This window comes from Streptomyces sp. NPDC059832, assembly GCF_042731715.1.
Classification (GTDB): Bacteria; Actinomycetota; Actinomycetes; order Streptomycetales; family Streptomycetaceae; genus Streptomyces.
In genome coordinates this window covers 55,316-110,501 of sequence record NZ_JBHWIY010000029.1, presented here as the reverse complement: position 1 = coordinate 110,501, position 55,186 = coordinate 55,316, and the positions used below count along the sequence as shown (strand labels likewise).

General features: G+C 69.4%; 47 protein-coding genes and 1 pseudogene (1 of these 48 only partly in view). 23 read left to right on the top strand and 25 right to left on the bottom strand.

Features of this window, described 5'->3' with window-relative positions; translation table 11 throughout:
* The first annotated feature begins 150 nt into the window (after nt 1-150).
* A protein-coding gene (locus ACFV8T_RS35150; RefSeq protein WP_385335509.1) for an IS5 family transposase occupies nt 151-1,082 on the top strand; the annotation gives its coding sequence in 2 pieces (ribosomal slippage) (nt 151-556 and nt 556-1,082; 933 coding nt in all).
* Between the two features lie 99 nt (nt 1,083-1,181).
* On the opposite strand, the gene ACFV8T_RS35145 is transcribed toward ACFV8T_RS35150, so the two are convergent.
* Entirely contained in the window at nt 1,182-2,129 is a 948-nt protein-coding gene (locus tag ACFV8T_RS35145; protein WP_385335507.1) for an NAD(P)-dependent oxidoreductase, read from the bottom strand.
* A gap of 610 nt (nt 2,130-2,739) precedes the next feature.
* Here ACFV8T_RS35145 and ACFV8T_RS35140 point away from each other — a divergent pair.
* Entirely contained in the window at nt 2,740-3,627 is an 888-nt protein-coding gene (locus ACFV8T_RS35140; RefSeq protein WP_385335505.1) for a hypothetical protein, read from the top strand.
* A gap of 569 nt (nt 3,628-4,196) precedes the next feature.
* On the opposite strand, the gene ACFV8T_RS35135 is transcribed toward ACFV8T_RS35140, so the two are convergent.
* The gene (locus tag ACFV8T_RS35135; RefSeq protein ID WP_385335503.1) at nt 4,197-6,689 is read right to left on the bottom strand and encodes a DUF4157 domain-containing protein; all 2,493 of its coding nucleotides are present in this window, start codon (nt 6,687-6,689) and stop codon (nt 4,197-4,199) included.
* 406 nt (nt 6,690-7,095) lie between these two features.
* Here ACFV8T_RS35135 and ACFV8T_RS35130 point away from each other — a divergent pair, with 406 nt between their 5' ends.
* Nucleotides 7,096-7,437, top strand: a complete 342-nt coding sequence (locus ACFV8T_RS35130; RefSeq protein ID WP_385335501.1) for a hypothetical protein — start codon at nt 7,096-7,098, stop codon at nt 7,435-7,437.
* A gap of 305 nt (nt 7,438-7,742) precedes the next feature.
* On the opposite strand, the gene ACFV8T_RS35125 is transcribed toward ACFV8T_RS35130, so the two are convergent.
* The 3 genes from ACFV8T_RS35125 to ACFV8T_RS35115 are packed head-to-tail and all read right to left on the bottom strand — an operon-like array spanning nt 7,743 to nt 10,179.
* Nucleotides 7,743-8,519 carry an ABC transporter permease gene (locus ACFV8T_RS35125; RefSeq protein ID WP_385335499.1) on the bottom strand — a complete coding sequence of 259 codons (777 nt, stop codon included), beginning with the start codon at nt 8,517-8,519 and terminating at the stop codon, nt 7,743-7,745.
* Complete coding sequence (locus ACFV8T_RS35120) at nt 8,516-9,481, bottom strand: ATP-binding cassette domain-containing protein (RefSeq protein ID WP_385335497.1); 966 nt, start codon at nt 9,479-9,481, stop codon at nt 8,516-8,518. Before ACFV8T_RS35120 ends, ACFV8T_RS35125 begins: the two co-directional genes overlap by 4 nt.
* Nucleotides 9,482-9,510: 29 nt before the next feature.
* Nucleotides 9,511-10,179, bottom strand: a complete 669-nt coding sequence (locus ACFV8T_RS35115; RefSeq protein WP_385335495.1) for a DUF4097 family beta strand repeat-containing protein — start codon at nt 10,177-10,179, stop codon at nt 9,511-9,513.
* Nucleotides 10,180-10,440: 261 nt separating this feature from the next.
* Here ACFV8T_RS35115 and ACFV8T_RS35110 point away from each other — a divergent pair, with 261 nt between their 5' ends.
* On the top strand, nt 10,441-11,175 hold the full coding sequence (locus tag ACFV8T_RS35110) for a helix-turn-helix domain-containing protein (protein WP_385335494.1): 735 nt from the start codon (nt 10,441-10,443) through the stop codon (nt 11,173-11,175).
* A 305-nt stretch (nt 11,176-11,480) separates the two neighbouring features.
* Here the strand turns inward: ACFV8T_RS35110 and ACFV8T_RS35105 are convergent, their stop codons facing one another.
* The 4 genes from ACFV8T_RS35105 to ACFV8T_RS35090 all read right to left on the bottom strand — a co-directional run bounded on the left by ACFV8T_RS35105 (nt 11,481) and on the right by ACFV8T_RS35090 (nt 13,842).
* Complete coding sequence (locus tag ACFV8T_RS35105; RefSeq protein WP_385335492.1) at nt 11,481-11,804, bottom strand: hypothetical protein; 324 nt, start codon at nt 11,802-11,804, stop codon at nt 11,481-11,483.
* 402 nt (nt 11,805-12,206) lie between these two features.
* On the bottom strand, nt 12,207-12,779 hold the full coding sequence (locus tag ACFV8T_RS35100; RefSeq protein WP_385335490.1) for a GNAT family N-acetyltransferase: 573 nt from the start codon (nt 12,777-12,779) through the stop codon (nt 12,207-12,209).
* A gap of 390 nt (nt 12,780-13,169) precedes the next feature.
* Nucleotides 13,170-13,313 (bottom strand): hypothetical protein, encoded by a 144-nt coding sequence (locus ACFV8T_RS35095; RefSeq protein ID WP_385335488.1) that lies wholly within the window; start codon nt 13,311-13,313, stop codon nt 13,170-13,172.
* 148 nt (nt 13,314-13,461) lie between these two features.
* Nucleotides 13,462-13,842 (bottom strand): aminotransferase class III-fold pyridoxal phosphate-dependent enzyme, encoded by a 381-nt coding sequence (locus tag ACFV8T_RS35090; protein WP_385335487.1) that lies wholly within the window; start codon nt 13,840-13,842, stop codon nt 13,462-13,464.
* 79 nt (nt 13,843-13,921) lie between these two features.
* Between ACFV8T_RS35090 and ACFV8T_RS35085 the strand changes: the two genes are divergently transcribed.
* A complete protein-coding gene (locus ACFV8T_RS35085) occupies nt 13,922-14,590 on the top strand; it encodes an SGNH/GDSL hydrolase family protein (protein WP_385335485.1) in 669 nt (222 codons plus the stop codon).
* Between the two features lie 810 nt (nt 14,591-15,400).
* On the opposite strand, the gene ACFV8T_RS35080 is transcribed toward ACFV8T_RS35085, so the two are convergent.
* From ACFV8T_RS35080 to ACFV8T_RS35070, 3 genes are read right to left on the bottom strand one after another with little or no spacing between them, the layout of a single operon-like run.
* Nucleotides 15,401-15,673, bottom strand: coding sequence for a hypothetical protein (locus tag ACFV8T_RS35080; RefSeq protein WP_385335483.1), 273 nt, complete (start codon nt 15,671-15,673; stop codon nt 15,401-15,403).
* Nucleotides 15,670-15,813 (bottom strand): hypothetical protein, encoded by a 144-nt coding sequence (locus ACFV8T_RS35075; RefSeq protein WP_385335481.1) that lies wholly within the window; start codon nt 15,811-15,813, stop codon nt 15,670-15,672. Before ACFV8T_RS35075 ends, ACFV8T_RS35080 begins: the two co-directional genes overlap by 4 nt.
* Nucleotides 15,814-15,951, bottom strand: a complete 138-nt coding sequence (locus ACFV8T_RS35070; protein WP_385335479.1) for a hypothetical protein — start codon at nt 15,949-15,951, stop codon at nt 15,814-15,816.
* Between the two features lie 338 nt (nt 15,952-16,289).
* On the opposite strand from ACFV8T_RS35070, the gene ACFV8T_RS35065 reads away from it, so the two are divergent.
* From ACFV8T_RS35065 to ACFV8T_RS35055, 3 genes are all read left to right on the top strand, one after another.
* The gene (locus tag ACFV8T_RS35065; RefSeq protein ID WP_385335477.1) at nt 16,290-16,703 is read left to right on the top strand and encodes an alpha/beta fold hydrolase; all 414 of its coding nucleotides are present in this window, start codon (nt 16,290-16,292) and stop codon (nt 16,701-16,703) included.
* Nucleotides 16,704-16,762: 59 nt separating this feature from the next.
* Nucleotides 16,763-17,323 (top strand): cysteine hydrolase family protein, encoded by a 561-nt coding sequence (locus ACFV8T_RS35060; protein WP_385335475.1) that lies wholly within the window; start codon nt 16,763-16,765, stop codon nt 17,321-17,323.
* Nucleotides 17,324-17,401: 78 nt separating this feature from the next.
* A complete protein-coding gene (locus tag ACFV8T_RS35055) occupies nt 17,402-18,199 on the top strand; it encodes a transposase (protein WP_385335513.1) in 798 nt (265 codons plus the stop codon).
* Here the strand turns inward: ACFV8T_RS35055 and ACFV8T_RS35050 are convergent.
* Nucleotides 18,100-18,372: pseudogene (locus ACFV8T_RS35050) on the bottom strand (methylaspartate mutase); the annotation flags it as partial. The gene ACFV8T_RS35055 and the pseudogene ACFV8T_RS35050 sit on opposite strands and share 100 nt — an antisense overlap.
* A gap of 445 nt (nt 18,373-18,817) precedes the next feature.
* Here ACFV8T_RS35050 and ACFV8T_RS35045 point away from each other — a divergent pair.
* The 4 genes from ACFV8T_RS35045 to ACFV8T_RS35030 all read left to right on the top strand — a co-directional run bounded on the left by ACFV8T_RS35045 (nt 18,818) and on the right by ACFV8T_RS35030 (nt 22,457).
* A complete protein-coding gene (locus ACFV8T_RS35045) occupies nt 18,818-19,120 on the top strand; it encodes a hypothetical protein (RefSeq protein ID WP_385335473.1) in 303 nt (100 codons plus the stop codon).
* Entirely contained in the window at nt 19,117-20,370 is a 1,254-nt protein-coding gene (locus ACFV8T_RS35040) for an ATP-grasp domain-containing protein (RefSeq protein ID WP_385335471.1), read from the top strand. The genes ACFV8T_RS35045 and ACFV8T_RS35040 overlap by 4 nt, the downstream gene beginning before the upstream one ends.
* Nucleotides 20,354-21,034 (top strand): hypothetical protein, encoded by a 681-nt coding sequence (locus ACFV8T_RS35035; protein WP_385335469.1) that lies wholly within the window; start codon nt 20,354-20,356, stop codon nt 21,032-21,034. The genes ACFV8T_RS35040 and ACFV8T_RS35035 overlap by 17 nt, the downstream gene beginning before the upstream one ends.
* Nucleotides 21,035-21,227: 193 nt before the next feature.
* The gene (locus ACFV8T_RS35030; protein ID WP_385335467.1) at nt 21,228-22,457 is read left to right on the top strand and encodes an acetyl-CoA carboxylase biotin carboxylase subunit family protein; all 1,230 of its coding nucleotides are present in this window, start codon (nt 21,228-21,230) and stop codon (nt 22,455-22,457) included.
* A gap of 303 nt (nt 22,458-22,760) precedes the next feature.
* Here ACFV8T_RS35030 and ACFV8T_RS35025 read toward each other — a convergent pair whose 3' ends face one another.
* Entirely contained in the window at nt 22,761-23,360 is a 600-nt protein-coding gene (locus tag ACFV8T_RS35025; protein WP_266431254.1) for a cupin domain-containing protein, read from the bottom strand.
* Nucleotides 23,361-23,369: 9 nt separating this feature from the next.
* On the bottom strand, nt 23,370-24,443 hold the full coding sequence (locus ACFV8T_RS35020; protein ID WP_385335465.1) for a response regulator transcription factor: 1,074 nt from the start codon (nt 24,441-24,443) through the stop codon (nt 23,370-23,372).
* Nucleotides 24,444-24,834: 391 nt separating this feature from the next.
* Between ACFV8T_RS35020 and ACFV8T_RS35015 the strand changes: the two genes are divergently transcribed.
* The gene (locus ACFV8T_RS35015) at nt 24,835-25,683 is read left to right on the top strand and encodes a DMT family transporter (RefSeq protein ID WP_385335463.1); all 849 of its coding nucleotides are present in this window, start codon (nt 24,835-24,837) and stop codon (nt 25,681-25,683) included.
* Between the two features lie 497 nt (nt 25,684-26,180).
* On the opposite strand, the gene ACFV8T_RS35010 is transcribed toward ACFV8T_RS35015, so the two are convergent.
* On the bottom strand, nt 26,181-27,653 hold the full coding sequence (locus tag ACFV8T_RS35010) for a hypothetical protein (protein WP_385335461.1): 1,473 nt from the start codon (nt 27,651-27,653) through the stop codon (nt 26,181-26,183).
* A 508-nt stretch (nt 27,654-28,161) separates the two neighbouring features.
* Here ACFV8T_RS35010 and ACFV8T_RS35005 point away from each other — a divergent pair.
* Complete coding sequence (locus tag ACFV8T_RS35005) at nt 28,162-28,737, top strand: alpha/beta hydrolase (RefSeq protein WP_385335459.1); 576 nt, start codon at nt 28,162-28,164, stop codon at nt 28,735-28,737.
* Between the two features lie 490 nt (nt 28,738-29,227).
* On the opposite strand, the gene ACFV8T_RS35000 is transcribed toward ACFV8T_RS35005, so the two are convergent.
* Nucleotides 29,228-30,136, bottom strand: coding sequence for a helix-turn-helix domain-containing protein (locus tag ACFV8T_RS35000; RefSeq protein WP_385335457.1), 909 nt, complete (start codon nt 30,134-30,136; stop codon nt 29,228-29,230).
* Nucleotides 30,137-30,273: 137 nt separating this feature from the next.
* Here ACFV8T_RS35000 and ACFV8T_RS34995 point away from each other — a divergent pair, with 137 nt between their 5' ends.
* Nucleotides 30,274-31,191 carry an MBL fold metallo-hydrolase gene (locus ACFV8T_RS34995; protein ID WP_385335455.1) on the top strand — a complete coding sequence of 306 codons (918 nt, stop codon included), beginning with the start codon at nt 30,274-30,276 and terminating at the stop codon, nt 31,189-31,191.
* A 28-nt stretch (nt 31,192-31,219) separates the two neighbouring features.
* The gene (locus tag ACFV8T_RS34990; RefSeq protein WP_385335453.1) at nt 31,220-32,659 is read left to right on the top strand and encodes a carboxylesterase/lipase family protein; all 1,440 of its coding nucleotides are present in this window, start codon (nt 31,220-31,222) and stop codon (nt 32,657-32,659) included.
* A gap of 557 nt (nt 32,660-33,216) precedes the next feature.
* Here ACFV8T_RS34990 and ACFV8T_RS34985 read toward each other — a convergent pair.
* A complete protein-coding gene (locus ACFV8T_RS34985) occupies nt 33,217-33,900 on the bottom strand; it encodes a hypothetical protein (protein ID WP_385335451.1) in 684 nt (227 codons plus the stop codon).
* Nucleotides 33,901-34,105: 205 nt separating this feature from the next.
* Here ACFV8T_RS34985 and ACFV8T_RS34980 point away from each other — a divergent pair, with 205 nt between their 5' ends.
* A complete protein-coding gene (locus ACFV8T_RS34980; RefSeq protein WP_385335450.1) occupies nt 34,106-34,378 on the top strand; it encodes a hypothetical protein in 273 nt (90 codons plus the stop codon).
* A gap of 146 nt (nt 34,379-34,524) precedes the next feature.
* The gene (locus ACFV8T_RS34975) at nt 34,525-42,897 is read left to right on the top strand and encodes a type I polyketide synthase (RefSeq protein ID WP_385335448.1); all 8,373 of its coding nucleotides are present in this window, start codon (nt 34,525-34,527) and stop codon (nt 42,895-42,897) included.
* Nucleotides 42,898-43,161: 264 nt separating this feature from the next.
* On the opposite strand, the gene ACFV8T_RS34970 is transcribed toward ACFV8T_RS34975, so the two are convergent.
* From ACFV8T_RS34970 to ACFV8T_RS34960, 3 genes are all read right to left on the bottom strand, one after another.
* Nucleotides 43,162-43,290 carry a hypothetical protein gene (locus ACFV8T_RS34970; RefSeq protein ID WP_385335447.1) on the bottom strand — a complete coding sequence of 43 codons (129 nt, stop codon included), beginning with the start codon at nt 43,288-43,290 and terminating at the stop codon, nt 43,162-43,164.
* A gap of 55 nt (nt 43,291-43,345) precedes the next feature.
* Nucleotides 43,346-43,828, bottom strand: a complete 483-nt coding sequence (locus ACFV8T_RS34965) for a DUF3995 domain-containing protein (protein WP_385335445.1) — start codon at nt 43,826-43,828, stop codon at nt 43,346-43,348.
* A 724-nt stretch (nt 43,829-44,552) separates the two neighbouring features.
* Complete coding sequence (locus ACFV8T_RS34960) at nt 44,553-45,332, bottom strand: TetR family transcriptional regulator (RefSeq protein WP_385335443.1); 780 nt, start codon at nt 45,330-45,332, stop codon at nt 44,553-44,555.
* A 119-nt stretch (nt 45,333-45,451) separates the two neighbouring features.
* On the opposite strand from ACFV8T_RS34960, the gene ACFV8T_RS34955 reads away from it, so the two are divergent.
* The gene (locus ACFV8T_RS34955) at nt 45,452-46,336 is read left to right on the top strand and encodes an SDR family NAD(P)-dependent oxidoreductase (protein ID WP_385335441.1); all 885 of its coding nucleotides are present in this window, start codon (nt 45,452-45,454) and stop codon (nt 46,334-46,336) included.
* A gap of 362 nt (nt 46,337-46,698) precedes the next feature.
* On the opposite strand, the gene ACFV8T_RS34950 is transcribed toward ACFV8T_RS34955, so the two are convergent.
* Nucleotides 46,699-47,289 (bottom strand): isochorismatase family protein, encoded by a 591-nt coding sequence (locus tag ACFV8T_RS34950; RefSeq protein ID WP_385335439.1) that lies wholly within the window; start codon nt 47,287-47,289, stop codon nt 46,699-46,701.
* Between the two features lie 298 nt (nt 47,290-47,587).
* Between ACFV8T_RS34950 and ACFV8T_RS34945 the strand changes: the two genes are divergently transcribed.
* Both ACFV8T_RS34945 and ACFV8T_RS34940 read left to right on the top strand, forming a co-directional pair.
* On the top strand, nt 47,588-47,854 hold the full coding sequence (locus ACFV8T_RS34945) for a hypothetical protein (RefSeq protein ID WP_385335437.1): 267 nt from the start codon (nt 47,588-47,590) through the stop codon (nt 47,852-47,854).
* Nucleotides 47,851-48,324: a GNAT family N-acetyltransferase gene (locus ACFV8T_RS34940; protein WP_385335435.1), complete on the top strand. Its 474-nt coding sequence runs from the start codon at nt 47,851-47,853 to the stop codon at nt 48,322-48,324. The genes ACFV8T_RS34945 and ACFV8T_RS34940 overlap by 4 nt, the downstream gene beginning before the upstream one ends.
* 315 nt (nt 48,325-48,639) lie before the next feature.
* Here ACFV8T_RS34940 and ACFV8T_RS34935 read toward each other — a convergent pair whose 3' ends face one another.
* Complete coding sequence (locus ACFV8T_RS34935; protein WP_385335433.1) at nt 48,640-48,786, bottom strand: hypothetical protein; 147 nt, start codon at nt 48,784-48,786, stop codon at nt 48,640-48,642.
* A gap of 819 nt (nt 48,787-49,605) precedes the next feature.
* On the opposite strand from ACFV8T_RS34935, the gene ACFV8T_RS34930 reads away from it, so the two are divergent.
* Complete coding sequence (locus ACFV8T_RS34930) at nt 49,606-51,147, top strand: SDR family oxidoreductase (protein WP_385335511.1); 1,542 nt, start codon at nt 49,606-49,608, stop codon at nt 51,145-51,147.
* A gap of 41 nt (nt 51,148-51,188) precedes the next feature.
* Nucleotides 51,189-52,562 carry a cryptochrome/photolyase family protein gene (locus tag ACFV8T_RS34925; protein WP_385335431.1) on the top strand — a complete coding sequence of 458 codons (1,374 nt, stop codon included), beginning with the start codon at nt 51,189-51,191 and terminating at the stop codon, nt 52,560-52,562.
* A gap of 60 nt (nt 52,563-52,622) precedes the next feature.
* Here ACFV8T_RS34925 and ACFV8T_RS34920 read toward each other — a convergent pair whose 3' ends face one another.
* Together ACFV8T_RS34920 and ACFV8T_RS34915 are read right to left on the bottom strand one after the other, a co-directional pair.
* Nucleotides 52,623-54,242 carry an oleate hydratase gene (locus ACFV8T_RS34920; protein WP_385335429.1) on the bottom strand — a complete coding sequence of 540 codons (1,620 nt, stop codon included), beginning with the start codon at nt 54,240-54,242 and terminating at the stop codon, nt 52,623-52,625.
* Nucleotides 54,243-54,736: 494 nt separating this feature from the next.
* Nucleotides 54,737-55,186, bottom strand: the 3' portion of a protein-coding gene (locus tag ACFV8T_RS34915) for a hypothetical protein (protein ID WP_385335427.1). The gene runs 66 nt beyond the window's last position; 450 of the gene's 516 nt are visible here — the last part of the coding sequence; its start codon lies off the right edge, out of view; the stop codon is at nt 54,737-54,739.

Here is a 55,186-nt window from a genome sequence, read left to right as displayed (position 1 = left end):
GAGCTGCAGATACTCATCGCGACCTGGACCGGCGCCTGCCCCACCTGTCACCGCGACATGCCAGACCCCGCACCAACATGACCAAGCCCTACTAGGGACTGTTTCTCGGATCTCCTGACAGGGGTGTGGTGTTGAGGTCAGGGTGGTGGGATGGGACGTGGGGATCTGACGAATGCGGAGTGGGATCGACTGGAGTCGTTCCTGCCTCGTGGTGGTGGGCGCGGGGGTCGGTGGAGTGACCACCGTCGGGTGATCAACGGAGTGCTCTACCGGGTGCGGACGGGTGTCCAGTGGCGGGACCTGCCGGAGCGGTTCGGGCCGTGGGAGACGGTCTACAAACGGCATCGTCGCTGGTCAGCTGATGGAACGTGGAAGATGCTGCTGTCTCGCATCCAGGCCGCCGAGGATGCCGCGGGCCGGATCGACTGGGATGTGTCCGTGGACTCGACCGCCGTGCGAGCCCACCAGCACGCTGCCGGCGCGCGGAAGGCACCGCTGGCCGAGGGTCCTCAAAAGGGGAACGTTCGGGGGACGAACCGGGTCGATCCGGTGCTGCGGAAACTGGCCGTCCGGTTGGAGGAGGTGGTCAGATCGGCGAATGCCTGGGACGCTCCCGAGGCGGCTTCACCACCAAGATCCACCTCGCCGCCGAGGGACGATGCCGCCCTCTCGTCTTCGTCCTGACACCCGGCCACTACGGCGACGGCCCCCAGCTCGAGGCCGTGCTGGAGCAGATCTCCGTGCCCCTCAGCGGAGTCGGGCGGCCCCGCACCCGACCAGATCACGTCCTGGCAGACAAGGCCTGCACGTCCCGAAGAAACCGTCGCTACCTGCGACGACGCGGCATCCGGCACACCATCCCCGAACGCCTCGACCAGCAGAAACACCGGCAGAACCGAGGTTCCCGAGGCGGCCGGCCCACCGGCTTCGACAGCGAGCGCTACAAGAAGCGCAACACCGTCGAACGGGCCATCAACCGGCTGAAGGGCTTCCGAGCAGTCGCCACCCGCTACGAGAAACGCGCCTACATCTACCTCGGCACCGTCACCCTCGCGGCCCTCGCGATCTGGCTCCGAACATGATCCAAGAAACAGACCCTAGACGTGAACGAAGCCACACGATGTTGTCTGTTCCCACCGAAGCCGGTCGCCGTCTCATCCAACCCGGTTGAGCTACAGGGGTCAGGCGTGTGGCGACAGGCCGTCGTCCACGGGGACGTTCTCGGCTTCCAGCGTGATGCCGGAGTTCCTGGCCTGCTCAAGGAGCAAGGCGGCGAAGTCCTCCTCGACATGCCCTGCCCCGACGGCACCCGCGACGAGCTGAGCGGTGGCGGCGGCGAGCGGCATCGGGACCTCCAGCTCACGGGCTGCGGACAGCCCCAGATCGAAGTCCTTGCGCAGCAGCGGCATGGTGAACGTCGGCTTGAAGTCCAGGTTGACCAGCGCAGGCGACTTGTAGCGGGTGTAGACCGAGCCCAGCACGGAGCCGTTGAGAAATTCCAGGAGAGCGGCACGACTGACACCGCCCTTCTCCGCGAGGACGGTGATCTCGGCGAGCGACTGGGTGAGGACACCGAGGAAGACGTTGTGCGCGATCTTGACGAGACGGGCGACCTCGCCCTCTCCGACGTAGGTCACCCCGTGCCCCAGCAGTGCCAGCAACGGCTCGACCTGGTCGAACACCGCGCGTGAGCCGGAGACAGCGACGGTCAACTTGCCTGCGGCGATCACCCGCGGGTTCCCGCTCACCGGGGCGGCCAGGAATTCGGTCCCCCGCTTGGCGGCTGCTTTGCGGGTCAGCGCAGACATCTGCACGGACACCGTGGAGTTGTCGACCAGCACCCCCGGTGCGGCATCCGGCGAGGTCAGCACGCCGCCAGGGCCCGTGGTGACCGCCTCCAGGTCGGGCGATGCGGAGACCGTGGTGAAAACGACGTCCCGGTCGGCCAGACCGGCCGCCCGGTCGACGATCTCGGCTCCCCGTTCGGCCAGCGGCTCGGCCTTGGCGCGGGTCCTGTTGTAGACGGCTACGTCGTACCCTGCGTCCAGCAGCCGGGCGGCGAGCTGGAAGCCCATTCGGCCGGTACCGATCCAGCCGATGCGCGGGCGGTCCTGGGCGGCATACGTCATTCTTTTGTACCTCGATCCTGGAAGACGGCTCGACCTATGCGGCCCTGCTGCTCACCGACCGGACCGCCGCACGCGACCGGCAAGGTGCTGAAACGCGACGGCCCCTGCGTCAGATTGCATGACCATCCCGCCCTGCCTGAGGCGGTCAGGATGGAGATCTGCTGGACCACACCCGCGTATGCGAGCAAAGGTGAGTCTGCCTCGCCACACACTCGCTCGGCTTCAGGCGCAGCCGCAGGCACTCCAGGCGGGTGACGGCGTGCCTCACCGAGACCCCACCGACCGGGTTGGATGTGACGGCGACTGGCTTCGGTGAGAACGGACAGACGCGTAGACATGCTCTGCCATAGGGCCGCGTGTCCCCCTCACGCCCCGCCCAAGCCAGAGGGCACCATCGACCTGCTGGACATCCTGAAGTACGCCACGAATTCGGCTACGGATCCCCGATCAGTGCCGGCGTCCGCTCAGGTATCAGCGGCTGACCACCGAGTCCTCGGGACTGCCAGCCCTCGGAAGAGAAGAAGCGCACCAATAGGCGGCTGGACACCAGGCCCTCGACACGACGATCACCAGTTGCCAACCACACGCCAGATCAACGGGGCTGGTGCACGTGAGACACGGCAAGAACGCAGTGACAAACTGGGTCCAGGGCTCGAAGACAGCGTCGCGGCAGCAACTGTACGGCGAGGACCTGGTCCACTCCGACGACTCCCCCGCCGACCCGGACTCCCCCGACCATGACCACCAGCGCCCTCGACCGCGGCGTGCGGTGGCCTGCGACGTCGTGGCTTATACCGCCGTACAGCTCGGGGCGGCCATTGCGATCACCCGCGCGTTCGGCTATGGGGTCACGCCCACCGCGCTGCTCGTCGGCGCGGCTGTCAACGCCTCGGCACAAGCCGCGATCGACGGCGGAGCCCTACTGCTATGGCTGGCGAAGAAGACCGGCTGCATCGAGCGCTGCCAGGCCGTTCGCGTCGACGACGGCAAGGCCACCTCGGAACTCAAGAGGCCGGGCAGTACGTGGATGGAGTCGGACGTTCTCTGCACCACCACACGCTCGGCGGGCTCTGCCGTGCTGGAGGCAGTTTCGGGATCAATGCCGAAAGCGGGCTTTGTTCCCCTCGATACGAATCAGGAATTCGGTGATGGGGGCTCCGTCTGTGGTGGGGACGAGGATGAGCCCCTCCACATGGATTGCCTCGTCTGCGGCAAGAGCGGCTTCCTGATCACCTTGACGCCAGGCATCGCGCGACGCGGCGAAGAGTGGCCGCAGTCCATCCCAGGCGGGTGCGGGTTCAAAGCGACAGTCGGTCCAGAACATGTCGATTCCTTCAAAGGTCAACGTCCCTACCAGGCGGTCTCGCTGTCTGAGCTGCCAACTCTGATCCGTCATTGCGTCCCCTCACTTGGCGTAACGGGCACTTTAGCGCTGCGACCTGCATGGCCTGTCTGGCCCAGGCCCGCCGCAGCTCAGCAGCCGAAAGGATCGCAATGACGCTGGATGACGTTGCGACGTGAGGACGTTCGGAGCGGTGTGGGATGTGCTGGCGGTCGGCCACAATCTCGTGGGTCACATGTTCGACCAGAGCTACCATCAGGCCGCGAACAAGGGGGCGCCGTCGGCTGCCGAGGTCGCCGACGGCGCCAGCCCCCGGCGGGTCTGGGGTGCGTGCCTGGGGCAGGTCGCCCAGTACCACCTGGTGATGGCCGTGCCGCTGACCCTGGCTCGGCGAACGCGGCGTCCACGATCCGATCGTCCCGGCCGGGTTCGCGGCGTCGGCCACGCTGGACGAGGGTGAGGTGGCGGCAGGCTTCGGTAAGCGGGGGCGGCGGTGGAAGTAGCCGTCCTGTTCATTCGGAACTCGGATAGTCGGACGGTCGTAGCTCGGATCACCGGAGTCTCGGATAGCCGGAACCGTGAAGCACCGATTCCGGATGCGAGCCCAACGGGGCGACGGGGTCGACGGAGCCGGACTGGGTCGAGGCGGCCGAGTGGACCACAGGGCCGCGGGGACTGTCGGGGCGACACCCGATGGGTGCCGCCCCGCCAGCCGGAATGGGCTACTACTCGCTGCCCGGGAGTCCGAGGAGGTAGTCGACGAAGGTCTTGTAGGCATCGGCATTCCGGTAGTCCGATTTGAGCTTCTCTTCCCTGCTCCGCAGATCGGAGGCGAGCTCGGTCTTCATCAGGAAGTCGCGCAGGTGCTGCCCCCCGATCCAGCGGCCGAGGTCCTTGGTGGCGGAGGCCCGGTCGCTGAAAGCCCCCATCCTGCCTTCCTGCTGCATGTTCTGCAGAGCGGCCGCCGCGGCCTTGAACTGGGCCTGGCCGGGGGCCGGGGCTGTACCCCGCTGGTCGTAGTCCTGGCTGACGGCGGCGATGCTGTCGATATCAGGCTGCTTGACCCCGGCGCCGGCGTACAGCGATTGCCGGAACGCCTTGCTCTGCTCCATGCCGATGCTCTCGTACATGATGGTCTTGCCGGCCGACAGTGCCTCGGAGGTGCTCTGGTTGCCGGTCGTCATCACGATCGGCTCGCTCGCCTTGATCAGTGTCAGCATGTCGTCGTGCGGGACCCGGTCGGTCGTGATCCAGTGCATCGTCTTGCCGACGCCGCCGGTTTCCTGCACCGTGATCGTCGGGGCCCGTTTCTGGGAGGACACCTCCACCAGCCGGACTTTGGCCACCCCGAGCCCCTCGAGGTCGCGCTTCACGGTGGCGTCGAACGCCGGCATCTGCGTGGGCGAGGACTGGACGACGTGCACGTCGTTGCTCTTGCCGTTCTCGACCTCGGCCACGGTGAGCGCGAACCGCATCGCGCTCTTGTTGGAGTAGGCGAAGTACAGCCGGGAAGTAGCGGCGGCGGCATAATCCTTCGCCGCCTGCTCCTGGTCCTCCGGGAAGAGCGCGGTGAGCAGATCTTTGGACTTCAGCGCCTGGAGGTTCTCCAACCGGGCGGCCCGCTTGTTCTCCTCGCCCGCAATGCTGTCCTGGTTCTGTTTGTAGGCTCTCAGACCGGCGTCGAAGGTGATGCCGACCTCTCCCGCACCGAGCCCGGTGGTGTAGCCGGTCCCGGCGGCGCCCGGCGGTAGCGACTCCTTCTTGGAGTACTCGGTCATCGCGGAGACCGTGCTGCCCCACTTGCTGACGCTCTGTTGGAAGTTCTTGGTGGCGGCCAGCTGCGGGGCGACGATCGCGTGGGTGGGGGCCTTGCCGGGATCGAGTTGCGGGGCCGTGGGGGTGGCGCCGTCGAGCACCGCGAACGGGTGGCCGGAGTCCTCGAAGACACCCGGCTGCTTCTTGTGCGCCGCCTCGGCGGTCAGCAGCGCGATGTCGTTCTTGTTCGCCCCGGTCCGGGGGAAGTTCTCGCGCAGCGCGTCGGCGGTCTTGATGCCGAGCATCAGGTCGCCCTTGCCCTGGGCCTCATGGGTGAAGACCGCGATGGGTGCCCGGCCGGTCCACTCCAGGCAGCTGTAGAGCTGGTCGATGAGGTGTGGCATGACCTGGGCCTTGTTGTTGAGCTTCACAGATCCGGCCATCTGCTGGAACACCGTGCCGTCCAACCGGCTTGCGGCCCGTCGGCGCAGGTACTTGTGGGGAGCGGCCCGCTCCGTCTCCAGTTCGTCCCGGGCCTGCGCGGAGTTCGCCGCGAAGTCCTCCACCGAGACCTGCTCGGCGACCCCCTTCTCCCGCTCCTCGACCGGCGCTGGAGACGCGGTGGTGTGGGCGTGCGGTGCCAGGGTCGGCGTCGAGACCGAGGGAACCTGCTGCTGGGTGGCCACGGAGTTGGACTGCTGCCCGGCCCTGGTGAGCTCGGCCGGTTTGGGCCTGGGCGCCGGCCGCGGGGGGCGGGCCGGGGTGGTCACGGCCGGAGTGGTCACCGCCGGAGTGGTGGACGCCGGAGCGGCCCCCGGAGTCGGCGTGGTCCCGGACTGCTGCGGCGGCTGGAGACCCAGCGCCGACGCGAGGTCGCCGAGGTTGTCGTAGGCCGTCGCGCCGGTACGAGCCGCATCGACCACACTCCACTTCGGCGCCGACCCCGGGATCTGCTCCTTCAGCTCCCTGATCGCCTGAGCGGTGTTGTAGCCGCTCAGGCCGCCCTGGAAGACCCGCTGCACGGGGAGCGACGACGCGGAGTCCCCACCGCCCGACGCAGGGGGCGCGTCGGCGCCCGAGTGGCCGCCCTGCGGGGCGGGGCCGCTCATCACCCGACGGGCGTTGGCCTCCGCCTCCCGCTCGAACTGGTCGGAAGGGTCCGACACCCGCAGACCCGCACCGTTGTCGGTGCCGGCGACCGGCCCCTGCCGCTGCTGAATGACGTGCGTCAACTCGTGCGCCAGGGTGTGCTTGTCCACGCCGCTCTCGCCGACGACCACATGGCTGCCCGAGGTGTAGGCGCGAGCACCGACTTCGGCGGCGGAGGCCTTCGCGGCGCTGTCGTTGTGGATGCGGACATCGGAGAAGTCCGCCCCGAGCCGCCGCTCCATGTCCGCCCGTACATCGGCGGCCAGCGGCCGGCCGGCGCTGCGCAGCACATCCGGAACGGCAGAGCGCTGCACTGGCGCCGGCTCCAAGGGGTCGCAACCGGTCGTCCCGTGTCGGTACTGTTCCGGCTGGACCCAGGCGTGGCCGCTCTGGCGGAGCATCTGGACGACGGCGGCATTGCCCACGGTGCTCTGCAGGGCGGCCAGGGCCTCGGTCGTCCACCCAGCGGACGGTGCACCTCCGGCGGCGGGTCCGATCGGACGTTGCGTAACGACCGACCGACGTTGCTTGGCGACAGCCTCGACCGACCGCTCCTCTCGCACGTGCATTGCCACTCCCTGAAATCGGGTATACGGAGTCCAGGTTCCTCCTGCGGCAGGCACCGGATCAACGGCCGGAAGGGCAGACGCAGGGCAGCCCCTCCCGCCTCAGGGCCCAGGGCCCAGGGCCCGGTGAACCTCATCTGAACGGCCGTCCCCCGTGGCCGGTTCCGGCAAGCTCCGGGTGCGCCGGGTCCTCGAACCGCTCCCCGGCATCGGCGCCGTCTGCGTCGGCCAACTGCTCGCACGCCTCGGCATCTCCGGGAGCCGCCGCGTCCATGGCCTCGGCTCCGGACAGCGCGTCCGGCTCCTCACTCCGGCGACGTCCGTCACCGGGCGGCGCACGCCGGTGACGACGCGCGGCTCTGGAAGCCGGTCCCGGCGCCTCACACGCCTCAGCCATCACGACTTCGTCGTAGAGCGCCGACGCGGCGACGACCGTCTCGTACAGCGCCTCGGTGTGCACCGAACCCCAGGTGCCGTCTCTGGGCGCCGTCCTTGACCGACAGCATCGGGTGATCGCGGAGCAGCGGCATTTGAAGGTGAGGAGGTTGAGCATCGAGGAGCGTACTGCGAAGCGGCCGAGTCGCGCCGCGACCTGGAGGGCGAGGTGATGTGATGGTGCTGACTGATGGTCAGCGTTCACTCCAGGATGCTGAACAACTGCTGCCTGTTCTCGTGGGCAAGGCCACAGGCGCCGATGGCCGGGGGGTGAACCCATGTGGGCGGCGCACGACCGATGCGGTGTCGGTCTACGCCGCCCTGGGCGGGAGGAGTGGCGGGAGGTGGCCCGCGCCGGCATGGCGGTTACTTGGGGTCGCGGTTGAACTGTGCCTTGGACCAGCGGTAGCCCAGGACGGTCAGGCCCAGACACCAGGCCAGCGCGATCCACCAGTTGTTGCCGATCTCGGTGCCTAGGAGGAGTCCGCGCAGGGTTTCGATGGCGGGGGTGAAGGGCTGGTACTCGGCGATCGGCTGGAACCAACCCGGCATCGAGTCGAGCGGGACGAAGGCACTGGAGATGAGCGGCAGCAGGATCAACGGCATGGCATTGTTGCTGGCCGCTTCGGCGTTGGGGCTGCCCAGACCCATGCCGACCGCGATCCAGGTGAAGGCCAGGGCGACCATCGCGAGGAGCCCGAATGCTGCGAGCCATTCCAGGACGGTGGCATCAGTGGAGCGGAAGCCCATGGCGACGCCGACGGCGCCGACAAGGACGACGCTGATGATGGTCTGAAGGACGCTGCCGACGACGTGGCCGAACAGTATGGAGCTGCGGTGGATGGCCATGGTGCGGAAGCGGGCGATGATGCCTTCGTTCATGTCGGTGGAGACCGAGACGGCGGTGCCGATGACGGTGGAGCCAATAGTCATCAGCAGGATGCCGGGCACGATGTAGGCGGTGTAGGCGGAGCGGCCCGCGCCTCCGCTCATGGTGTCGCCGAAGATGTAGACGAACAGCAGCAACATCATGACCGGGGTCAGCAGCAGGTTCAGGGTGAGCGACGGATAGCGGCGGGCATGCAGGAGGTTGCGGCGCAGCATCGTGGAGGAGTCGCGTACGGCTAGGGAGATGGAGCTCATCGGACGCTCTCCTTGGGCTGGTTCGGCTTCGTGGGCACGGTGGTGGTGAGGGCGAAGAAGACGTCGTCGAGGTCGGGTGTGTGCACGGTCAGCTCGTCGGCCTCGATGCCGGCGGAGTCCAGCCGGTCGAGGATGGAGCGGAGTTCGCGCTGGCTGCCGTCGCTGGGGAGTTGGAGGGTGAGGGCCTCGTCGCTACGGGTCGCCTCGGTGAGGGTGCTGGCTGCGTGCTGGTAGTCGGCGGGATCGGTGAAGCGAAGGCGGATGTGTCCGCCGGGGATGAGTCGCTTCAGTTCCTCGGCCGTGCCCTCGGCTGCGATCTTGCCGTCGTGGAGGACGGCGATACGGTCCGCGAGTTCGTCGGCCTCTTCGAGGTACTGGGTGGTGAGGAAGACCGTCACCCCGTCGGTGACGAGCTCGCGGATGATGCCCCACATGTTGTGACGTGAGCGGGGGTCCAGGCCGGTGGTCGGTTCGTCGAGAAAGATGATCCGTGGGGTGCCGACCAGGGTCATGGCGATGTCGAGGCGGCGCTTCATGCCGCCGGAGTAGGTGGAGACCGGCTTCTTCGCGGCCTCGGTGAGGTCGAAGCGGTCAAGGAGTTCGGCGGTGACGCGTCGTCCCTCAGTTTTGGACAGGTGGTGCAGGTCCGCCATGAGGAACATGTTCTCCTCACCGGTGATCAGCCCGTCCACGGCGGAGAACTGGCCGGTGACACCGATCGCCGCGCGGGCGGCCTGCGCCTGGGTGGCGAGGTCGTGGCCGCCGACATGGATCTGACCGGAGTCTGCATCGGGCGAGATGAGGGTGGAGAGGATCTTGACGGCGGTGGTCTTGCCGGCGCCGTTCGGGCCGAGCAGGGAGAAGATCGTGCCTTCCGGGACGGTCAGGTCGACGCCGTCGAGAACGGTCTCGTCGCCGTAGGACTTGCGCAGCCCGTGCGCCGCGATGGCCAAGTTGGTCATGAGGAGAGCTCCTTCAAAGGGTGCGCGGTTCAGAGACTGCGGGCGGTGATGTCACCCTGGGAGGTGGTCGCCTTGATGGTCAGGTCGGGGGTGCCATCGGTGTTCTTCAGCGCGTTGTGGATCCGGCCGTGACCGGTGCCGGCGTCCAGGACGGCGGAGACTCCGTGGGCCGCACCGACGGTGATGTCACCCTGCTGGGTGTTCAGCGTGAGCGTGCCGCGCACAACCTCGGTGATGTTCACGTCGCCCCGCTGGGTGCTGATCTCGCCGGGACCGTTCAGCCGGCCGACCGTGATGTGGGCGTCGAGGCCGGTGAGGCGCGCGCTCGCGGCCTCGTCGAGCCTGACCGAGCCGTAGCCGCCGTCGAAGGCGACATCGCCGAGACGTCCCACGCCGCGGAACTCTGCGGCGGCGGCTTTCGCTTCGACGCGGGAGCCGACGGGCAGCTGGATGGTGACGTCGACGGATCCGGAGTTGCCGAGGATCCGGTTCTTTGCCTCCGGGGCCTGGATCCGCAGGACGCCGTCGGCGTAGGTGACTTCGGTCTGTTCGGCCGTCTTCACGTCGTGGCTCTTGGCGTGGTTGGTGGGCCGGACTTCGACGGTGGTGTCGGTGCGGTCAGCGGCGATGACCTGGATGCGTCCTGCGGGGACGTCGAGGACGGCCTGGACGGCGGCGGGGGTGGCGAACTTCTGCATGGTGCTCTCCTTCTCCGGTATCGCGCGCCCCTTCGACACGCTGTTTCCGATGACAGAAACGCTACGTTGCATTCACGACTCCAGCAACGGCCTTGTTGCGCCAAAAGCTCATCGTTGCAGGTAGATAGGCGAAAGTTGATGCAATAGCCTCGCGCATAACGCAACACCTCGACCCACAGCATGTTGCAATGAACTGAGAGTGAACGCTATAGTCGACACACCAGCCACCACAGGGCCGCCCAGGCCACGAAGGAGACCGCGATGCCGGGAGGCAGGCTCACCCAGCAGGAACGCCAGCAGATCGCACTGGGACTGGCCGACGGCCTCGCCTACGCCGAGATCGCCCGACGCCTGGAGCGGCCGACCTCGACGATCACACGCGAGGTGATGCGCAACGGCGGTCCGACCAGCTACCGTGCCGAAGTGGCCCACCGCGCCACCGAACACCGCGCCCACCGCCGCAAGAAGGCCGCGCCCCGGGACTCGCGGACACCCCCGCAGCCTTACGGACGCGACGCCGAAGAAGTGCGCGCGTACGAGGAAGTGTTCACCACCGTCGTCATTGCTTCGGGCATGCCCACGATGATGTCCAGAGTGACGGCCTGCCTCATCCTCACCGACACCGGTAGCCTCACCGCGGCCGAACTCGCCCAACGTCTCCAGGTCAGCCCGGCGACCGTCTCGAAGGCAATCGCGTTCCTGGAGAGCCAGGGCTTCGTCCGCCGGGAACGAGACGAAGGCCGACGTGAGCGCTACGTCGTCGACGACGACGTCTACTACCAGTCCATGATGGCCAGCGCCCGCTCCATCGCCCAGGTCGTCGACACGGCACGCCAGGGCATCCCCGTCCTCCGCCCCGGCACTCCCGCCGCCACCCGCCTCGAAAACATCGCCCGCTTCCTCGATTTCGTCTCCGAAAGCACCGCCCGCGCCGCCGAACAGGCCCGCGACATCCTCCACACAAAACCCGAGACAACCCCGGACACCACCACCTGAGCCACCGCCAGACCCCCGGGGAAGACAGCCACATCCACACCCACCGACCTCCACCAACCACCGGCCTTCCAGCGCTGGCGGGCGAGGTCGGCGACCTCCACCAACCACCCCTTGGCGGGGCGCGGGGCCGACCTGGACGGAAGACAAGAGCCCATACTGGCTAGGCCTGCACGGGATTGTTGTGAAGGAACGGTGCGACGCGACCTCTCGGAGATCGCTTGGCACGCCCGGTTGACGGAGCACGAGTTGGCGGCCCTGGTGCGTCACGACGATTCCGGCGCGGTCCCGGGCCTCGTAGGCACGCATCAGGTCGAGCTTCCGCCACGCGGATTCGTGCTGCCTGGGGTCGCAGTACCCGCATGGGACAGCGCCTGGGCGCGGGTGGGAGGTCCTTCGGCCACGGTGACGTTAGCCGCGGGCTTGCGGTCGCTCTCGCTCGGTGCGGGCAGGAAACCGTCGTTGACCCGGGTGTGTGGCGTGAAGGAGACCACCGTGCCGTCGTCGCCGGTGGAGTCGGAGTACCACCACTCGAAGACGTCCGGGTCGTCGTTGTGCGCGGCAGTACGGAAACCGTCCTCCCAGACTTGGACGGTGCCCCGCTCGACCCCTGCGCGGACACTGAACGGCACCGGCCTTCCCTCGGCAGGCAAAGCCGTCGAGAACATGCGCCGCGACCCCTGCCTCCCCCGCGCTCGCGGTGTGCGCCGGCCGGACGAACGCGCCACCGATTCCTCGCAATCATCGGACTCACTCACGCACAACCCACGTCTCGGGCGGAAGGCTGTGATGGCACCACCCGGCCCAACGGGCGGCCCGTCCTGCGCGTCGAGGACCAGGTGGTGGGCCGCGGCGGCATCGCCTTCGAGGGAGAGCATCGGGCTCCGCGCGATCCGCACCGCGCAGTCGTCGGCCCGGGGCAGGTCGCAGCCCCATCGTCAGACCGACCCGCCGACGAACGCGCCGTGCACGAGGACGACGTTGCGTGCTTCCGGAAGAGGACCGGAGGTTCGTCCTTCGCCGTACGACGTGTGTCACATGCAGGTCGTTGGCCGCAGGTGAAGGTCCCACTGCTCTCGCGTGATCGCGTACTCGACTGCACGCAGGTCGGTGCCTGGCGGCCAATCTCCGGGGTCCGCCTGGAACGTACGGACGTACCTCAACCCGGCGGCGGCCATCGTCGCGCGCGAGGCGATGTTGGCCGCCGCCGTCATGGCGAAGATCCGGGCCAACCCGAGGTCTTCGAAGCCATGCCGGACCAGCTCACGAGATCCTTCACTGCCCAGTCCCTGGCGCCAGTAGCGCCGCAGAAGCCGGTAGCCGAGTTCGGCCCGTCCTTCCGGCGACTCCTGGCCGTCGGGCTCCGGCGGCCACAGGATCCAGTAGCCGACGAAAACCCCCTCGACGGATCCGGCCCAGTAGCCCAGGCCCCGGACGGCCTCCGCGAGGAACTCGCGGTGCTCCTCCTGCGCCCGTTCACGCGAGCGCGCGCCGCCCAGGTAGCGCATCACCTCAGGATCTGCGTCAAGCTCTACCTGATGCTCCCGATGGTCATCGGAGAGCGCGACCAGATGAATCCGCCGGGTACGCAAGATCGCCTGAGACACGCGGTCCGCTATCCCGAACAGCCGGACCAGAGATCAAGTGCGTATCCGGGGAGCTTGTGCTGCGTACGGTTTGACGTCGCGGGGCCGGCTTGTCGCCAAACCGTACGCAGCAGGGCACGCAGCCCAGCCGTGTCGATGATGTGGGCACGGGTAGGGAAACACCTTGTCGGCACCGCTGCGGCGACGGACGGCGCCGCAGACCTGGCTCTGTCAGGCGTCGTGGTCTCCCCCGACTCGCCCCCGACTCGCCCGTCGCGACACAGCCTGCCGTGGCGGTCCGCCCGTTCCGGACCGCCACAACAACCCACGCACATGAACGTGCGGGGCGCCGTAGCGGCCGAGGGCAGGCTCTGCTGCCGGTCGGGCGCACCGGAAGGTGTCGTAACGGGGTCAGGTGACGAAGAGGTGGTCGGCGAGCATTTCGTCGAGGCTCATGGTGAAGGCTTGTGTGATCTTGTTGAGGTCGTCCGCGGTATGGGCGGCGCTGATCAGGAAGCTGTGGCACTCGGGCAGGTACACGCCGTGTTTGCGCATGTAGTACGCCAGGGCGATGGTGGCTTGAAGTTGCTTCCCGTCATACGGTCCCGGTACAGCTCCGGTTCGTGGTGGCTGAAGGTGAGGGAGAAGATGGAGTTGCGGGCTTTGACCCGGCAGGCGATACCGCGTTCGCGGGCTGCTTGGCTCAGCATGGCGGCGAACTGGTGGGTGTGGTCGTCGAGCCGGCGGTAGAGCTCGGGATGTGCCTTGAGATGTTGCACGGTGCCACACCGGCTGCGCAGGTCAGTGGGTTGCCGCTGAGTGTGCCGCCGGCGAAGATCCGGTTCTCGTAGCCGGAGAAGGGGTCCTGGGAGCTTTTGGTCATGTCGATGAACTCGGCACGCCCTACGACCGCGCCGCAGGACAGTCCGCCGCCGATCACTTTTGCCAGGCAGGTCAGGCCGGGGATGTCGCCGTACTGGTGCACGAGCGTGTTGTCGACCGTACCGGGGTCGGATCCCAGCGATCCTGCGATTGTCGGTGGTATATCGGGGGCTGTCGGTCCGATGTCGGTGGGGTCCGGCATCTTTCGAGAGGTCCTGCCGGGTGTCCATCCGGCTGTGGATTTCCGCTTTTCTCTCCTCACCCGAGCTCAAGGAGCGCACATGACGATCGCTGTCCGACCGGGAAGCACCGTGATGTTCACCGGCGATTCGATCACCGACTGCCAACGGCTGGCGAGCGAAGACGGTCTCGGGTTCGGCTACCCGCTGCGCGTCGCGGTCGAGTGGGGGCTCCGGCACCCGGACCGCCCCGTGACCTGGCTGAACACCGGGATTGGCGGCAACAAGGTGATGGACCTCGAAGCCCGCTGGCAGGCAGACGTGCTCGACGCGCGCCCGGACGTGGTGTCGATCCTCGTCGGGGTCAACGACATGGGCTGGCACACGCTGGACCCGAAGGGGTACGTGATCCCCGTGGAGGAGTTCGAAGCAGGTTATGACCGCCTGCTCGCTCCCCTCGCCGAGGCGGGCACGGAACTGATCCTCGTAGAACCGTTCCTCCTGCCGATCCACGGCGTCGTCGAGGCCGGCGCCGGATTCGCACTCATCGGAGAGGAAGAGCGAAAGCAGTGGCGCACCGACCTGGACCCGAAGATCCAGGCCGTACGCGAGCTCGCCCGCAAGTACGACGCGCATTTGCTTGACGCCGACGGCATGTTCGCCGAGCTCGCCGCGAAGACCGGGCCGGAGTACTGGGCCGCGGACGGCGTGCACCCGACGCCGGCCGGTCACGCCGCACTCGCGGCGGCCTGGCTGCGCCTGGTCGCGTGACCGAGCCTCGCAATCGCCCGCGACACTGACGACCGCGAGGAACCCGTACGGCCCGTCGACGCAGGCCCGATCCCGATCGCCACGCCGCAGCGCGGACTTCGACACCCCGCAGGCGCAAGGGGTCGTTCGACCCGACTGCCCAGGCATGGCCGCCGGCCGCAGCCCCCAACCGTCACCCGCCGGTCACCAGGCCGGTGACCAGTAGAGGGCGTTACTCATCACACGCAGGGAAGCGGCTCCGGCGGATGGTGTGCTGCCAGGCCTGTCCGCCGTTGTTGGAGTAGCGCATGGGTTTGGTCCCCCGGCTGATGATGCGCAGTTCGCTGTGGCTGATGCCGGCCGACTCGTAGTGACGCACCAAGTGCGGTGCCCCCGTGGCCGGTCGAGGTGGCGCACCGCTGCCCGCCGTTCCGGCATGCTATTTGGGCTACTTCGGAGTCGAGATGAACCAGCGCTGGGAGCTGCCTCCGGTACACGTCGCGGTGGAGACGAGGTTGTTCACCGTCGCCGTTCGCGCCTGCCTGTGTGTTGCTCAGGCCCACCGCAAGCCCGATCACCGCTCCCATGGTGGCCAGCCTTCTCAGGAGCATGAGTCCCTCTCTGCCCGGCGCGTCAGGCCGGGATGGCCGGGATGGCCGGGATGGCCGGGAGATCTGTTCTCGATGGGCCTGGATGAGCAGCCAACTGCCGAGGTTGCCGAGCAAATGCAGACTCGGACTCCCCTGCGAGAGTTGCCACTTGCGGCAAAATCTTCACGTCTCGATGAAGTACACCTGCGTCCGGGGGTGCTGGTTCCGTCCGGCATGCTTCTCAGTGGAACCAGACCAGAACTGGGATACGTATCTCCTTGGCATCCCGCATGATCATGTACTCGATGATGACTGGCTCGCCCGGGATTTCGAGGGAGTACCGGACCTCAAGGTCGTCCATCGCGTCGCCGGGCGGCTGCCTGTCGAGATCGATCGCACCACCGGCCTCGATGGCCAGGGCGCGCAGGAAGTTCGCTGTCTTCCTGCGGAGATCGACGGGCATGTCGAGCACGGTCCGTGCCGGAATCTCCTCCGCCCAGACGGTCCAGCTCACCGAGTCCCGTCCACGACCACGAGCAGCTCCTCGACGGAGACGAGTGAGCTGCCGGCCGAGGCATTGGCCCGCCTCTGGGCGGCTGCGGGGGCACGGTGCAGCATCGCCACTTTCCACCAGCGGCGCATCGCGGCCGGCACCTATTCCTCCTCGGCGGCGAGGACCTCGGTGTAGAAGCGAGCGCGCTCGGCACCGGTCAATGCGTCACCGATCCCATTGATGGTGTGCGGGACAGCGGTGACCCGGGGGTCTGCGGAGTGCTCGGGCTGAGCCGTCACGGATCTCTCCTTTGTTCTGCTGACCCGAGTCTCCTATGCCAAGGCCCCGGTCGGGAACCGGATAGGTGAAATCACTGATCCCTCGGAGAGGCGGGCTGTTTCCTGCTGCACATCTCACACGAGACCGTGCGCGGCCTGACTGCTTTCTGGACCCGTGCAGCTGGACCGTCCCGGATGCCGGACGAGTCTTGGCCCCGACTGCATCGGCGTGGGTGTCCGATCCGGCGTCGACGGTGCGTGTGCACCCGCTGACGCCTCCGTCGCTGACCCGCCGGCCGTGCCGCCCTGGCTGACGGACTCGGCGTACATGTACCAGTGGCGGACGACGCGATGGTGCGGTGAAGGAAGCCAAGTCCCCGGTCGGCACCAGCGAGACCGCCTTCGAGGACCCATGGGCGCTGGATGCCCTTTCCGCCCAGGGGCGGGCGCTGACCACGGGCGACACGGCCGGCTGGATCAACGTGTTCCAGCGGTTCACCGCCTGCCCGCACCGCGAACTGACCGACCTCGGTGCCGACTTGATGCGACGGGTGCGGGAGATGGCACTCTGCACGCTCGGCGAGCACGCACTCGGCGAAGCGGACCATTGGGTACCGGTCACGGACACCTGGGAGCGCGCGTCCGGTATCGCCGCCCCCGTGTGCGCGATCAACGGTGCCCTGGACGCACCGGACCGCCTCGCCATAGCAGACCCCCTGGCGAAACTCGTCCCCAGCAGGCAAACTGCCACGGTATCGGCGGCCGCGCACTAGCCGAACATGGAGCAACCGGCCCGCTTCAGCACCGAACTGACATCGTTCCTGGAGACCGTATGAGCAGCGCCCTTCTCGTGATGGATGTCCAGCGAACCGTCGTGGACATTGCCGACGACGGCTCCGGATACCTGCCGCGCCTGCGCAGGGCGATCGATGGTGCCCGGGCGGCAGACATTCCTGTCATCTACGTGGTCATCGCACTACGTCCGGGCTTTCCGGAAGTCGGCCCGCGCAACAGGGCACTCACCGCCGTCGCGCGAGCCGGGCTCCATGTCGAGGGCGACCCCGGCACCGAGATCCACCCCGATATCGCACCCCGGCCGGGCGAGGTGGTGGTCACCAAAAGACGGGCGAGCGCGTTCTCGGGCAGCGACCTCGACGTGGTGCTCAGGGCACACGGCATCGACAGCCTCGTCCTCACCGGCATCGCCACCAGCGCCGTGGTGCTGCACACCCTGTGCCAGGCCAACGACCTGGACTTCGACCTCACCGTCCTTGCCGACGCCTGCCTGGACACCGACGCCGAGATTCACCGGTTCCTCACCGAGAAGCTGTTCCCGCAGTGGGCGGACGTCCTCACCGTCGACGACTGGCTCAAGGCCACCACACCCCGATAGCGGCAGAAAGGGAGTGTTGCGCCGCCGTGCTTCTGTCGACGCGGTGGGCGTGGCCTTGCGACGCGTTGTCGTGTACGGATGGGCCAGTGCGGACGCTGGTCGATCTCGCGCTCGCACCTGAACACCGTCGCGGTCACGGAGCTCTGTAGGGCGGGCTCAACCAGGGGTGGATTGATGTCGCCCGGCATTGATGTCGCCCGGCTGCGTCGAGCTCTGGCTGGGATGCCGTTGCCGAGGGCGGCCAATGGCCGGCTGGTCTTGGCTGTGGATGTCTCGCCGTGGCTTCGACCGGACGCAAACACCTGTGCTGACCGGTCCTTTTGCCACAGGTTCGGCCGAGGTGAGGGCAGGCATCAGACGGTGCCCGGCCGACCGTACTCGGCGGTGGCCGCGCTGGAGACCGGCCGCACCTCCTGGCCGGCAGTGCTGGACACGGTCCGCCTGAGGCCCGGCACTGATATCGCCGCAATGACCACGGTGCAGATCCGCGAGGTCGTCGAGCGGCTGGTCGCCGCCGATCAGTGGCAGGAAGACGCCCCGGAGGCCCAGGTGGTGCTGGATGCCGGATATGAATCCCCGCGCATCGCCCACGTGGCGGCAGGACTGCCCGTCGAGATCCTTGGCAGGCTCCGTTCGCCAGCAGTTCGCAGCAGCACGCCCAGGCCTCGACGGTCTCGCGCAGGAGCGTGCGGCCGCAGGGCAAGCAGTGCGAGACGGGTCACGGGTCCGCCCTCGGTGGCGTCGAGCCCGGCGTCCAGCAGCGCGGAGACGATACGGAGCGGACGCGCCGAGCCGTGCCGTACCTGGACGGCGAAGAAGCCGAGGCCCTGGCAGAGCTCCCTGGCGGTCTGCGGCCCGTGGGCGAGGATCGGGTAGCCGTTGAGCTCCTCCCCGGTGCGCACCGCGCGGCGCGCGGCGGCCAGGTCGCCGACCCGGGTGTAGCTGTCCACGGTGAGGGTTCCGCCGGTGCCGGCCCGGTCGCGGCGGACGGCCACAACGCCGCACCGCATGGCGGACGGTGGGCCGAACCCCGTCCTCGGCTGTAGCACCAGCTCGCCCGCCCGGTTCGCCTCTGACACGACAGGGCACGGCACGGCCGAAGGAGAGCGGAGGAGCTGCGCAGCCGGTGGTGGCCTCCAGACCGCTCACCGGCTGCCCGCCGCGAGCGAGACATCCACCGCCCGGTACCGACGTAGGACAGAAGTCCCGTACGTGCCCGCTGCCGCCGCCCTGGTGCTGGCTGGAGATAGACCAGATTCCAGGTGTGGGAATTGAAAACCTCTGTGGATTCTGGCACACAGGCCCTAGGAGCGACCCGCTTCCCACCGCGCCCTCAGCTTCCTGCAATGCAGGTAGGTGATCGATGCATCCACTGGTGGCCCGGCTCAACAGCACCGCAGAATCAACGGAGTTCCGCCTCTCATCGCAGGAGTCCCGTACCGGGAAAAGCGCGGACAGGGTTCCCGAAAAAGGAGCGACACCACCATGGAATCCATGCCCACCACCCATGCCCCCGCCACTTTCGCGCTCGACGAGCGCGAAATGAGGCCGGTCGAAGTGCACTGCCACGGTTTCGGCGATGTGGACTTCTCCGATTTCACGCTCGTCGACCTGGACCGACTGGACATGCGGTGCGCCGGCGAGGGCGTACCGGCGCTTCCCACGATGTGTCTGCACCACGACCGGCTGAGGGAGTTCGAGAACGTCGTGCGCCGTTACGCCGCCAAGCGCGCGGACGTCGCCTCCGTACCCGGCACCACACCCGCCCCGTCGCACAACGAGGAGGTACTGCTGTGAGCGCTTCGCTTCCCGCGCCCCCCGGGCACAATCTCATCGCTCTCGAATGGCTCCAGTTCGGCCTGGGCCGGCTGGTGGCCGCCGCCCAGGAGGAGGGACTCACCGTCCACCTCCTGACCGAAGACCGCCGGGAGTACGCGCACGAGCTCTCTGGCCTGCACAGCCCGCACCTGGTGGTGCACGACGTGGACACCCACAGCGTGCGGCAGGTCGTCGCAGCAGCGCGGGAGATCGGCGACCTGGCGGGACTGCTCAGCACCACCGACACCTGGAGCCTGGTCGCCCTCGCCGCCCGTGAGGAGCTCGGGCTGCCGGGACAGGCGCCCGAGGGCGTGCGCCTGGTCCGTGACAAGGCCCGGCTGCGCCGGCGGCTGTACCAGCACGGGCTCTCCCGCTCCGCCGGCTCCACGGTCACCGACACGGACGACGCTGCCACCCTGGCTTCCCGGGTCGGCCTCCCCCTGATCGTCAAGGACAGCTCCGGCACCTCGAGCGAGCACGTCTGGTTGGCCCGCACGTGCGACGAACTCACCTGTGTCCTCAATGAGATGCGGACACGTACGCTGCGCGGGACGCCGACCGCCGAGCCGTACTTCCTGGGGCCGCTCTACAGCGTCGAGACTCTCACCTGGCAAGGGCAGACGCGGGTGATCGGCCTCAACAGCCGCATCATGTCCGCTCCCCCGGCCTTCCGGGAGGAGGCGCTCAGCTTCCCCGTGCGGCTGCCCGACGGACCGGCCGACAAGCTCGCGCAGTGGATCGAACGGGTACTCAAGGCCGTGGAGTACGAGGAGGGCTTCGCCCACACCGAGTTCATCCTGGGGGACGACGGCTTCGAGGTCGTCGAGATCAATCCCCGGCTCGGCGGTGCCCTGGTCGGCGAGGCGATCTCGCGGGCGATGGACATCAACCTCTACGCGTCCTTCCTCGACCTCGCCCTGCGCCGCCGTCCTGCCCTGCTCGACGCCCCCCTGACTCCCCGCCGCGGCGTCTCCCACGTACTGCTCTATCCCCCGCGCACCGGCCTCTACCTGGGCTGCGAGGGGCTGGAGGCGTTCCACGGGCATCCGGGCGAGCCCGCCCTCTACACTTCGTTGCCGCCGGGCACGGACGTACGGACGGTCACGAACCAGGACGGCTGCGTCGCCATGGTGCTCGCCACCGGCGCCACCAGCGAGAGCGCGCTCCAGAACGCGCTCTCCGCAGCCGGTGAGGTGCGGATACTGATGGCGGGTGACGACGGTGCCTGAGCACTCGCTCCACCTCCTCGTCCTCAGTGGCTGGGACGGGGTGCCGGAGGCGGCGCTCGCACTCGGCTTCGAAGTGAGCTTCATCGGGGACACGACCGAGTTCTCCGCGCAAGACCGCGAGATCCTCACGCGCTGCCGGTTCGTGCACGAGACACCGGCCGACCAGACCGCCGCCGTACCGGCAGCCGGCCGCCGCATCCACGAGGCGGAACCGCTGCATGCCGCCGTCTCCTTCGGGGAGTTCGGCACCGAGAGCTCAGCCGTCGTCGCCGATGCCCTCGGCATCCGCGGACACTCCCTGGACACGGGCCCCGGACGCCGCCGGGCCCCAGGAGTCCCACGCGCGCCGGGGGCCCGCGCACACTCAGGACGCCCCGCGCTCCCGAGGGCCCGTCCGTACACGGCCCGCTGCCCGCTCGGCGCAGTGCGGAGTTGCTCGAACCGAACGGCAGGCCCGGACTTCCTCGTCCTCAGCTGCCTGCGCACCGACCACGAAGGGGGCGCGGGCACGTACTACGCCGACGCCCGGGACGTCTGCCGCCCTCTGGCCCCGTCAACCCTGGAGATCCCGCGCAGCCCGCTGCTCCGGACGAACGCCCCCGGCAGTTGCGTGCGGGAGGCCGCGGGCCGCGCGGTCAGGTGCTCTCCGCCCCGGCCCCGATGATCAGCAACCCCGACTCCTGCCCCGAGGTCTCCACGGCCGCCAAGGGGATCCGCACGCGGGACGAGCGGGCCCGCACCGCGCTCGACAGGCTGCAGGAAGCCTGCCGGGAGGTCGCCCCCAGCTCCCGGCGCCTGCACCGAGTACGCACCGGCCCCTCACGACCACCGCGGCACTGGAAGAGAGACACCCGACCATGACCACTACGACCCCCCTGAACGACGGCACGGCCCCGCGGATCGCCGTCATCAACTACGGCCCCACGCTGGACTATCCGGCGATGTTCCCCGAGTGCGCGGACCGGCTGCACGTCTTCAGCCACCATGACCTGGAACACACGGCGGGGCTGGCCCACTACGAGTACGTGCCGGAGTGCGAGTCCGTCCCGTACGCGGAGCTCGTGATCCGCAGGATGGCGCGCGAGCGGCCCTTCACCCACGTCCTCACCGACAACGAGTACGACCTGGAGCGGGCCGCCCGCATCCGGGAGGATCTCGGTCTCTCGGGCCAGTCCTCCGCGAGCGCCCTCTCCTTCCGCGACAAGGCCGTCATGAAGGAGACCGCGAGCCGGACCGTGCCCGTGCCGAACTTCGTACGCCTCGGCACGTTCACCGACCTGACGGACTTCGTCGAGAGGTACGGGTACCCCGTCGTCGTCAAGCCGTTGAAACAGGGCGGCTCCCGCGACATCACGGTGCTGCGTGGCGAGGACGACCTCCTCGGCTTCAGCCGGCTGCCCTGGCGGGAGGACCTGATGGCGGAGGAGTTCGTCGAGGGTCCGATGTACCACATCGACGCGGTGCTCTCCGACACCTACCGCTTCGTGGCCTCCTCCCGCTATCTGCGCAGCTGCCTGGGGGTCTTCTCCGGACAGAACAACGGCTCGGTGCAGCTGCGCCCGGACAGTCCCTTCGCCCGCCGCCTCGAAAGCTACCTCGACCAGGTCCTGGCGGCCTTCGAAACACCTCCGGCGAGCGCGTTCCATCTGGAGGTCTTCCACACGCCCGACGACCAGCTGGTGCTGTGCGAGATCGCCTCACGGGTCGGCGGCGACCGGATCCCCGCACTCACCCGGGCCACCTACGGAGTGGACCTGCATGCCGCCATGCTGCGCCTGTCCTGCGGGTTGCCCGTGGCTCCCCCGCCCCAGGACCCTCCGGCCCGGGTGCACGGCTCCGTCTCCGTACTGCCCCAGGGCCGCCCGGTGCGGGCACCGGGGAGGCCGCCGTTTCCCTGGGTGCGGCACTACGGGGTGAACGAGAAGCTCGCCCCCGGCGAGACCACCCTGCACAGCGCCCACCACCTGTGCTTCGCCATCGTGTGCGGGGACGGGCCGGAGCAGGTGGAGGAGCGGCTGCTGGCGACCGAGAAATGGCTCATGGAGAACCTCGTCGAGGACATCTCAGGCATCGAGGAAGGCGACTGACATGCCGTACAAGATCGGTGACCCGGTGTCGGGAACGTAGGAGAGTCAAGGCTGCGCCGCACATACGTCCGGAGGACGTCGTAGGCGTCCATGTAGTACGTACACGCCGCGCTCTCGCGGTCGGCCCGCAGGCAGTTCAGCACCACGAGGTCGGGGCGCGGCCGGCTGCAGCACCCCGTGCGGTCGTGGACCAGGTCGTTGTGGAAAGTGAGGAAGACCGACGAGCCCTCCCGGTACGACATCGGCGCCGGACACAGGTTCTTCTTTGTGTCCGTAAGGGCGTGGCAGGTGCTCGGCGAGGCCTCAGTAGAGGCTGGAGAAGAGCACTCCGACGAACTGGGCGGGCTCCGCGCTGTCGTTGCGGAAGGTGTGCGGATACCCGGCCGACCACTGGGCACAGTCCCCGGCACGCAGCTCGTGGTCCACGCCGTTGTAGCGGGCCACCAGGATGCCCCGGGTCATGACGATCAGGTCCGTCCCCTCGTGCTGCAGTTCCTCCCGCAGACCGCTGCCCGGCTGGAAGTCGGCCGTGATCACCTGGTATCCGAGCTCGGGAGAGCGCAGGACGTGGTACGTGACACCCGGCGCCCGCTCCAGCCGTTCCTGGGACTGGAGCGGGAAGACCGAGGGCGTGGCACGTCCCCGCGAGAACCCGAGGAAGGACCCCACATCGTGGCCGAACACCCAGGCCAGCCGGCTCAGCCGCTCCAGGGCGATGTCGGTCTCGCCCCGCTCCAGTGCCGCCAGGAACGACACCGACAGCCCGCACTCCGCGGAGACCTGCCGCAACGACATGCCCCGCTGGTTACGGAGCCGGCGCAGGACCTCGCCCGGCCGTGGGTAGCCGTGCTCCGGGGGCCGGTCCGCCGCGGAGGGCGTGGAGGAGTGGTCGGGGGTGGCCATATGCACTTCCTAGGTTCCTGTGATGGAGAGCGCCGCGGAATCGGACGGAGCCTGCGTACCGTTCTGGAACTGGTCCAGGAGACCCGACCTGGCGATCAGGACCCCCAGCTGGAAACGGCTGCGGGCGCCGAGCTCCTGGTAGATCTTGGCTATGTGGTTGCGGCAGGTGCGGACACTGACGCCGATACGTCGCGCGATCACCTCGTCCGTCTGCCCTTCGGCGAGGAGTTGGAGGATAGTGCCGCGGACATCGGAGAGCACTCGGCTCACGTCGGTCGTACGGACCTGCCCCCCGAACTCCGTGGCTGCCCGCCAGGTCCGCTCGAAGACCTCCACCATGAATCGTACGAGACCCGGCTCGTGCACGACGACAGCGAGATGGGCGTCCTCCATCGGGACGATCGCCAGCTGCCGGTCGAAGATGATGACCCCCTCGAAGGGGCCGGCCAGGGTGCGTGCCGAGCTCCGGCCTTCGGCGAGGGCCGCCACATGCTGCCGGGTCGCGGGGTCGAAGCGCGCGGCGTGCTGGTGGATGACGCGCACCGCCACGTCGCGCTTCCGGAGCACTCCGGCCGCCTCCTCGGTGTGCAACTGCGCGACCCCTGCCCACCAGTCGGTGCCGGGCCGGGCAAGCATCACCTCGCCGGTGCACTGCTCCAGGGCGGAGGCGATCTCCTCGTGGAGGGGCCTCTCCCCGACGAGAATCCGCAGCGCCTCACTGCTCGAGACGTCCCGCAGGGCCTCCTCGTGCGCCCGGTGGAAGCCGACGAGCTCGGCTTGGATCTCCTGCGAGCGCCGCTCCATGCGCTCGATCTGCTGTTGCAGGGGGGCGAGCCGGTGGAAGGCCGCCGCCCGGGGCGTGACCGGGAGGAACGCGCCCTCTGCTCCGGGCAGGGGCTGGAGCAGCATGGCCTCCGAGAGCAGCCGCACCGCTCGTGCCGTACGTTCGGCGCTCCAGCCGAGCTGGGCCGCGGCCGGCTCGGGCCGCAGCACTTGGGTACGCACCGCGAACTGATAGAGCTCTTCCTGGTCCTCCAACTCTCCTGAGCAGTAGGGCTTGTGTTCAAGAAAGTTCACGTTCATCTGGCCCCCTCCTGTCTCTGGTGAAGATCCACCACCGCCTGACCTGCTCCGCCGAGCAAATACCGCCAGGGCGACAGCGTACTAAATAGAGCACAGCCGTGCGGCATATCGTAAGATGCATCAAGGGCACGGTCAACGACAGGGCAAACCAGCCACGGTGACAACGACGGGGCAAGGTCGCACCTCTTGAGCCGCTCTGCAGGTTCCTGCAGATCACCCACGCACGCACCCGAGGGACGATATCTCGCACTATCGTGCACTTTTGGATACACCCATCAAGGAGCCAACCACACTCCACGCGAGATCAGGAGGCACCATGAACGTGGGCCTGAGGGAAACCCGGTCAGCGATCCCCCGGTCGGGCGGCGACACCCGTCCGGCGCGGGGAAGCATGTTCGCCCGTATCGCCCTCGTCGTGGTCTGGAGCTCCGGGTTCATCTCGGGAAAGCTCGGGCTGCGGCATGCCGCGCCATTCACCTTCGCCTGCCTGCGGTTCGCGATAGCGGGCGGCCTCCTGCTCGCCATCGCCCTGATCCTGCGCAAGGAACTGCCGCGAGGACGGCTGTTGGGCCGTCTCGTGATCGCGGGCGTACTGATCCAGGGCGTGCAGTTCTCCAGCATCTACGCCGGCATGGACCTCGGCGTCCCCTCCGGGGTCGCGGCCCTGATCATCGCCCTCTACCCGCTGGCCGTCTCCCTGATCGCCGTGCCCGTACTGAACGAACGCGTCACCAAGGGACAGATGCTCGGCCTCGCACTTGGGCTCGCCGGGGTCGTCCTCGCCGTCCGGGACGGGCTCCACGTCGGCGAAGGCCATCTCGGCGGGCTCGCCTTTCTCTTCCTCGGCCTGCTCGGCATCTCCGTCGGCACGATCTGGCAGAAGCGCCACTGCCATGGGATGGACCCCGTCACCGGCAACGCCGTCCAGCTGCTGGCCGCGGCCGCCGCAGCTCTCGTCCCCGCCCTCCTGCGGGAGGGTTTCGACGTCACCTTCACCGCCGGGTACTGGCCGGTGCTGCTCTGGGCAGCGCTCATCAACTCCATCGTCGGCGTGGGGTTGTTGTACCACCTGCTCCAGCACCATGGCACCAGCCAGGTCAGCAGCCTCTTCTATCTTGTCCCCATGGTCACGGCCGGGTTCGCGGCCCTGCTGCTCCACCAGCACCTCGGCCCGCTCACCCTGGGCGGTCTCGCCCTGGCGACCGGGGGCACCCTCCTGGCAAACCGGATCAAGGGCTGACGCCCGGTCCTCGGCGTACCCCGGCAGGGTCGGGGACCGAGGTTGAAGAGCAGGCCCATCAGGCGTTCCCTGCCCCGTCGCGGGGCAGGAGGCGCCCGCACTGCTCGTCGATCAGTTCGCGCCCCGAAACCCGCGAGGACGTCGGGCACGGTGTGGACGTCCACGATCGGGCCATGCCTTCCACGAACCACGGCCAACGGCAGCGGCAGCGGCAGCGGCAGCGGCAGCGGCAGCGGCAGCGGCAGCGGTCATCTGACCAGCGGTTCCGCCAACAGAACCACCTGATCGACCGACGAGATCAATGACCGCCTGTCAGTTCCCCGACGAGGTCTCGGGAACAAACACGTCCGGCAACGGCCCCGCCAGATCAGGGGCAAAGAAACCACTGACGTCATCCCACAGCAGATCAGCCACCCCGCCATCCTGCCACCACACCTTCACGAGGCAGACCGGGTTCCTTGGCCAAACCCATAGAGGCCCCGTCAGGCCACCATCGCCTACGAGTCGTCTTCGTCCTCGTATTCGTCCTCGTACTTGTCCAGGTCGCGGATGCACTCCTCGGCGACCGCACCTGCGAACCGCGGGCAGGTCCAAGCCTCCGCACTGCGCTGCTCACCGGCCGGCGGGAACTCCTCCGGTGCGTAGAAGTGCGGCAGTCCGGAGCGGAGTTCCGCATACTCCGGCGTCGGATGCCCGTCCTCGTGCCCGCACTTCGGAGGCCGGGGCGCGGCGGCAACGGCGCGCATGGTCGCGAGGACACCCCGAACCACGGACCGGGGCGGGGACGGGTACGAGATCTTCATCGTCCGGTGGGCGGCGAGCAACAGCACGGTCCGCTCCCGCTCGTCCGCCTGCTCGTACCGACGCGCGGCCCACAGGCCCAGATCGTCGGCGTACTGCTCGTTCCAGCCCTTGTAGTCGAGCCTTTCAACGATCTTCTCGATCTCAAGCCGTCCGTCCGCGCGCAGATACTCGGCGTCGGCATGGGAGGTGTCCCGGTGCCCGAAGAGTTCCTCGCGCCGTTTCCGCAGCACACTCAGCGAGTCCTCCGCGACCTCCGTCATGAAGACCGGGCACACCACCTTCTCCAGTGGAGGCACACGCCCACCCCGGTGGCTCAGTTCGTAGACGCCCCGCCCGCCGGGACTGCTCAGCATGACCCCGAGTTCCGCAGCGTCCGGGCCGCTGTCGGGAAGGTCTGCATGCCACTCATGTCCGCAGGCCGCGTCGGCGAAGTGCGGCAGCATCCTTTCCACCGCATCGACCAGGTCGTCGAGAACCGACTTCGTCCGCACCATGCCGGACACGGCGTACCAGGTAACCGCCCTGACGATCAGGAGATGTCCGGGGCGGTCCTCGGGATCGGCGCTGGAGAGGTTCCACGCCTGGGAGGAGATCTCCTCGTCGATGTCGGTCCACGGCTTGGGGTAGCCGTGCAACAGCGCCGTGAGGGTCTCCATGGTGCTCCTGGCCTCCATGGGCAGGCGCGGCGGAACGTCGGTGACCGATCCCGGCTCGACGATGTCCATCGCGATCCGAGCGAATCCGGCCACATTGTGCGGGCATCGCCACTCGTCCCGGGGCCGGTCCTCGTTCCATTCCGCCGTGTCGTCGGCGAGCTGGGTCAGCTGCTCGGTGAGGTACAGGTCGTCCCCGCTGTCATGGCTCGCGTACGGGTGGGATTCGTGGGCGCAGGGCCGCTCGCGCAGTGCCGTGTCGGCGGCCTTCAGAGCTGCCATGGCATGCGGTACGACGCCTTCGCCCGGCAGCCAGGTGAGGTAGGGGGCCATCACGACGAGTCCGAGCGTCCAGACGAAGGCCGACCCGCCCCCGGCGTCGGCGGCAAGCCGGGTGGCGCAGTCACCCACGGCCTTGTCGTACTCGTCGTTGCGGGAGTCCTGATAGTCCTCCCGAATCTCGTCCCAGGAGTCGGCGAGTTCTTCCAGGAGTGTGATGTCGATGTCCGTCATGATCTTTACGACGCGCCCGGCGCCGTTCGGAGTTCCGCGGGGCCGGGTTGTACTTGAGACCGCCGTGCGCCATCGGCGGTCGGAGCGGCCCGGCGGGCGTCTTCCTCTCTGTACGTCCCCGACGCCCGAACGAGGCCGGTACCCACTGACCCGATTGCCTGTAACCACAGGGGCGGGAGCCTGAGCAGAGGGCGGCGGAACAGGAGTAACCGTGGGGCGTCCTCGATTCGGTACGCCGCGATGCGTACTCGATAGGGCAACGGGACGGTAGGGGCGAGTACGGCTTCCCTCACGGGACGACACCGAACCCGACACCGCGTCGCGCCCCCAACGCCCGCCACCACCACCGCCCTCGCCCCCGACACACCTCAGGACACCGACACCCACGTCCAGACCGCCTGCGAACAGATCCGCACAGCCTGGGACGCGGCCGGGATCTGCTGACCAACACCGCACCTCCCCGACCAGTCGCCATGACGTGTGAGGGCTCCGGAAGTTCTGGGCCCATGTGCCCGCACGTTGCGCCCCTTCCAAGCCGGCGTCGCTCATGGTGTTCCAGGACGGATGGTGGTACCTGGACCCGGATGGGGAAATCCGCGGCACGATCGTCCTGGACAACCTCGTCCACCGCGGTGACATCCCGGTCACCATCGGGGTGTTCGTCGACCCCGGCGTCTTCCTCGGCGCTGAGGATCCGAAGAACCGCAACACCGAGTACGACGCGTTCGACGATCGGTACGTGAACTTTCTCCTGAGCGAGATCATCCCTGAGGTCACGAAGGACTACTCGATCGCCGAGGACCCCGATGAGTGGGGCATCTGCGGTGGCAGCAGCGGCGGCAACTGTGCCTTCACCGCAGCATGGCTGCGCCCCGACAAGTTCCGCCGGGTCACCGCGTTCCTGTCCAGCTTCACGCAGATGCCCGGCGGCAACCCCTACCCCGAACTCGTTCCCCGCGTCCCCAGCAAGCCACTGCGCATCTTCCTCCAAGCGGGCCATCGTGACCTGCGCTGGAACGAGCCCGAGCGGAACTGGCTCGCCAACAACCTGCGCGTCGCGGCCGCGCTCGTCGAACACCCGTGAATCCGGGATAAGTTGCTGCACGAGTGCACTGGTCTTCGTCTTGCCTGCACCGTGGGTTCCATGGAGCCCTACGATCACGGGACCCAACGCCAGCGCCGCACGGGCAGCGAAAACAGGCACGACAGAAGTCCGGAACGGCTCCACCGTCTCCCAGAGTGGTGTCAACCATCATCCCTGACGACCCGATCGACCTCAGGCCCCGGCAGATCCGCATCTGGAACCGTCTCGTTCTGCACCCCGCCATCGGGGCGGCCGAGCCACGACGGGAGCTGATCCGGCTGTCCTGCGCAGGGATCCGGCGGGCCTGCCGACGTGGCTGGGCCGGCCGCGGCTCCGGTCGGCGTCTCTGTGATGCGATCACGCCCGCACCGCGTAGGGACCGGATTACGGGCAGTCCGCCCCTGTCTCTGCTCCAGGTCTTCCCCGACTGCGCCTGCGGTGACGCACTGCTGCCGGAGTGAACCCGGTCGGGCTGCAGGGTCCGGGCCGCCTACACCTGTCGGGGCGGCTTCTCGGGAACGTCGACGCTGTCCGCGTGCGGCGCCCGGCTGCCGCTCGTCTGCCGGAGGAGCGCGAGGGCCTCCTCGGAAGAGGAGCCGGCGGGGGTTGTGCACACGATGAGCGCCTGTTCCGGTGAACGGGCGATCGACAGTGTCTGCTGTGTCACCGTCACTGTGCCGATGACGGGATGGTGCAGCTCGTAGGACGCGGCATCGCACGGCGCCACGCGGTGGTCCGCCCACAGTGCTACGAACTCCGGGCTCTTCATCGTCAGCTCGCCGATGAGCTCCGCGAGCAACGGGTCCTCCGGGTGCCTGCCGACGGCGATGCGCAGGTTGCCGACCACCGCGCGCGCCTTGCGTTTCCAGTCCGCGTACAGCTCCTGACAGTGCAGGTCCAGGAACAGCATCCGGCTCATGTTCGGGCGTCGTGCCGGGTCATCCGGGCCGAGGAAGTCCAGGTGACCGGCCAGCAGGGCGTGCCCAAGGGTGTTCCAGGCCAGCACGTCCGTACGGCGGCCGAGCACTATCGCCGGAACACCGTCGACGGCGCGGAGGAGGTCGCGTGATTCGTCAGCGAGCCTCTCGGGCCGCGGGCGGCGAATCCGGGGCGCGTGGCGGGCGGCGCCGGCGAGCCGGTCGAGGTGCTCGCGCTCGTGGTCGTCGAGCAGGAGTGCGCGGGCGAGCGCGTCGAGCACCTCGGCCGAGGCCCCGCGGGACAGGCCCTGTTCCAGCCGTGCGTAGTACGAAACGCTGACGCCCGCCAGCTGGGCCAGTTCCTCGCGCCGGAGCCCGGCCACTCGCCGCCGGGGCCCGAGGTCTGGCAGACCGAGGTCCTCGGGTCGCAGCCGCGCCCGTCGGGCTTGGAGGAAGGCGCCGAGTGGGCCGGGTCCGTTCATTGCCCCAGTATCCGGTGCGCGGTCCGATCCCAGCCACACCCTGCGAGGGGTAGGAAAACCCGGGACTGGCTCGGGCCCGTCCGCGTGTCCAGGCTGGATCTCATTCGGCCACGTACCCCAGACCCGAGGACGGACACATGGATCAGAACCCGGAGCAGATCACCCTTGGCGACGTCACCGTCACCCGGATCAAAGAGTTCTACGGCTCGGTGGAGATGTCTCCGGGCCAGTTCTTCCCGGACAGCCCACAAGGCTCGTGGGACGAGCACCGCGACTGGCTGGCACCCGACTTCTGGGACCCGCAGACGGACGAGTGTCGTACGGCGATCCAGTCCTGGCTGTTGCGCAGCGAGGGGCGCACGATCCTCGTCGACACCGGCGTGGGCAACCACAAGGACCGGCCCCATGCGCCGGTGTGGAGCCGCCTGGACACGAACTACCTCGGCCACCTCGCCGCCGCCGGGGTGCGGCCCGAGGACGTCGACATCGTGGTCAACACCCACCTGCACATCGATCACGTCGGCTGGAACACCCGCCTCGACGGTCGGACCTGGGTACCGACCTTCCCGAACGCCACGTACCTGATGGCCCGGCGGGACTTCGACTTCTGGGACCCGGCCAACGAGAACAGGACCGTGCTTGGCCGCGGGAACCAGAACGTCTTCGAGGACAGCGTCACGCCGGTCCACCAGGCGGGACTGACGCGCCTGTGGGAGGGGACGTACCGGATCGACAAGAACCTGCGTCTCGATCTCGCTCCTGGGCACACTCCCGGCTCGTCCGTGCTCACCCTGGAATCCGGTGGCGATCAGGCCCTGTTCGTCGGGGACCTGGTGCACACCGCGCTGCAGATCGCGGAGCCGGACACCAATTCCTGCTTCTGCGAGGACCCGGCGGAGTCCCGCGCCACCCGGCACAAGCTGCTCGGCCGCGCCGCCGAGAACAACGCGCTCGTCTTCCCGGCGCACTTCGGCGGCCAAGGCGCCGCGGAGGTCGTGCGCAGCGGCTCGAAGTTCGCGATCAAGGAGTGGGCGGGCTTCTCCCGCATCTCCTGATGTCCCCTCCAGAAAGGAAGTGTGTTCCGTGCCCCGACAAGAAGATCCGGTCGTCGAAACCCCGGCGGGCGCCGTGCGCGGCGTCCGTGACGGATCCGGCGAGCGCTACCGTGCCCTCCCCTACGCGGCGGCACCGACCGGCGCCGGCCGATTCGCGCCACCCGTACCGCACCCGGGCTGGTCCGGTGTCCGCGACGGCACGCGGCCCTCGCCCACGGCTCCCCAGCCGGTCCGCAACTTCGGCCGACTCGACATGGTCCCCTACTTCGGGCCGGGCTGGGTGCCCGGCGAGGAGTACCTGACCGTCGATGTCCACACGCCCGCCGCCGACGGCGGCAGGTGTCCCGTCATGGTCTTCGTGCACGGCGGCGGGTTCGTCACCGGCTCGAACCGCGCCGCGCTCTACGACGGCAGTGCGTTCGCCCGTGACGACGTCGTCCTCGTTACGGTGAACTACCGCCTCGGCATCCCCGGGTTCCTCGATCTGGCGGGTGCTCCGGCCAACCGCGGACTGCTGGACGTGCTCGCCGCGCTCAGCTGGGTACACGACACCGTCGCAACATTCGGCGGCGACCCCGAGAACGTCACGGTCTTCGGCCAGTCCGCGGGCGCCACGCTCACCGGCGCGCTGCTCGCGACACCGGAGGCAGGCGGTCTGTTCCGGCGAGCGATCATCCAGAGCGGCAACGGCACCGGCGCGTTCACTCCGGAGCAAGCGCAACGGGTCAGCGCCACGGCGGCCGCCGCGCTGGGCGTCGAACCGACCGCCGAGGCGTTCGCCCCGATCCCGGACGAACGCTTCCTGGCGATCCTGCCCGCACTGACCGGCCTCGACCTCCGTACCAGCACCGCCACGGACCCGCTGGCCGGGCTCAGCCCGTTCAGCCTGGTCCTGCCGGTCCAGCCCGCCGACACTCTCGCCGACGGCCCGGCCCGCGACATCGACCTGCTCATCGGCACCAACACCGAAGAGGCGCGCCTCTACCTCGTACCGCAGGGCGACCTGGAGTCCACCACGGAAGCCGACGTGCTCACCGTCGCCACCCGGGTGCATGCAGACCCGGGGACCGCGCTCGCCGCGCACCGCGCGGCACGGCCGGACGAAACACCGGGCGAGCTGCGCGCCGCCGTGCTCGGGCGGGCCCTGTTCGGGGCCGGTACGACACGCATGGCGCAGGCCCATGCGCGGATCTCGGGCGGCCGCACGCACCTCTACTCGTTCGGGTACCGCTCGACGGCCCTGGCCGGGCGACTCGGCGCTGCGCACACCGTCGAACTGCCCTTCGTGTTCGACATCGCCGACAAACCCTGGCTGCACGGGGACACCTGCCTACTCGGCCCCGACCCCGCCCCAGCAGGACTCGCAGCCCGGGTACACGGCGCCTGGGTCGCGTTCGCCGGCACCGGGAACCCGGGCTGGGCTCCCTACGACCCGCAGCGCCCCGTGGTGGAGACCCTCGGCGGCTGAGCGTCCTCTCACCGGACGGGGCGGTCGCCGGTGGCCGGGTACTCGTTCTCGGGAGGGATGGCATTTCCTCCCGCCCGCTTCTGGAGTCATGAGGGCTGGGCGGCGATCTGCCGGCGAGCGATGCCCCCGGTCTTCTTGAGCTCGTGGAAGGCCAACTGCTCCGAGGCATGGCCTTCCCGCTCCGAGACGAGGAGTTCAGCGGTGATCCCGTACCTGCGGTCGTACTCGTCGAGTCAGCCCGCGCCGTAGGCCCGCTGCCGTTCTTCGAGGCAGGCCGCCGCGACCGGGGTCGGCTCAGGCCCTTCGAGCTCGATCTGCCGAGTCACCGGGCCCTCGGTATCGACCTCGAAGCAGAACCAGGTGTCTCTCTCGTCCCGGTAGCAGCGCATCCATGTGGTTCACCGGTCAATGATGACGGCGTTGGCGGCTGTCACGGCTGCCCGTCGAAGGGGCCCAACTCCTCGCGCCCTCTCGTAGTGCGTCTGTCAGATGGCGAAGCCTGTGGGCTGCGAGACGGCCCGGTCCGGTGTGAGGCCGCCGCGCAGCCGGGCGGGCGCTTACAGGTGGGAGCTGATCACACCGCCGTTGCTGAGCACGATGTATACGCCGTTGGCGTCGAGCCCGGTGTCGTGCTGGTTCGCCTCCATCGTGGCCTCCACCGCGCCCTCGTTGCCGAGGATCTGCGCGCGGTACCGCAGCTCGCCGATCTTCGTGACCTTGGCCGTCCAACCGCCCGCGAGCTTGAAGGTGCCCGGTCCGGTGTGTCCGCCGCCCATCCAGGAATGCACCTCGCCGCTCAGCGTGAGCACGACGAACATGTCGTTGGCGTCGAGCCCGGCGTCCTGCCCCTTCGTCTCCAGCGTGGCCAGAACCGAACCGCGACTGACGATCTTGGCGCGGTAGTGCTGGTCACCGAGCTCGTAGATCTCGGCCTTGCTGCCGTCCGCCAAGGTCTGGGTGCGGACCGGGGATGCCGCCTTGGCCGCGGCGGCCGGTGCGGTGGCGCGGTGCGCGGCGGACGTCCCGGTCTGCACGCTGATCTGGGCATTGTCTGCGCTGGTCCTGGCGCCGTCGGGCGCACCACCGTTACCGGTGGAGGCGGAGCTGGAGATCTTCTTCTCCGAGCCGGCGGCAGCGTCGTTGCCCCCACTCTGGCAGGCGGTCAGCGAGAATGCCGCAGCGGCGGCGACGGCCACCAGGCCGGCGGAACGGACGGTACGGCGAGCACGGCGAGTGGTCATTGTTGAAGCCCCCATGGAATATCAGGATGCGGCGCCTGCACCTGCTCCCGCAGGGCGGCCGGCCGGATCTGCTGTTCGTTGCACCCCGTGAGATGGCACCCGGGCAGGAGTCGTTCACCGAGTTCTTGTCCGCACTTGGTAACAACGGAACTGGGCGCCACCGCGCGAGTCCCCAAGTCCCTGAACCGCGCCGTTGCTTGAGGCGATGGAAGCAGCAGTCGACGCATGCCTCGACGCGGACGAGCAAACGATCGAGCGGGGCATCGGCCCAGAGTCGGTCCTCGGCAGCTTCGCCTCCGCCTGGACGGGGACCGGTGGTCGAACCACACTCGCCGACCTGCTCCACATCGCCGCGATCGGCGAGTGCCCCTTCGAGAAGGCGCCGGGCACGGCCGGAGCACGGTGGATACTGCTGCGCCCGGTCGGCGAGGTCCGCTACGCGACCAGCCCCCGGGCGGGACTGAGCCCGCAGAGCTGAACACGACACACGACCAGCCTGTTCAACGGCATTCGATGGAAACGGAAGGTGAGTCGTACCCCGTCGGCGTCGACCCGCCACCGGGAGGCAACCGGTTGCACCGTGCCGTCGTCCTCAACGGCGGGTCATCTCAAGGAGGTCATGCGGTGAGTAGGCACACCGACATCGTCGAACCACTGTCGGAACTGCTCGGGCACCACGCCCGGCGCCTCGGGGACAAGATCTGTTTCGAGGACCGGCTCAGGCGTGTGACCTACCGGGAGCTGGAACGGAGGACCGCACGGCTGGCCGGTCACCTGGCTGGACTCGGTCTGGCGCGCGGTGACCGGGTGGCCGTACTGCTCGGCAACCGTGTCGAGGCGGTCGAGAGCCTGCTCGCCGTCACTCGGGCGAGCGGTGTGGGCGTACCTCTGGACCCCGGAAACCCGGAGGATGAGCTGACCCGCTTGCTGGCCGACAGCGGGGCACGGGTGCTCATCACCGATGACGCCTGCCTGACGCGGCTGCGAACGCTGCCGTTGCGCCCCGGGTTGACCGTGGTGGCGGCCGAAGGCGGCGCCGAGGACGGGGCCGGGAACTCGCCTTCGTGCGCGGACCGCGTGGAGCAGGCGGACGGGGCCGGCGAAGCCGGGGTCGCGGGCGGCGTTCTGCGGTTCGAGGAGTTGGCGGGTACGGAGCCGCGGACACCGGCCCGGGACGATCTCGCACTGGACGAAGTGGCGTGGCTGCTCTACACCTCGGGCTCCTCCGGCATGCCCAAGGGCGTCCTGTCCACCCAGCGCAACCGCCTCGCGCCGGTCGCGACGGGCCTTGTCGGTGTCCTGGGCCTGTCCGAACGGGACCATGTGCTGTGGCCGTTGCCCCTCCATCACGCGATGAGCCAGATTGTGTGTTTCCTCGGGGTGACCGCGGTGGGGGCGAGCGCGGTGCTGCTGCCCCGGTTCTCGGTGGCGGGGGTGCTCGGCGAACTGCGGCGTGGGGACGCCTCGTTCACCTTGCTCGGCGGGGTTCCGACCACGTATTCGGCGCTGCTCGACGCGGTCCGGGGCGAGGAGAGCGGTGCGGACGGCGGCGGTCTCGGCGCCCCCGCGCTGCGGGGTTGTGTCAGTGGTGGCGCCGCGGCGGGACCCGGGTTCCGTGAGTCCTTCGGGGCGATCTGCCGTGTGCCTTATCTGGAGCACTACGGCAGCACGGAGGCGGGCCCGGTCACCATGCCGACGCCTGGTGAGGAGACGATGTCCGGGGCCTGCGGCCGGGTGCTGCCCGGCGTCCGGGTCCGGGTCGGCGGGGGCCCCGACGGCCGGGACACGGGCGAGGGCGAGTTGTGGGTCAGCGGGCCGGGGGTGATGGCCGGCTACCACGGCAGGCCGGAAGCCACCGCGGAGGTACTGCGCGACGGCTGGTTCCGCACGGGTGACCTGGCCAGGATCGATGCCTCCGGTGGACTGGCCATCACCGGCCGGGCGAGTGATCTGATCATCCGGGGCGGGGTGAACATCCATCCTTCGGAAGTGGAGGTGGTGTTGCGGCGGCTGCCGGGGGTGGCGGACGCCGCCGTGGCCGGACGTCCGCACCCCGTCTTCGGCGAGGTGCCGGTCGGCTATCTCGTAGCCGAGCCCGGCGGCGTGCTGGACAGGGGGCGCATCCTCGCCGCCTGCCGTGCGGAACTGTCCGGCTTCAAGGTGCCCGCCGAGCTGTTCGTGGTGGAGGACCTTCCCCGTACCGCCTCCGGGAAGACCCTGCGGCGGGACCTCGCCGGCCTGCCGGCACGGGCGCTGGGCGCGAGGGCCGCCGGGAAGCCGTCGGAGGACCTGCTGGCCCTGGTGCGGGACGAGGTGGCGGCCGTGCTCGGCTGTACGGCTCAGGCGGTGGAGCCGAGCACGGCGCTGCGGGACCTGGGTATGGACTCCCTGACGGCGACGGTGCTGCGGGAGCGGTTGTCGGCGGTGACCGGCCTGCCGCTCTCCGAGGCCGTCGCCTTCGACTTTCCCACGGCCGCAGCGCTCGCCGCCCACCTCGGGGAACGGAACGCCGCCGCGCCGGCCGGCGTCGGGTCCGTGGACCGGAGTGCAGCCCGGTCGGACGACGACCCCGTGGTGATCGTGGGGATGGCTTGCCGCTATCCCGGAGATGTGACCTCTCCCGAGGAGCTGTGGCGGCTGGTGGCCGACGGGACGGACGCCATCAGTCCCTTCCCCACCGACCGGGGCTGGGACGTCCGGGCGCTGTACGACCCGGACCCCGGACGGCCCGGACGGACGTATGTGCGCGAGGGGGGTTTCCTCGCCGGTGTGGACCGCTTCGACCCCGGCTTCTTCGGTATCTCGCCCCGCGAGGCGTTGGCCATGGACCCGCAGCACCGGCTGCTGCTCGAAGTGGCGTGGGAGGCGTTCGAGTACGCCGGTCTCGTCCCCGGCACTCTGCGCGGCTCGGCGACCGGGGTGTACGTCGGGCTGATGTACAGCGACTACGCGCGGCGCCTGGCAAGGACGCCCGAGCACGTCGAGGGGTACCTCGGCCTCGGCAACGCCGGAAGCGTCGCCTCGGGTCGTATCGCGTACGCCTTCGGCCTCGAAGGCCCGGCCATCACCGTGGACACGGCGTGTTCCTCGTCCCTGGTGGCCATGCATCTGGCGGCCCAGGCGCTGCGCCGGGGTGAGTGCGCCTTCGCGTTGGCCGGTGGCGCCACGGTGATGTCGGGGCCCTCGTCGTTCGTGGAGTTCAGTCGCCAGCGGGCCCTGGCGCCGGACGGCCGCTGCAAGGCGTTCGGTGCGTCCGCCGACGGCACGGGGTGGGCCGAGGGTGCTGGAATGCTGCTGTTGAGCCGGTTGTCCGAGGCGCGCCGCGCCGGGCTTCCGGTACTGGCCGTGGTGCGCGGGTCGGCGGTGAACCAGGACGGGGCGAGCAATGGGCTGACCGCACCGCACGGGCCGGCGCAGCAGCGGGTGATCCGGCAGGCGCTCGCGGACGCGGGGCTCAACCCTGGGGATATCGACGCTGTGGAGGCGCACGGCACCGGCACCCGGCTGGGGGACGTCATCGAGGCGGAGGCCTTCTTCGCGACGTACGGGCGGCAGGCGCGGCAGAGTCCCCTCCGGTTGGGCTCGGTGAAGTCGAACATCGGTCATACCCAGGCCGCCGCCGGAGTGGCCGGTGTGATCAAAATGGTGCAGGCGATGCGGCATGGTGTGCTGCCGCGTACGTTGCACGCCGACGAGCCGACGCCCCGTGTCGACTGGTCGTCGGGGCGGATCTCGCTGCTGACCCGGGCGGTGGAGTGGCCTGCGACGGATCGCCCGCGCCGGGTGGGGGTGTCGTCGTTCGGGATCAGTGGCACCAACGCCCATGTGGTGCTCCAAGAGGCTCCGGGTGGCGAGGAGACCGCGTCGCTGTGTGCCGTGGCGGACGGCGGGACCGCGAGGGGCCGTGTCGGACCCGGGGTGGTGTTGGAGGGTGCGGCGCTTCCCGAGCGGGCCTCGGTGGCCTTTCCGGTGTCGGCGAGGAGTGTGCCGGGGCTGCGAGCCCAGGCGCGACGGCTGTACGACCATGTGGTCGCCGCTCCTGATACGCCCCTGATGGATATCGGGTACTCGCTCGCCACCACGCGTGCGGCCTTGGAGCACCGGGCCGTGGTGGTGGCCCGGGACCGTACCGAGCTGCTCGGCTCCCTGCGGGCTGTGGCGGAGGGCGACGGCCGGTCCGGAGTGCACACGGGCACGTCCCGCCACCACGGCCCGCCGGCCTTTCTGTTCACCGGTCAGGGCAGTCAACGTGTCGGCATGGGCCGTGAATTGTACGAGTCGCGGGATCTGTATCCGGCCTTCGCCGGTTCGTTGGACGAGTGCTGTGCCCTGCTCGACCCGCTGCTGCCGGTGCCTCTGCGGGACGTCATGTTCGCCGCGCCAGGCACGGAGACGGGCGCGTTGCTGGATACGACCCGGTTCGCGCAGCCGGCGCTCTTCGCTCTGGAGACGGCGCTGTTCCGGCAGTTCGAGGCGTGGGGGGTACGCCCCGGTCTGGTGGCCGGGCACTCGGTGGGCGAGGTGGCTGCGGCGCATGTCGCCGGGGTGCTGTCCCTCGCGGACGCGTGCACGTTGGTGGCGGCCCGGGGCCGGCTGATGGACGCGCTGCCTTCGGGCGGCGCGATGGCGGCCGTGGCCGCCGGCGCGGACGAGGTGGCTGCCCACCTCGCCGGGACCGGGTGTGCGGTGGAGATCGCCGCGGTCAACGGGCCTGCGTCGGTGGTTGTCTCCGGCGACGAGTCGGCGGTGCGGGAGGTGTCCGCGTACTTCCGGGAACGGGGCCGTTCGGTGACGCCGCTGCGGGTCGGTCATGCCTTCCACTCCGCTCGGATGGAGCCCGTGCTGGCCGAGTTCGCGGACGTGGTCCGGCGGCTGTCCTTCGCCGCGCCGCGGCTCCCGCTGATCACCGCTGTACCGGGCCGGGCGGCCGCCGCCGAGGAGGTGTGCACGCCGGAGTTCTGGGTGGACCATGTCCGCCGTCCGGTTCGCTTCGCCGATTCGGTGGCGTACCTGGGTGAGCAGGGCGCGGCACACTACGTCGAACTGGGGCCGGACGGGGTGCTCACCGGCCTGGTACGTGAGTGCCTTGCCGTGTCCGGGCCGTCCCCGGCCGAAGCGGACACGGGCGAGGCCGGCGGCGAGCGGGGCCCGGTGCCACTGGTTCTGCCGACACTGCGCGGGAAGCGACCGGAGGCGGATGCCTTGCTCGACACGCTGGCCGCGCTGCATTCCCATGGCGTTCCCGTCGACTGGCGGGCTGTCTACGCCGGGTGCGGCGGGCGGCGCGTCGCACTGCCCACGTATGCCTTCCAGCGCCGCCGGTACTGGCTGGAGACCGACCCGGAGCGTCCGCCTGTGTCCCCGACCGCCGAGCCCGCCCATCCGTTCCTGCGGTCGGGCACCCGCACGGCCGACGACGACGGGCTGCTGCTGAGCGGGTTGCTGTCGGTGCAGGACCAGCCGTGGCTTGCCGACCACGTGGTGGCTGGGGAGATCTTGCTTCCGGCGACTGCCTTCGTCGAAATGGCCCTGCACGCCGGCGAGTTGGCTGGCACGGACATCCTGGACGAGCTCGTTCTGACCGCGCCGCTGCCGTTGCCCTCGGACGGTGCTGTCGACTTGCAGGTGAGGGTGGCGGGGGCGGACGACGCGGGGCGGCGGGCTGTGCTCTTCCACTCCCGGCCGCATACTCCGTCGGGTGGTGAGCCCTGGCTCCGGAACGCCGTCGGCACTCTTTCGCCGGCGCAGCCGCCTGCGGACCGGGGATCAACCGCAGGCGCGACCGGCGGCGTGCCCCGGCCGGACGCGGCCAGGCCACTGCATGCCGACGTTGCGGGGGCCGGACCGTATGAGCAACTGGCCGCCGACGGGCTGCGTTACGGCCCCGCTTTCCGGGGCATGCGCGCCGCCTGGAGGCACGGGGAGGAGTTGTACGCGGACGTCGCGCTGCCCGAAGCGGCCCGGACCCCGCGCCGGGAGGCGGACGGCCCGGAGTTCGTCCTGCATCCCGCACTGCTCGACGCCGCGCTGCACGCCCTGGCCCTGGACAGCCTTGTCGCGAACGGTTCCGGGGCAGCCGATCCGGCGGCCGGCGGGTTGTCCCTGCCGTTCGCCTTCAGCGGGGTGCGCGTGCACACCACGGGTGTGCAGCGCTTGCGGGTACGGGTGGCCCCCGGGCCGGACGGTCAGGCCGGAGTGGAGTTGGCCGACGAGACGGGCGCACCGGTGGCGACGGTCCGTTCGCTGGCGCTCCGGCCTCTTCCGCGTACCGGATCAACGGCGACGGACGCAGTCACCGGTGTTCTCCACCGGACGAACTGGGTGGCGTCGGCCGAGCCGTCCACACCCGTGGTGATGCCCCGTTGGGGGGTTCTGGGCTCGGCGGGCACACGGCTGGTGGATGCTCTCGCGCCGCCGGGTTCCGGCGTCCAGGTGTACCCCGGCCCGGCGGCGTGCGACGCGTCGTCGGCCGTCGTCGTGGCACCGTGCCCGCCGCCGGGCACGACCGACGGCGGGCACGACCAGGCTGCCGGTTTGCTGCGGACAGCGGACTGGGCGCTGAGGCTCGTGCAGGAGTGGCTCGCCGAGCCGCGCCTGTCCGGCTCCCGTCTCGTCCTCGTGACGTCCGGTGCCGTCACTTCGGCCGATGACGGATTCCCTGCGGATGGTGCCGGTCGCGGCAGTGACGGCCGGTCCGGCGAGACTGCGTCCGTACCGTGGCACACGCCGGTGTGGGGACTGGTCCGTTCGGCCCTGCGGGAGAATCCCGGCCGCTTCGCTCTGATCGACGTGGACGAGCACCCCGACTCCTGGAGTGCCCTGCCCGCCCTGCTGGCCGCCCCGGTGCCGGAGGCAGCCGTACACCGGGGAACGGTGTACGTGCCGAAGCTGGTGCCACTGGCCGGGGCGGCACCGAAGCCACGGAAGAGGCGGACGCTCGACCCGGAGGGCACCGTCCTGGTCACCGGTGGCACCGGTTCCCTGGGCATGCTGGTGGCGCGGCACCTGGTCACCGCTCACGGCGTCCGGCATCTGCTGCTCGCCGGCCGGCGCGGGCCGGACGCCCCGGGGGCGCGGGAACTCGTCGCGGAGCTGTCCGAGGCGGGCGCCCAGGTGACCGTTCACGCCTGTGATGTCGCGGACCGGACCGCGCTCGCGGCCCTCCTCGACGCGGTACCGGCGGCACACCCGCTGACCGGCATCGTGCACACTGCGGGGGTGCTGGACGACGGCGTCGTCGCGGCGCTCACCACCGACCGGATGAGGCGGGTGCTGCGCCCCAAGGTGGACGCCGCTCTCGCTCTGCATGAACTGACCCGGGGTCACGACTTGGCCGTGTTCGCGCTGTTCTCCTCGGTAGCGGGTACCTTCGGCTCCGCGGGCCAGGCCAACTACGCCGCGGCCAATTGTGTGCTGGATGCCTTGGCGCGGCACCGCGGGCGGCTCGGACTGCCCGGTACGTCGATCGTCTGGGGCCCCTGGCAACAGCACGACGGCATGATGGCGAACCTCGGCGACGCGGATCGGCAGCGGATGGCCCGCTCGGGGTTCAGCCCGCTCGGGCCGGAAGAAGGCCTGGCTCTCTTCGACGCGGCCGTGGCCGGTGACGAACCCGTGGTGGTGGCGGCCCGCCTGGCCCCAGCCGCTCTCCGCGGCGGTGGCACGGCGGCGCACCGGCTCCGAAACACTGCCGCCGCCGGGGACAACGCAGGCGACGGGGGCGACGGAGGCCGGGACCGACTCGGCCCGTCGCCGGCGGCTGCTTCCCCCGGCGGGATGGGCGAGGTGCTGCTCACAAAGGTCCGGACCCTGGCGGCCCGCGTCCTGGGCCATCGGGAGGAGGCAAGCGAGATCGACGAGGACGCCCTGCTGGCGGACCTGGGGCTGGATTCCCTGGCCGCGGTCGATCTGCGCAATGAGCTCGCGGCGTGGACGGGGCTGGCGCTGCCGACCACGCTGCTGTTCGACTTCCCGACGCCGCGCGCGCTCGCCGTCGAGCTGACGCGGCGGTATGCCGCCGAGGCACCTGCTGCGGATGCCGCGTCCGACGGCCGGGCACGGCCTGAGGCCGACGGCTCTCCGGGCTCCCCGGGCCGACCGGCGGACGACGGTCCGGGAAGCGGTCCGGGGGCGGGCGCTCCGCCGGATGCCCGGGTGCGGGTTGCCGAAGCCCCGCAAGCCGGGGAGTCTCCGGACTCCCTGGGCGCGCTCTTTCGTACCGCCTGCGCCCGGGGGCGGAGCTGGGACGGCATGGTGCTCCTCACCATCGCCGCGCGCCTCCGCCCCGTCTTCGACAGGGCCGGGGCGCCCGGTGCGACGCACGAACCCGTCATGCTCGCGGCGGGCGGCACGGGGGCCCGGCTGGTCTGCTCCCCCGCGCTCAGCGCGCTGTCCGGACCGCAGGAGTACGCGCGCCTCGGTGCCCGGCTGCGAGGGCTGCGGCCGGTTTCCGCGGTGCGGCACCCGGGGTTCGAGCCCCGAGAGGCTCTGCCCGCCACACTGGACGCTCTCGTCACCGCCCAGGCCACTGCCGTCCGCGCAGCCGCGGCCGAAGGCCCCCTGGTGCTGCTGGGGCGGTCGGCCGGTGGCTGGGTGGCCCATGCCGTGGCCGAGCGTCTGGAGTCCGAGGGTGCCGCCCCGGTGGCCGTCGTCCTGGTGGACACCTATCCCCCCGCTCACGGTGACCAGGGGCAGGCGCTCTCCACGATGACGTCGGACATGCTGCGCCGGGCGGCGCAGTTCGCCTCCGCCAGTCCCGATCGGCTCACCGCCATGGCCGGATACTTCGAGCTCTTCCGTGACTGGAAACCCGCGCCGCTCGCCTGTCCCACCCTGTACGTACGAGCCCGGGATCCACTGCCCGGCACCGACCCCGCCCCGGACTGGACCCTGCCGCACGCCGAGGTCACTGTGCCGGGAGACCACTTCACCATGCTGGAGGAACACGCCCGTACCACCGCACTCGCCATCCACCAGTGGCTCGGCAGCCGGTTCTGAGGACGTCCCGGGAGGGGCGCGGGTGCAGGCGTGAACGACTCCGCCCCACGCGCCCCCGCGTCTCTCCCCCGTCCTCGCGGTCAGTGCCGTTCTCTGTCCGGGCCACGGCAGTCGACGGCGGACATACGGCCGGAGTGGGCGTCGGCGACAGTCGTCCTGCTCCTCTGCTTCGGGCCGGGGAGCCGCGTGCTTCGGGCCGGGGAGCCGCGTGCTTCGGGCCGAGGAGCCGCGGCAGGGCCCGTCATGGCACCGGACGAGACAAGCTCAGTCACGGCCGACCGCGCCTGGCCGGTCGGCCATGGGTCGGCTGGAACTCTCGCCCCTGCGCCCGTAAGGCCGGCGGACTCCGGCCTCGTACAGCGCGGTCAGCAGGGTGTCCAGTTCGTCGTTCACGCCACGATCCCGGACACCCCGTTCGCATTCCCCGACGCACCGTCAGGCGACGCCGCTACTCGGGCTGTCCGTGCGGCCGAGACCTCCGTGCGGCCAAGCCGAAGACGAGACCACCGACCAGGAACCAGGGATTCCACAGCAGCAGCGTCCACAGCCGCTGTGCCGGGCTTACGTTTATTTCCGAGCCCGCAGCGTCGGTCAGCAGCAGCACCTCGACGGCGATGCCACGTATGAGCAGCACAGCGCAGACGCACCACCCCAGGGCCTTGACCACCCGTCCTGCCAGGCCACGAGGCCACGGCCGGGCGAGAAGCCATCCCAGCACACCGCCGACAAGGCACAGCAATCCCACCCCCCACAAACCCACCGCCACGAACCACCCGGGGCGTTCCTCGGCCAAGGGCCCCGCCGAGACACTGAGGCCCCAACTGCCGCCCAGCGCCCAGTAAAAATGGAGCACGGCGAAAGCGACCGCCCAGGCACACGCTATGCGTCCCCACAACCCCGGCGTTGTCCTGTCATGCGGATCTTCATACATAGCAAGGAGCATGCCACTGCTGCGGCACGCCGCCACCAGCGTCGCGAGAATCCAACACGCCCACCCTCCAGTCGGCGACACCGTGCGACCGAGGGCGCTCGCTGCGTCTTTCGGCGATGACAACCTCGGCACCGGCCCGGACAGCTGAGCAAGGCCACACGCACATCCGGAATCGCAGACTGTCGGGTCTGCCGCAGTCGTTGAGGGCAAGGTCCTGTCGTCACATGGTGAAGACGAGACTGACGTTGTGTCCGCCGAACCCGAAGGAGTTGGCCAGCGCAGCGGACCACTGGCCGGTGAGATGTCGTCCTGCCCCAGCGTGGTGAGGACACCACCGGTCCCCGTACCGATGACGACGGCAAGTCGTTCCGGCTCGACCTGCGGAGCACCGGCGTCCTGCCAGGCCCCTCGCGCACTGAGCAGGGCGACCTGCTCACCGCGGTCCAGCTTCCTGGCCTCGGTCCTCGGAAGCAGCGAGGCAGGGTCCACCGTGAGCCCGGCCGCAACGTGATCCCAAAGCCCGCCTCGACGAGGAACCTGCCAATCGCCACCGCATCGAGAATCCGCGGAACTTCGCTGAAGACCCGGAGCACCGTGCCGTCACTGGTTCCGTGAGTTCGGCTCCAACTCGCGACCATGCCGTCCCTGGTTCCCTGGGCGGGCAGGACGGTGAGCGGGTCAGCCAACAGGGCAGCGGTAGCGGGGCCGAGACCGGACCATTCCGTTATTGCGTTCGGCCGTCGAGGTCCTCCCCAGGGTGATCCGTTTCGTCGGCTCCCCCATGAGGGGGCGCGTCCGCTGCTCTGGCGGCTCGGCAAACGGCGCCGGTGGCGTAGCCGGTGAGCAGGGCGGTCAGGATGTCGGTCAGCCTGGGTTCGACATCGATGATGGAGTGGGACAGTTCGGGATCGGTCTCGTAGAAGGCGCGCAGTTGGGTGCCGGGGGCGGCCATCTGCCACAGGGCTCCGGCCATCGAGGTGGCGGTCGTCACGACACTGCGTACCTGGTCGGCGTCGAGCGGTGTGATCGCGCTGATGGTGGCGCCGATGCTCGTGACCTCCGCGATGGCGCCCTTCTTGAACGTTCGGACAGTGTCGGTGGAGACGTTGCGTTCCAGATTCAGCGGGGTGTGGGCCAACAGGTCGCAGAACAGCGGGCGGGCCACCAGTGACTGAGCCAGCACACCCGCGATCGATCGGGCGGTTTCGGCCCACTGCTCGCCGTCGGCGTGGGGGCAGGGCGTGATGGCATCGAGCTGTTCGCGCACCGCGGCCGACCAGTCGTGCCAGGCGGTGCCCGCCAGGCGCAGGAAGATGTCCTCGCGCGTCTCGAAGTAGCGCAGCATCGCGGACTTGTGCATGCCGACCTCGTCGGCGATGGCGGTCACGGTCACCTCCCGTACTCCCTTCGCCGTGGCGAGGCGTGTCGCCGCCGCGAAGATCGCCTCCTCCCGGGCCAGCTTGGCCTCGGGGCTGCGGGCGCGCAGGAAATCAGCCTTGGTCATGACCCCACTGTAACGAAACCAGGTTTCAGTAGTGCCGCGACGGCGGCGAGCGGCGACGAACCACGGAGAGTTACCACAACCACGTTGCGCTAATAACGCAACCATGTTTTGGTAGAGGCATGAACGCACGCGCCCACACCTGGTTCATCACTGGCTCGTCCCGCGGCTTCGGCCGCGCCCTCGTGATCGCCGCCCTCGAAGTCGGCGACAACGTCGTCGCCACGGCACGCAAGCCGGAGCAGTTGGACGAGCTCGTGCAGCAGTACGGAGACCGCTTCCTGCCCGTCGCGCTCGACGTCACCGACCGGTCGGCCGCCGTGGCCGGCCTTCAGACGGCGGTCGACCGGTTCGGCAGGGTCGACGTGGTGGTCAACAACGCCGGATACGCCAACACCTCGGCCGTCGAGACCACGCCCGAGGACGACTTCCGCCGTCAGTTCGACACCAACTTCTGGGGCGTCTACAACGTCTCGACAGCGGCGGTCCCGGTCCTCAGGGCGCAGGGAGGCGGCACGATCGTGCAGTTCTCCTCCATCGGCGGCCGCGTCGGCGGTACGTCGGGGCTCGGGTCCTACCAGGCGGCCAAGTTCGCCGTGGACGGCTTCACCCGGGTGCTCGCGGCCGAGACCGCCCCGTTCGGCATCAAGTACCTGGTCGTGGAGCCGGGCGGATTCGCCACGGACTGGGCCGGAGCCTCGATGCAGACCCCGGACGTCGCATCGGAGTACGACGCGACGGTGGGCAAGATGGTGCGCCTGTTCAGCGGTGCGAACGCCCCGGGCGACCCGAGGCGGGCCGGCGACATCCTGGTCCGCGTGGTCAAGCACCCGGCCCCGCCCTCTCACCTCGTCATCGGGGTCGGCGCCGTCCAGATGGCACAGGACTACTCACGCGGCCAGCTGGAGGAAGCAGCCAGGTGGGAAACGGTGAGCCGTTCGGCCGACTTCGACCAGGAACCGGTCGACCTGCCCGCCCCCACGCCGGACACGTGGGCACGGTCATGACACAGTTCACGGACAAGGAAGCACCTCGTCCCGCGGTGCCCCCGCCCTGCCCCCGCAGGCGCCCCGGTCGGATCTGTCTCCCGCCCGCTGCCCGCGGGCGGGCGCGGCACCACGCTGCGAGAACCGGGAGGCCATGGCGCCGGACTGCGTGGCCATCCCGCTCCTGCGCATGGAACGGGCCTCTCGGCAGGTACGTGGTTGAGGAGGCACTGCTCGCCCGAAGAGGCCCGTTGCGTGCAGGCTCAGCCAGTGGGTCGGCAGGCTTGGACGTTTCTCCGGCTGACGGACTGAACTGCTGCCGGCACAACACAAGCACCGAGGCACCGACATCGTTCCCGGGCAGCCGCTCACGGCCGACGTATTCAGGCAGCGACAACAGGTTCACCGCTGAGCGCGACGCCGGCCCGGCGCAGTTCGTCGAGTGCGGTGCGCGTGGTGTCGGCGGCGACACCGGCGGTGTAGTCGAGCAGGACCTGCACCGTGAAGCCCGCGCGCGCTCCGTCCAGTGCAGTCGCCTTCACACAGTGGTCGGTCGCAATGCCGACGACGTCGATCTCGGTGACATCGCGGGCTCTCAGCCAGTCGGACAACGTCGTACCGTCCTGCGTGAAGCCTTCGAAACCGCTCTTCGAGGCGGAGTGCGCGCCTTTGAAGACGACCTCGTCCACGTGCCCGGAGTCCACGGCGGGGGCGAAGTCCGGATGGAACTCGCCTCCCTCACTGCCGACGACGCAATGCACGGGGAACGAGTCATGGAAGTCGGGGTTCTCGGAGAAGTGGGCGCCCGGGTCGATGTGGTGGTCACGGGTGGCCACGACGAAGGCGTACTGCTCGTCGGGATGTCGGACCAGCTCGGCGATGGCGGCGGCCCGGCCCGCGCCGCCCTTCACCGGAACACTGCCGCCCTCGCAGAAGTCCTTCTGCACATCAACGATGATCAGTGCACGACTCACGGAAAAGCCCCTTCCCTCGGATATGGCCTCTCTCCGATGGTCGCCCTTCCGCCGACGGGCGGGCGCGCCACTCGCCGGTCATTCACCCGACCGGTGCGGCCCGCACAGCAACGAGGCGCAGCGCTCCCTCCCCACAGGAACCACGGGGCAGGGAAGTTTCGCACTGTGTTGTGCTCGGCACCCAGCTTGTCCTTGGTCGTGGCAGGGCCCCGCGGGCCTTGCCGCGGCTGCCGAATCCGTGACCAGGCCCCCTGTCTGCCCCTCCCCAGTGGCTTCGATCGGGATGAGCAGCGTTGACATGGCGAATGCCATAACCGGCTTGGCCGCCCCGGTGCACCGCGTGAAGGACACCGGCGAGTGCCTGACCGTCACCGCGAGGACCTCACAAACGGGCGCACTGATCCGCGCCGCCGACGGCTACGAGGTCGACGTGGATGTCGGCGAGGTCTGTATCGCCGTCAACCGCTTCCCGCCCGGCCAGTTCTTCGATGTCCTGGCCGAGCTGGCGGACCGGCTCAGGGCGAGTGTGCCCGACGGACCGGTCACGGCCATGACACTGCCATGATCGTCATCATGGGAATACACATCGCACCGGCCCAGGTGGACGACTTCCACCAGATCCTGACTGACCTCCCCCGTTACTGGGGCGAACGCGACCTTCGGTCGCTGCACCTTCTTGCGCTGGTGCAGGAGTTCGGTTCGACCTGCCTGGTTGCCCGAGCCGAGGACGGCATCCGTGGGTACATCTTCGGGTTCGTCACCCCAGAGGGCACCGGGTACGTGCATCTGATCGCTACGCGGGACGACGCCCGCGGCACCGGTCTCGGGCGTCGTCTGTACGCGGCGTTCGCCGAGGCAGCGGTACGTCATGGTGCACGGCAGTTGAAGGCGATCACATCAATCGAGAACACTGGCTCGATCGCCTTCCACCGCAGCCTCGACTTCGACACGGAGATCGTCGACGACTACAACGGCCCCGGCAGGGCTATGGCCGTCTTCCGCCGGGGGCTGCCGTTCAACGTCTCGCGTTCCTGACCAAAGCCGTCACTCGTCATTGCTCCCCAGGTCGTAGGACCCGGACGGCAAGAAAGCCGATGGAAGTGACACAAGAGCGGTTGGAGAAGATACGTGCCCCGCCACAGCGCCGATCTCAAGTTCCCACGGGCACGACAGCTCCCCCGGGCACGAGCAGCTCGCGACGACGCCCAAAAAAGGTGACGGGACCTGACCGGACGCCGCCCGCTCCAGCGGGCCGCCCTGCGATTGGCTCGATGCACCTGCTCGGCCGGGTCGACGAAGCTGATGCACCGCCGCCCGGACCTCCGAACGGTGTTGCCCACCGGCGACGGGCTATTCGTCCGTGGAAGAGCGCCCGCTCCGCTTGCTCCAGGGGATGTGGGTGGCGAGCACGTCACCCACCGTGCCGACCACATTGAATGCGAGCCAGCCCACGCCCTGCAGGACTCGCACGACCGCAGAAGCCGCAGTCTCTTCCATGTTCTGATCCCCTCATGTCCGTCCCCGTGGCTTACTTCGATCTTGGAGACGCGTTCTGTCGCCCCTCGGTTGCCCGGGGAGACAGTCCACGGGTCGCCCTGCAGTCGATCTCGGCTGCGGGTGGGGCCATGACGAAGTCCGCGCAAGTACGCGAAGGCGCCGAGGTGCGAGCCTCGCGGCCGACGTTCCTCCTCTCCCCGCAGCCGGCCGAGCTTTCGGGCTGAACGGCATCACAGTCTCCCTGCCCTCTGGGTCGCCGGGCCGCGAACCACTGGATCAATTGGTCTTGCCGATAGTGCTGCGGGCCGCGAGGCGAAAGTCCTTGACTGCTTGATAGAGGGTTCGCTCCCCCTTCGGCGGCAAGGGCGATGTCTTCGGCCTCGTGGGTGGTGTTTCCCCCGTGGGCGTTCTCGGCCATCCGGCGCATGACGTGTGAAAGATCGCTGGAAGCGTTGGTGACACGTTCCGCGACTTCCGCGAGGGATGTCGGCCCTTCGAGGATGACGACTTCGCAACCGACCGGCCCGGCTGCCCGCCCGGCGGTGCTGGAAACGGGACGGCAGGCAGGCATGGTGAACTACGTTGTGACGGCCGTCACTGTAGCCGCGCACCGTGCGGACCTGCGTGCGCCCGGTGCCGCCGCGCGGGACTGTGGTCGAGGTGGCGGCGGAGCCGGTCGGGGCCGCTTCCACGTCACGGCCGCCGGCCCGTTCGCCGTGACGGGCGCGGTCACGCCGTGGAGGCCATGATCGGGCGACATGGGGACAGTCGGAGCGAGCACCTGGAGGGACGATCGTGGGCACGAATGAACAGGGGGACATGGAACGGTTGCACTGCCTGGTCACCGGAGCGTCCGGGTACATCGGCGGGCGTCTCGTACCGGAACTGCTGCGAGCGGGCCACCGGGTGCGCTGTCTGGCCCGCTCCCCCCGCAAACTCCGTGACCACCCCTGGGCGGGTGACGCCGAGACGGTGCAGGGCGACGTGACGGACGCGGGCTCGGTCGCCGCGGCCATGCGCGGGATCGACGTCGCGTACTACCTGGTGCACGCCCTCGGTACCGGCTCCGCGTTCGAGGACACCGACCGTCGTGCGGCCCGTGTCTTCGCCGAACAGGCGCACTCCGCCGGCGTGCGACGGATCGTCTACCTGGGCGGACTCACGCCACCGAATGTGCCCGAAAGGTCGCTCTCCCCGCATCTGCGCTCCCGGGCCGAGGTCGGGCGAGTCTTCCTCGACGCGCCGGTGCCCGCCACCGTGCTGCGAGCAGCGGTCGTCATCGGCTCGGGGTCGGCCTCCTTCGAGATGCTGCGCTATCTGACCGAGCGGCTGCCGGTCATGGTCACCCCCAGCTGGGTGCACACCCGGACCCAGCCCATTGGGGTAAGCGATGTCCTGCGCTATCTCGTCGGCTCGGCCACCATGCCGGACGACGTCGACCGGGCGTTCGACATCGGCGGGCCCGATGTCCTCACGTACCGGGAGATGATGTGCCGGTACGCCGCCGTCGCCGGACTGCGCCGGCGGCTCATCGTGCCGGTTCCGGTGCTCACGCCGAGGCTGTCCAGCCACTGGGTCGGCCTCGTCACCCCGGTGCCCGCCTCCCTGGCCCGCCCGTTGACGGAGTCACTGCGTCACGAGGTCGTCTGCCAGGAGCACGACATCGCCCGGTACGTGCCCGACCCTCCGGGCCTGCCGCTGCCGTTCGACGAGGCGTTGGCCCTGGCACTGCGACGGGTGCGTGAGGCCCAGGTCGCCACCCGCTGGTCGTCCGCCGCCGTACCGGGGATGCCCAGCGATCCGCTGCCCACGGACCCCGACTGGGCCGGAGGCAGCCTCTACCAGGACGAACGGCAGCTGTCGGTCGACGCGTCCCGACAGGCCCTGTGGAAGGTGATCGAAGGGATCGGCGGCGACAACGGCTGGTACTCCTTTCCACTTGCCTGGGCGGTCAGAGGATGGCTGGACCGGTTCGTCGGCGGCGTCGGGCTCCGCCGCGGGCGGCGCGACGCCGAGCACCTGCGGGTCGGGGACTCACTGGACTTCTGGCGGGTCGAGGAGATCGAGCCCGGACGGCTGCTGCGGCTGCGCGCGGAGATGCGGCTGCCGGGCCTGGCATGGCTGGAAATGTACGCCGAGACGGACTCCGAGGGCCGTACCCGCTACCGGCAACGAGCGCTGTTCCACCCCCGCGGTCTGCTGGGCCACGCCTACTGGTGGTCCGTCTCTCCTTTCCATGCCGTGGTCTTCGGCGGCATGGCCCGTAACATCACCCAAGCCGCCGCCAAGGGCATGAGCGCGCACGGAACCTCGTCGCACGGCGACCACGCCCGGAGCTCCCGGCGACGGGCCGGCCGCTAGGGCGTGTTTCAGCACCACCTCATGACACCAGGAGTGACGCCATGACCGTCGCGGTCGTCCTGTTCACCTCGGATCTGCGTCTGCACGACCATCCCCCACTGCACGCCGCACGCGCGGCGGCAGACGAAGTGGTGCCGCTGTTCGTACGCGATCCGGGTGTCCACGCGGCCGGCTTCGACGCGCCCAACCGCAGTGCCTTCCTCTCGGAGTGTCTGGCCGACCTCGACGCCTCGCTGCGCCGACGCAGCGGCCGACTGGTGGTGCGCACGGGGCCGGTCGTCCGGGAGGTCTGTGCGCTCGCCGCGGAGTGCCAGGCCTCCGAGGTGCACATGGCCGCCGGCGTCACCGGATACGGCCAGCGCCGGGAGGAGCGGCTGCGTGACGGTCTCGGCGATCACGGCGTGACGCTGCGCGTGCACGACGGCGTGGTCACCGCCGTCGGCGCGGGGACGGTCACTCCGGCCGGCTCCGACCACTACGCCGTGTTCACCCCCTACTTCCGCCGCTGGTCACAGGAGCGGCTGAGGGACCCCTGGCCGGCGCCACGCACCGTGCGCGTCCCCGACGCGGTACACGGCGAGCCGTTGCCGTCCCGTGACGGGTTGTCAGGCGTCTCCCCCGGTCTTCCGGCCGGAGGGGAGACGCGGGGGCGTGAGCGGTTCTCCCGGTGGGCGCGCGAGGATCTGTCCGGGTACGAGGACCGCCACGACGACCTGGCGGGCGACGCGACCTCGCGGCTGTCACCGTACCTGCACTTCGGGTCCCTCTCGCCGGTGGAACTCATCCAGCGGGCCCGCACGCACGGCGGGCCCGGGGCGGACGCATTCGTGCGCCAGCTGTGCTGGCGCGACTTCCACCATCAGGTACTGGCGGCACGCCCGGCGGCATCCGTCGAGGACTACCGCACGCGGCACGACCGGTGGCGGACCGAGGACGAGGCAGCCGAAGACATCACCGCATGGCGTGAGGGCCGCACCGGATATCCGGTCGTCGACGCGGCGATGCGCCAACTCCGGTACGAGGGCTGGATGCACAACCGGGCGCGCCTGCTGGCAGCCAGCTTCCTGGCCAAGACCCTCTACGTGGACTGGCGGATCGGCGCCCGGCACTTCCTCGATCTTCTCGTGGACGGCGACATCGTCAACAATCAGCTCAACTGGCAGTGGGTCGCCGGAACCGGCACCGATACTCGTCCCCACCGCGTACTCAACCCGGTCGTCCAGGGCAAACGCTTCGACCCGCAAGGAGCGTACGTACGCCGATGGGTGCCGGAACTGCGAGACGTGGCAAGCAATCGCATCCATGAGCCGTGGCGGCTGCCCGAGCGTGAACGGGCACACCTGGACTACCCGGAGCCGCTGATCGACCTCGCGGACGGCCTGGCACGGTTCAAGCACGCCCGCGGCCGGGACTGAGAGAGAAACGCCGCCGGCCACCCGGGGCCTGACGCCGGCCCCCGGCATTCTCGGAATCACTCAGGTGGTTCGCAGTGTGCTCCCTTCTCGGGCGAAGGCGGTTCTCAGCGCGGACCAGGCGATCCTCGGATCGGAGAGACCGTGGTACATCGCCGGGATCTCCTTGTCGACGCCGAAGTGGTGGTAGACAGCGAGCATGGCCGCGCGGACCGAGTACTCGACGGTGAAGACGACGTCCTCGGGGATCTCGACGAACTGGCCGAGGAATGCGAAGTTCTCCGCGCCGTCGGGAACGACCAGTGGCCGGTCGGCGACGGCACGACGCTGGAACTGGGCATCGATGTAGGGCATCTGGACGGTGGTCACCTTGGTGGTGGCCCGGACCTCTTCGGCGATGTCGTCGAAGCCGAGGTGGCCGAGGAGTTCGTCAAGGATCTCGGCGCCGGTGCAGTCGTCCATCTTCTTCGGCACATGGTCACCGGGGACGTCGCCGAACAACGAATATCCCCACAGCGTGTACGTGTTCTCCTGCTGGTCCCGGAAGTGCGGTTGGGCCGGCACGACGACCGAAAGGAGCCAGCGCGAGTCCTTCCAGGTCATCAGGGCACCCTCGCCGGGAACGTTGCCGGTGTACTCCTGGATGCGGTCCAGGAGCGTGCGGCCGGTCATGGTGAGGGTGAAGGACTCCCACTTGGTCTCGTCGATGTTGCCGCAGAAAGCGGTAGGGCGGCCGAAATCCGGGGCCTTCTTGGCGATCGACTCCCACAGTCGCCAGGAACCGTCCCGCTTGTCGCGGATCAGCTCGGGGACAGTGGAGCGGTCCCCGTACGTGGTGTCGCCCGTCATCGACCCGATCGTCAGCAACGCGTAGTCGTCCTCGCCCAGCTCGATCGTCCCCGCCTCGGCACCGTCGCGCTCCAGGTGGAGCCGGGAGACCCTGCGGGCGGCGGCGTCGGAGAAGTCGACGTCGGCGACGGTCACACCGAACTCGGTCCGCACCCCCTGGGCGGTGAGCCACTCCTGGATCGGACGGATGACGGAGTCGTACTGGTTGTACTTGCTTCGCCGCACCCCGGACAACGTGTGGATGCGGTCGAATTCCTGGACGAAGGCGAGGAAGTATCGCTTCAGCTCGATCGCCGAGTGCCAGGTCTGGAACGCGAACGTCGTGCGCCACATGCACCAGAAATTCGTGGTGAAGAAGTGCGGCTGGAAGAAGTCGTCGATACGACGCGCACCGATCACCCGCTCGGGCAGCGCGAGCAGCCGAGTCATGTCGATGCGATCACGGGCGTCCAGACCGAGTTGGGAGGCATCGGCGATGGTCCGGTCGCCGTTGATGATCCGGGCCTTGGCGTTCGTGGGGTGCTCGATGTTGAAGGCGAGCATTTCCTGCCGTACCGAGATCGCCGGATCGTCCAGGGTCGGGATCGTCTCCAGCAGGTTCCACAGGCACACGTAGTGTTCTTCCTCGAACATCCGGCCACCACGGGTGACGTATCCGCCCTCGGCGGTCGGGGCCGGGGCTCCGTCCATCGAGCCGCCGGCGATCGGCAGCTGCTCCAGGATGTGGACGTTCTCGCCGGACACGCCGGTGTCTCGTACGAGGAAGGCGGCTGCGGCGAGCGAGGCGATGCCGCCGCCGACGAGGTAGACCTGGGAGTTCTTCGATGCCGGCACGAGTCGACCTCCGGTACGGCGGGAACGGGCACGGAGCGGTCGCGGCGGGCTATGTGACCCGCCGGCCCCCACCGAGCCTCTCCCACCTCCGCACATCGCGCGAACGGAGCAGGCCGAGCGTCGCCCGGCCCGTACGACGTCGACCTCGCCGAGGACCACGCCGGCGTCGCACGAATGGAGCCTGAGCAGGCAGCGGGAGGAGGAGCCAAGCAGGGGCGCGGTGTCCGTCTCCGTACGGTAGCGGCCTGGCGGGTCACGGATGCCCCGTCTGAAGCGGCCGCATCGCGTCCCCCGATCGGATGAAGTTATTGAGAGGTGCGGCTGCGGTCGGTGGAGCCGGAACGCTGATCGGCGTGACCGGAGCGCGGTGGGTCCTGTCGTGCTGTTTGCTCATCCAGTGGTTGGGCGGCCCTTCGGGGCCGGACTGCGCACCGCGTCCCCGCCCCGGAGCCCGTCCCAGGAACGGCTGTGTTCGCGATGGTGCGGCGAGCGGTTCATCGCTCGTCGTCGAGGCCCTGAATGTCGACAGGCTGTGTTCCGTCGAAGGTGACGAGGATTCCGTAAGGGTCCGCCAGTCGGAACCTGCTCTCGGCGAAGCGGATTGCCCAGGTCTGGTCGGCCCACACCGTTGCTTCGGGAAGCGCCAGTGGCAACTCCGGAAGGTCCAGCCAGCTCAGTTCCTCGGTGGTGAGTTCAAAGTGTCGTTCCCGGAGTCGGGTGCGGCAGTACTCCGAGGCTTGGTCGACGAAGACGTCGAAACGACTCACAACATCGTGAGCGAGTCGGAGGGTGGAGTCTTCCGGCGGGGCGGCCGGCTCAATCACCAGACTCATCCCGGCCGGGTCCGCGCCTGCCGGCACCGGGAAGTAGCCGGTCCAGCAAGCCAGCGACGGCGGGCTCTCCGTCCGTATCAACGCAAGCCCGGCAATGTGCAGGGTTGCGGG

Coding starts and splice junctions, on each gene's coding strand:
- ACFV8T_RS34935 (WP_385335433.1), bottom strand. CDS start 48,786: ATGGAAGAGACTGCGGCTTCTGCGGTCGTGCGAGTCCTGCAGGGCGTG.
- ACFV8T_RS34965 (WP_385335445.1), bottom strand. CDS start 43,828: ATGTATGAAGATCCGCATGACAGGACAACGCCGGGGTTGTGGGGACGC.
- ACFV8T_RS35060 (WP_385335475.1), top strand. CDS start 16,763: ATGAGCAGCGCCCTTCTCGTGATGGATGTCCAGCGAACCGTCGTGGAC.
- ACFV8T_RS35015 (WP_385335463.1), top strand. CDS start 24,835: ATGTTCGCCCGTATCGCCCTCGTCGTGGTCTGGAGCTCCGGGTTCATC.
- ACFV8T_RS35110 (WP_385335494.1), top strand. CDS start 10,441: ATGCCGGGAGGCAGGCTCACCCAGCAGGAACGCCAGCAGATCGCACTG.
- ACFV8T_RS35090 (WP_385335487.1), bottom strand. CDS start 13,842: ATGCCGGACCCCACCGACATCGGACCGACAGCCCCCGATATACCACCG.
- ACFV8T_RS35145 (WP_385335507.1), bottom strand. CDS start 2,129: ATGACGTATGCCGCCCAGGACCGCCCGCGCATCGGCTGGATCGGTACC.
- ACFV8T_RS35085 (WP_385335485.1), top strand. CDS start 13,922: ATGACGATCGCTGTCCGACCGGGAAGCACCGTGATGTTCACCGGCGAT.
- ACFV8T_RS35055 (WP_385335513.1), top strand. CDS start 17,402: ATGGGCCAGTGCGGACGCTGGTCGATCTCGCGCTCGCACCTGAACACC.
- ACFV8T_RS35095 (WP_385335488.1), bottom strand. CDS start 13,313: ATGCGCAAACACGGCGTGTACCTGCCCGAGTGCCACAGCTTCCTGATC.
- ACFV8T_RS34995 (WP_385335455.1), top strand. CDS start 30,274: ATGGATCAGAACCCGGAGCAGATCACCCTTGGCGACGTCACCGTCACC.
- ACFV8T_RS34955 (WP_385335441.1), top strand. CDS start 45,452: ATGAACGCACGCGCCCACACCTGGTTCATCACTGGCTCGTCCCGCGGC.
- ACFV8T_RS35120 (WP_385335497.1), bottom strand. CDS start 9,481: ATGACCAACTTGGCCATCGCGGCGCACGGGCTGCGCAAGTCCTACGGC.
- ACFV8T_RS35010 (WP_385335461.1), bottom strand. CDS start 27,653: ATGACGGACATCGACATCACACTCCTGGAAGAACTCGCCGACTCCTGG.
- ACFV8T_RS35020 (WP_385335465.1), bottom strand. CDS start 24,443: ATGAACGTGAACTTTCTTGAACACAAGCCCTACTGCTCAGGAGAGTTG.
- ACFV8T_RS34925 (WP_385335431.1), top strand. CDS start 51,189: ATGACCGTCGCGGTCGTCCTGTTCACCTCGGATCTGCGTCTGCACGAC.
- ACFV8T_RS34940 (WP_385335435.1), top strand. CDS start 47,851: ATGATCGTCATCATGGGAATACACATCGCACCGGCCCAGGTGGACGAC.
- ACFV8T_RS35125 (WP_385335499.1), bottom strand. CDS start 8,519: ATGAGCTCCATCTCCCTAGCCGTACGCGACTCCTCCACGATGCTGCGC.
- ACFV8T_RS34960 (WP_385335443.1), bottom strand. CDS start 45,332: ATGACCAAGGCTGATTTCCTGCGCGCCCGCAGCCCCGAGGCCAAGCTG.
- ACFV8T_RS35025 (WP_266431254.1), bottom strand. CDS start 23,360: ATGGCCACCCCCGACCACTCCTCCACGCCCTCCGCGGCGGACCGGCCC.
- ACFV8T_RS34930 (WP_385335511.1), top strand. CDS start 49,606: ATGGAACGGTTGCACTGCCTGGTCACCGGAGCGTCCGGGTACATCGGC.
- ACFV8T_RS35000 (WP_385335457.1), bottom strand. CDS start 30,136: ATGAACGGACCCGGCCCACTCGGCGCCTTCCTCCAAGCCCGACGGGCG.
- ACFV8T_RS35045 (WP_385335473.1), top strand. CDS start 18,818: ATGCCCACCACCCATGCCCCCGCCACTTTCGCGCTCGACGAGCGCGAA.
- ACFV8T_RS34980 (WP_385335450.1), top strand. CDS start 34,106: ATGGAAGCAGCAGTCGACGCATGCCTCGACGCGGACGAGCAAACGATC.
- ACFV8T_RS35030 (WP_385335467.1), top strand. CDS start 21,228: ATGACCACTACGACCCCCCTGAACGACGGCACGGCCCCGCGGATCGCC.
- ACFV8T_RS34945 (WP_385335437.1), top strand. CDS start 47,588: ATGGCGAATGCCATAACCGGCTTGGCCGCCCCGGTGCACCGCGTGAAG.
- ACFV8T_RS35115 (WP_385335495.1), bottom strand. CDS start 10,179: ATGCAGAAGTTCGCCACCCCCGCCGCCGTCCAGGCCGTCCTCGACGTC.
- ACFV8T_RS34985 (WP_385335451.1), bottom strand. CDS start 33,900: ATGACCACTCGCCGTGCTCGCCGTACCGTCCGTTCCGCCGGCCTGGTG.